This is a genomic window from Blautia pseudococcoides, from assembly GCF_001689125.2.
Lineage (GTDB): Bacteria > Bacillota > Clostridia > Lachnospirales > Lachnospiraceae > Blautia > Blautia pseudococcoides.
In genome coordinates this window covers 1,887,268-1,944,938 of sequence record NZ_CP015405.2, presented here as the reverse complement: position 1 = coordinate 1,944,938, position 57,671 = coordinate 1,887,268, and the positions used below count along the sequence as shown (strand labels likewise).

Below are 57,671 nucleotides of genomic sequence, written 5' to 3'. Positions count from 1 at the left end.
CCGTGCTGGAGGATTTAAAGAGCCGGGGTATCAGAATGTGTATCGCCACATCCACAAACAGGCTTCTTATAGAAGCTGCGCTTAAAAATAACGGAATTGATTCATATTTTACTGGTATCCTCACTTGTACGGAGGCGGGAGCCGGTAAAAGAAATCCACGAATATATGAGATGGCGATGGGAATCATCGGTACAAAAAAAGTAGAGACATTAGTGCTGGAAGATGCATATTTTGCGGCGGAAACAGCGAAAAATGCCGGATTTTTACTGGCAGTTATTCGTGATCTTTATTCGGAAAAAGACAGAGGAAAATTGCTTAAACTGGCTGATGTTTATCTTGAAAAATGGGAAGATTGGGGGCATAAAATGTGAAAAAAGTATTGACTATTGCCGGATCAGACTGCAGCGGAGGAGCCGGAATCCAGGCGGATATTAAAACCATAACAGTCCATAAGATGTACGCCATGAGTGTGATCACAGCACTCACGGCGCAGAATACAACAGGTGTATATGGGATACAGGAGTGTGACGCGGAATTTGTAGGAAAACAGATGGACTGCATTTTCACAGATATCCGCCCGGATGCAGTAAAAATCGGTATGGTCTCCAACGAAAAGATCATACGGGAAATTGCCGGAAGGCTGAAAAAATACCAGGCGCAGGATGTGGTATTAGACCCGGTCATGATATCCACAAGCGGCAGCAGACTCCTATCGGAGGATGCCTCTGAAGCGCTGAGAGAGGAGCTTTTCCCTCTGGCAGCAGTGGTGACACCAAATCTTTCGGAAGCGGAAGCACTCTGTGGTTTTTCTGTGGGCAGCCCCAAGGATATGAAACGAGCCGCAGAAAAAATAGCAAAGTATGGCTCCGGTGCGGTTCTGCTAAAAGGCGGCCATTTGAAAAATGGAGCGGATGATCTTTTATATGAGAAGGGCAGATGTACCTGGTTTTCCACAAAGAGGATAGAAAATCCCAATACACACGGAACAGGATGCACCTTGTCTTCCGCCATTGCCTGTAGTCTTGCTGCAGGATATCCTCTGGAAAGAAGCGTAAAGAATGCCAAAAATTACCTGACCGGTGCGCTGCAGGACGGGCTTGATCTGGGAAAGGGCAGCGGACCTTTGAACCATATGTACAGATTACCTCCTTTTGCAATTGGCTATCCATTTCGGTGATCCGTAATAATTTTTGTAATATGTATACGAAAAAGAACATAAAAGATTCGTTCCTTTTATTGACAATTCTTAAAAAAATGCATTATACTACAGATGTTATATAACTGGCGGAAGTGGAATGAACCACAGGGAGTATAACGTTGATTTAGCCGACCGTCTGGGCAGAAGTTGTCTGGATAGGACCGGCTTTTTTTAATATATCCGGTCCGGTCTAAAGGCAGCTTCTACACAATTATTGTCTTAGAAGGAGGACTTGCAAAGATGAATAACTTCAAACAATGGGATGGATTTAAAGGTAGAATCTGGAAGGAAGAAGTCAATACTCGTGACTTTATCCAGCACAACTACGAACCGTATGAAGGAAATCAGGAGTTCCTGGAAGGCCCCACCGAAGCAACGGAAAAACTCTGGTCTGCACTGTCAAAACTGCAGAAAGAGGAACGTGCAAAAGGCGGCGTTCTGGATATGGATACGGAGATTGTATCCTCACTGACTTCCCATGGGCCGGGCTATATCAGTGAAGAATTAAAAGACCTGGAAAAGGTAGTAGGGCTTCAGACCGACAAACCACTGAAACGGGCATTTATGCCTTATGGCGGTATTAAAATGGCAGAGGATTCTTGTACATCCAATGGCTATACACCGGCTCCGGAGCTTCATAAAATCTTTACAGAATATCATAAAACTCATAATCAGGGTGTCTTCGATGCGTATACACCGGAGATGAAAAAAGCCCGTCATAACAAAATCATCACAGGACTTCCGGACACTTATGGCCGTGGCCGTATTGTGGGCGACTACAGAAGAGTGGCGCTTTACGGTGTTGATTTCCTGATGGAAAAGAAAAAAGAAGATTACGATAACTGCGGCTGTGGTATCATGACAGATGAGATCATACGTCAGAGAGAAGAGATTTCCATGCAGTACCGTGCCCTTGCTGATATGAAAAAAATGGCTATGAGCTATGGATATGATATCTCAAAACCGGCACAGAACGCTAAGGAAGCAGTTCAGTGGCTGTATTTCGGATACCTGGCTGCCATCAAGACACAGAATGGTGCAGCCATGAGTGTGGGCCGTGTGGGAACTTTCCTGGATATTTACATGCAGAGAGATCTGGAAAATGGTACACTGACGGAAAAAGAAGCACAGGAGCTGGTAGACCATTTTATCATGAAGCTGAGAATGGTTAAGTTTGCCCGTGTTCCTTCTTACAACCAGCTCTTCTCCGGAGACCCGGTATGGGCTACCGTGGAGGTGGCAGGCATGGGTCAGGACGGCCGTTCCATGGTCACAAAGACAGATTACAGAATCCTCCGCACACTGGAGAATATGGGTCCTGCGCCGGAACCGAACCTGACGGTTCTCTACTCATCAAGACTGCCTGAAAACTTTAAGAAATACGCTGCATTTATCTCTGTGGAGACCAGCTCTATCCAGTATGAAAATGACGATGTGATGCGGCCGGTATGGGGAGATGACTATTCCATCTGCTGCTGTGTATCAGCTACCCAGACAGGAAAAGAAATGCAGTTCTTCGGAGCCCGTGCAAACCTGGCAAAATGCCTCTTATATGCCATCAACGGCGGTATGGATGAGAAGTCAAGGGTTCAGGTGGGACCTGAATATAAACCGATCACTTCCGATTACCTGGAATATGATGAGCTTGTCCGCAAATATGAAATTATGATGGACTGGCTGGCAGGGCTGTATGTAAATACCCTGAACCTGATCCAGTATATGCACGACAAATATTATTATGAAGCAGCAGAGATGGCACTGATCGATACAGATGTGCGCAGAACTTTTGCAACAGGAATTGCAGGCTTTTCCCATGTGGTGGATTCCCTGTCCGCTGTGAAATACGCCAAGGTAAAAGTTGTGCGTGATGAGGAAGGAATGGCAGTGGACTTCGAGACAGAGGGTGATTTCCCCCGCTACGGTAATGACGATGACAGAGCAGATGATATTGCGGTATGGCTGCTGCACACATTCCTGGAAAAGTTGAAAAAATATCCGACCTACCGGAATTCCGAGCCGACCACATCCATCCTGACCATCACTTCCAATGTGGTTTACGGAAAGGCAACAGGAGCGCTGCCGGATGGCAGAAAAGCGGGAGAACCGCTTTCACCCGGTGCGAACCCAAGCTACGGTGCAGAGAAAAACGGCCTTCTGGCTTCCCTGAACTCTGTTGCAAAGCTTCCATATGAGTGGGCACTGGACGGAATCTCCAACACACAGACCATCAACCCAGGTGCCATCGGACATTCTGAGGAGGAGAGGATCAACAATCTGATGCACATTCTGGACGGATACTTTGACCAGGGTGCACATCACTTAAATGTGAATGTGTTTGGCATTGAGAAGCTGGTGGATGCCATGGAACATCCGGAAAAAGAGGAGTATGCAAACTTTACGATCCGTGTATCCGGTTATGCGGTTAAATTCATTGATCTGACACGCGAGCAGCAGCTTGACGTGATCGCCCGCTCCGCACATGAGCGCATTTAGTTCGAGAAAAGGCTCCATCCATTCGATCGAAAGCTTTGGTTCCGTGGACGGGCCAGGGGTCCGGTTTGTGATTTTTCTGCAGGGCTGCAGGATGCGCTGCCAGTTCTGCCACAATCCGGATACCTGGAGCACCAGCTCCATGGATATGATGTCAGCAGATGAGGTGTTAGGGCAGGCTCTGCGCTATAAAGCCTACTGGGGAGACAAAGGCGGAATAACCGTCAGCGGCGGGGAACCGCTGCTCCAGATGGACTTTTTGCTGGAGCTTTTTACAAAGGCTAAGGAAGAAGGGGTGCATACGGTCCTGGATACTTCCGGAAATCCGTTTTCCAGGCACGACCCGTTTTTCCATAAATTCAGCCGCCTTATGGAAGCCACGGATTTACTTCTCCTTGACATCAAACAGATTGACAGCGCAAAGCATAAAATCCTGACAGGATGCAGCAACGAAAACATCCTTGATATGGCTGGATATCTGGCCGAAATCAACAAGCCTGTATGGATTCGCCACGTTCTCGTGCCGGAACGGAACGATTATGACGAAGACCTGATACGGCTGGACGCATTTGTAAAAGGCCTGGGCAATGTTCAGCGCTTTGAAGTGCTGCCATACCATACGCTGGGGGTTTTTAAATGGCAGGATATGCGCATCCCTTATCCCCTGCAGGGGATTGACCCTCCCACGAAAGAGCGGGTGGAGAATGCCAACCGGCTGCTTCATACAAGTGAATATACAGGTTATCTGAACGCATAGGAAGAGCGGCAGCGGAAATTGATATGATAGATTTCCGCTGCCGCTCTGCATTTTGGAAGTATCTGCTAAAAATAATAATCCGGCGTTGAGTTTGTCCTGCATTTATGCTATCATTAGAAACTGGAATGCGAATAAATATTCTGCTGCGGAAGGGAGCTGTGATATGATACTCGACGTGATTTTAGATGCTTTGCTGGATACAGCCAAGCTGATTCCTTTCCTGTTCCTGACTTATCTGGTCATGGAATATCTGGAACATAAAACAAAGAATAAGTCTAAGCAGATCATGCAAAAGTCAGGGCATTTTGGGCCTCTCATTGGCGGTGTGGCAGGTGCGTTTCCCCAGTGTGGGTTCTCAGCCGCTGCAGCCAGCCTTTACTCCGGAGGCGTCATATCAGCGGGAACTCTGCTGGCTATTTTTCTTTCCACTTCAGATGAAATGCTTCCTATCTTTATCTCCGAATCTGTGGCAGCAGGTACAATCCTGCGGATCCTGGGTCTGAAAGTTGTTCTTGGAGCTGTATCCGGGTCTGCCATTGATGTATTATGGCGTTTTGGCGGCAAGAAGAGGAGAGAGCGGGAAGAACATAATCATATACACAGGGAACATCATGAGAAAGATATCCATGATCTGTGCGAATCCGAACACTGCCATTGTGAGAACGGCAGCATTATCAAATCGGCTTTTTTACACACGCTTCAGATTACGGTCTTCATCTTTCTCATATCCCTGGTGATCGGATTCTGCGTGGAATTGGTGGGAAGTGACAAGATCGGATACTTTATCAGCACAAAACCGGTTGTTGGTGTGTTTTTGGCCGCACTGGTAGGACTGATCCCTAACTGTGCCTCCTCTGTGGTGATCACCCAACTCTACCTGACCGGTATTCTGGGAGCCGGACAGATGATGGCGGGACTTCTGGTAGGCGCGGGCGTAGGTATTCTGGTGCTCTGCAGAACCAATAAGGGAGTGAAAGAAAACCTGGGACTCATAGGGATTTTATACGGAACAGGCGTGTTCTGGGGAATTCTGATAGAGATGCTGGGAATTGTACTGTGATACCATAGCTTTATCTTTGTTAGGTGTAATGTTAAAAAAAGCTGGCACTTGTGTATGAGATGCCAGCTTTTTTTCTTATATTACCTGTACCCGGAAGGCAGTGGTCTGTGGTGGAATACTGGCTGTCTGGAAGTTTGCGTGGGTGATCCTGACCGTCTGTCCGGGACGGAGAAAGCGGAGACTCACCGGAATACCGGAACGGTTTAAAATGACCGTGTCATCAGTTATGACAAATCTGGTCTGACTGTTTATATCGTTTGGATCGCCTGTATAGAGGAATCTGTTTCTCAGATCAATGGAAGCGATCCTTCCCGTTGTGGTACTGGTCTGTGGGCGGGGCTGTCTCTTGACAAGGATCAGAAAAGCATTTGCCTGTGGGGGAATACTTCTGGTCATACGTGAAGAGAACACAACATTTACCCACATGCCTTTTTGAATCTGGCATGAGTCAATGCGCCTGCCAAAGGCATCCAGGATGACTGTGTTTCTTCCCACGTTTAAACGCAGATTTTGTATCGAGACCGTCTGGTTTGCTTCGGGGACCGCGTAAGATACAAGGATATGTCCTATCTTGTTATCGTAACAAAATACATCCTCAACAAGAGCGTTATCTATGCGCATAACATTACCTTGCTGGATGATCGTGCCTCGGGGATCATTGTTCATAATATGTGTACCTGAGCATTATTTGTTGCTTTATTATATGCAGGTTTTGAAAAAATGTCAGTAAGATATATGAAATTGGGAAATATTGAGGTTGGGATTTTTTATAGAAATATATATAAATTGAATGAGATTTTAGGTTGAGCCAGCAAGGAATAATGTATAAACCCCGCCGACTTAGCTGTATGGATCAACCATAGCTCTGACTAGTTAAGATACAGAGTATCAATGCCTGTCACTGCTGATTGCGTGCAGGCATTGATAGGATAGTGAAATAATATTCCGGCTTAAGCGGCACAAACATTAACAGCCTGCATACCGCGGTTTCCCTGAGTTAAATCATAAGTTACGGCCTGGCCGTCGTCAAGAGATTTGTAACCATCGCAATTGATCCCTGAGAAATGTACGAATACATCAGATCCGTCTTCCCCTGTAATAAATCCGAACCCTTTTTCTGAGTTAAACCATTTTACTGTACCTTTATTCATGAAAGATACCTCCTATTTTTTATATGCATTTTACAAAACAAAAAACGCATATAGCAGTAAATCATTAATAAAAGAATGACTTACTGCTGTATGCGAAATCAAGGCTTTATCAAAACACTTTCTATAGATTACCATAGAAAAGGAGCTATGTCAAGAAAAAAATAAAAAAATTTTGTGCCGGCAAAGCACAATGAGCTTGTAAAAGAATAAAAAAATAGGTATACTACATACTTGCAGGGACCTTGCAGTTTGAAGTGATACTGTAAGGCAGCTCGTGTATCAGCAATTATCACATAGTATGTGTGATGATCTAATATAACAAAAGGAGTACGCAATTATGCCAGTATTTGATTTCAGCAATTCGGACAATAAAAAGAAGAGTGAGTTTCAGTGTACATACACCGTGTTTCGTTCCAATGAGAATACAGCCTCCCCGGACAGGCCCATTCTGCTTCTGGACAACCATGAGCGGAAATGGAAGCACCATTCCTGCGGTGTTTTTGCCAATCAGAATCAGCAGACGGCCTTTGAATTTAAGGAGGAGGATAAAACGGTCAGTGCAGATATTCTGCAGATAGATGCCCGCTTTGTCAGCCTGATCCACTGGCTGGGTGATAACCACATCAATGTGCGCCTGTCCGGCGAGAACAGGGAAGACGGCTATGCGGTTTACAAGATTCGGGAGATCGCTTTTGGTGGGGGAACCAAGCTTTCCGCTGAGGATGGTTTTCTGCAGTTTATGATAGAAAGATTATTGGCAGGCAGTGCGCCTGTGGAGGAGAATGAGGACGAAGACCAGGAGGAGACCGGCGACAGTATGAAACTCACCAGTCTGCAGAGCATCACAGACTTCATGACCTGTGCAGGTAAGACTATGCCGGACAATATCCGCCTTTGGGCAAGGAGAAATCTGGCTGTTGCCCGCTCTCATGAGGTATCCCCTGAGGAGAGGCGCCATGCCCAGCGTGCACTTTCCATCATGATGAATATCCAGTGGAAGAACAATTATTTTGAGGCTATTGATCCTGAAAAAGCGCGCAGAATTCTGGATGAAGAGCTTTACGGTATGGAGCGGGTGAAACAGCGGATCATGGAGACGATCATACAGATCAACCGTACCCATACCCTTCCGGCATACGGCATTTTACTGGTGGGACCTGCCGGAACGGGAAAATCCCAGATTGCTTATGCGGTTGCACGTATATTAAAACTGCCGTGGACAACGCTGGATATGAGTTCTATCAACGACCCGGAACAGTTGACCGGAAGTTCCCGTATCTATGCAAATGCAAAGCCGGGAATTATTATGGAGGCTTTCTCCATGGCAGGTGAATCCAACCTTGTCTTTATTATCAACGAACTGGATAAGGCCTCTTCGGGAAAAGGCAATGGAAATCCGGCAGATGTCCTTCTGACACTTCTTGATAACCTGGGCTTTACAGACAATTATATTGAATGTATGGTTCCCACTGTTGGCGTATATCCCATAGCCACAGCCAATGATAAGGAGCAGATCAGTGCACCGCTCATGTCGCGTTTTGCTGTCATTGATATTCCGGATTATACGGCGGAAGAGAAGAAAATTATTTTCTCCCGGTATGCCCTGCCAAAAGTCCTGGGGCGCATGGGCCTGCAGGAAAAGGAATGCGTTGTAACGGAAGAAGCTTATGACGCAGTTGTGGAAAAATATGCGGACACTACCGGTATCCGTGATCTGGAGCAGGCAGCAGAGCATATGGCAGCCAATGCGTTGTATCAGATTGAAGTGAATCATTTGTCAAAAGTAGTTTTTGATGCGGAGATGGTGCGGAGTCTGCTGGAATAAAGCAGAAGAGCTCTGCTCTATATGAGATTTTTTACCGTTTCTGCAAACCTGCAGACGTCATCAGGCGCATCAAAACTATACAGCAGACCATAAGGGATACTATAATCCCAATTTACCGGAATAGACACAAGTCCCGGATGGACTTCCTGCCAGCATTCAATGGTGAGGAGAATATTTCCGGTTTCTGCGCAGCGGTTAAACACCGATAAATCATAAAACGGAGGGGTGTCCTCTATTCTGATCTGAGGATGGTGTTTTTCTAAATCGCTGCGCAGAAAGTCATTGACGCCGGAATCTCCGCGCGCAACCATCATCAATGTTTCACCATATAAATCTTCTATATGGATCTGTTCTTTACCTGCCAATGGATGTTCCCTGGATACGGCGATCATTTTTCGGTATCGCCCGAGAGGGAGGAAGTTGCAGCGGGAAAGCCACTCCTTGGAATCACACACACCGATCAGAAAATCGAATTTTTTTCCCAACTGTTCTATTTCAGTCAAAATCCCCTCATGATCATCTTCAAAAGGAACCAGATGCAGCTTATACGCAGGAAACTCCTTGTTCACGCGATACCATAGATCCATAAATGGCTTTGCCGGGTTTAAAAGAGAGGTGCCGATGCAGAAAGTAGTATCATTTGCATGGAGGGCAGCTTTGGCGCTCGCAAGGGACTTTTGGGAATAGTTGATCAGGAATTTGGCGTCCCGGTAAATAACATTTCCCGCAGCCGTCAGACGGACGCCGGATGGGGTGCGCTCTACCAGTTTTACATCCAGATGATTTTCCAGGGCATTCATCTGCTTCATAACAGCGGTGGGAGAGATATACAAGTGGGCAGCCGCCTTGGTAAAACTGCCGCAGTCAGCAACCGCTAGAAAGGTATCCAGCATGTGGTTATACATATCGAACCTCCTTCTTGCATTAACTTAAAGTTTATACAAGGATAACATATTGGAGATTTAAAATCAAGGATAGGGAGGTGAGGGTTAAGGGGTTGGGAATCCGTTGACTTTTTTGGGGCCGACCGGTATTTATTACTATAATAAAGGAGCTCGTGTCGAAAAGTTGGAGGGAAAATACTTGTAAAAATTGACTTTGCCAAGCTGACCGTCTATAATATGGTTAATCTCAGAAGATGAAAACCGGATATTGTTTATGAGAGGATTTCATAACAAACCTGGTAGGATAAGTATGTCGGATGGAACACGGCGCATTCACTATACCGTATGGCATTCTCAGGTGATCTTACCGGCTGCTGCTTTCTATATTCCATGACAACTGAGAAAAAGCTAATGGCTTTCAGAGCGCGTTTAACAAGTCTGCTGGTTATCATTATTTAAGGAAATTTGGCATAATAGCAAGTTTTGTAAAGCAGAGGGTAGATTTTTCTGTTTTGCCGAGGAGAAAACATTTTATTATCATGAATAAATTTACATATCAAGTTATTATTTTAGCAGCAGCCCTATTTATGCTGGCAGGTACAGGACTGGCTGTTTTTTCTAATGCCTGGGTGGAAGGAAACCGTTATGATTCCCACGTGGCTGATTATGAAAATAAACAAATGATCCAGTCAGATGAATCTGACATAGATGAGCAGACAGTACATAATTTTGTACCGTCTTTCAGAGTGCTTTTTCAACAGGTTTTAAAACAATTCAGGGGAAGACAGACTCCCTTTCATTGGCTTTCCAATCTTAATATGTCTCTGTACATTTTTTCCATTGTGCTCGGCGGAGGCATTTTTTTGTTGTTCCTGTTTTACGCTTCGCTGCCCAATCAGTTTTGTGTCAAACTGAATATCACCCATAAGTCGGACGGAAAAAAACGTCCTCTGTAGACTCACGTATCTTTCCGATACGCACAAGTTACAGAATAAGTAAAATGACAGAAATGGGAGAATAAAAATGGAAATATCTGATATTTTAAAATTACTTGGTGGTCTTGCGTTGTTTTTGTACGGCATGCAGATGATGAGCAATGGGTTAGAGACGGCTGCAGGAAACAAAATGAAGCAGATTCTTGAAAGGCTGACTTCCAACCGGATCAAAGGAGTCTTTGCCGGAGCTGCGATAACGGCAGTGATTCAATCGTCTTCCGCTACCACTGTTATGGTGGTTGGTTTTGTAAATTCCGGCCTCATGACCCTGAACCAGGCAGTATGGGTCATTATGGGCGCCAATATCGGTACAACAATTACCGGGCAGCTCATCGCACTGGATATCGGCGCTATTGCTCCGTTGATCGCCTTTCTGGGGGTTGCGGCTATTCTTTTCGTCAAAAATGAAAAAGTAAAGCATATCAGTGAGATTTTTGCGGGTCTGGGTGTGCTCTTTATTGGTATGGATATGATGGGGGCTGCCATGGTACCGCTTCAGAATTCAGAAACTTTTATCCACTTTATGACTACATTCAGTAACCCGCTGGTAGGCATCTTGATAGGTGCTGCGTTTACCGCTGTCATACAGTCTTCATCAGCATCTGTGGGTATTTTACAGGCCCTGGCAGGCACAGGTATGATTCCTCTTTCCAGTGCGGTATACATTTTGTTTGGACAAAATATCGGAACCTGTATTACGGCTGTTTTAGCGTCTATTGGTACAAAAGTGAATGCAAAGCGAACAACCGTGATCCATCTAATGTTCAATATAATCGGTACAATCATATTTACAGTAATCTGTCTCTTAACACCGTTTACTGTTTTTATGGAACATCTTACACCGGGAAATCCGGTAGCTCAGATCGCCAATGTCCATACCGTATTTAATATTGTCACAACGCTGCTTTTGCTGCCGTTTGGTACCTATATGGCGCGTCTTGCAGAACAGATTCTTCCGGATAAACAAAGTGAGCAGGAAGAAATATTCCACCTGGAATATATACAGCCGTTTGAAAGGCATTACCCCATGGGGCAGGGGGCTGTGGTCCTGACACAGATCAATCTGGAAATAGAGCGGATGCGGAAAATTGTCTGTGAAACGGTTGCGGGCAGTTTTGATGCGGTATTTCACGATACAGTACAAAGTAAAGAGGGGCTGGAACAGAAAGAGGAGTATATTGATTATCTGAATGCAGAAGTATCCCGCTATATCGTGTCTGTGATGCACCATGAGATGGCAGCGGAAGATTCTGTTAAAATCAGTGGATACTATAAGATGCTGGGAAACCTGGAACGGATCGGTGACCATGCTATGAATATTCTGGGATATGCAGCCAGCATGAAAAAAATGGGGGTTGTTTTTTCAGATAAAGCAAAACAGGAAATTGCGATCATGAAGGGTATGAGCCTTCAGATTCTGGAAGATGTTGCAGGGGATCAGATCTCAGATATAAAAACCATGCTGGAGAAAACCTCACGTGACGAGCAGAAAATAGATGATATCCGAAATGAAAATCTGAGGCAGCAGATGGAGCGAATTGGTAAAAACGAATGTGTGGCAGATGCCAGTATTTTCTTTTCTGAATTGCTGACAGACTTTGAACGTATTGGTGACCATGCATTGAACATAGCCGAGCAATATCATGAAATGCTGACAAGAGTAGTTTGATCTATTGGGAGATGCATGTCTTGGAAAGTATGGCTGAGAGAGGGGTGGGTTTTAGAAAGCAGCGGAGTTGTTTTGTAGTCAAGCGATAGATTTTTGGTTGGCAGTGAGGGAGGAATAATGGAATATAGAGAAGACAAAAAAGGAAACAAAATCTCTGCCCTGGGTTTTGGATGTATGCGATTTACCAGAAAGGGCAGCAGTATTGATCTGGATAAGGCAGAAAAGGAAGTGATGGAGGCAATTGCCTCAGGAGTGAACTATCTGGACACGGCCTATATCTACCCTGGAAGTGAAGCAGCATTGGGGGAAATACTGCACCGGAATCACTGCCGTTCCAAAGTAAATATTGCCACAAAACTGCCTCATTATATGATAAAATCCATGAACGGTGTGGAGAAGACGTTTCAGGAGGAGTTAAGGAGGCTTAAAACAGATTATGTGGATTATTATCTAATGCATATGCTGACAGATACTTCTACCTGGGATAAGCTGGTCAAGATGGGAATCCCGGACTGGATAAAAGAAAAAACAGCCGCCGATGCTATTCGGAATATTGGCTTTTCTTATCACGGAAATACAGAGATGTTTAAAGAGTTGATTGATGTCTACGATTGGGATTTCTGTCAGATCCAGTATAATTATCTGGATGAAAATTCTCAGGCGGGCAGAGAGGGGTTACAGTATGCCCATGCCAAGGGAATGCCTGTTATCATTATGGAACCCCTGCGGGGAGGACGTCTGGTAAATCTTTTGCCGGATTCTGCAAAGCAGCTTATCAGGCAGCAGGGGAAGGGAATCACCCCGGCCGCTCTGGCCTTCAAGTGGCTGTATGATCAGCCGGAAGTGACCTGCGTTCTATCAGGAATGAATTCCATGGGGATGGTGAAAGAAAATGTTCGGACAGCATCAGAAAGTCCTGCAGGCAGTTTGACGTCAGAAGAAGAGGAATTGATAGACCAGGTAAAAGAAGAGATTAAAAAAAGCGTAAAGGTGGGCTGCACAGGCTGTGGGTATTGTATGCCCTGTCCAAAAGGCGTGGATATCCCCGGAACATTTCTTTGTTATAATGCTGTTTACACAGAGGGGAAAAGCGCTGCCAGGATGGATTATTTGAGATGTACGGCGTTTCGTAAGAATTTTTCCGGCGCTTCCCAGTGTGTTGCGTGTGGAAAATGCGAAAAACACTGTCCGCAGCAGATAGAGATAAGAAAAGAATTAAAAAATGCAGCAAGAGAGCTGGAAAATTTCACGTATAAAGCGGCAAAAAGTGCGGTTAGGTTACTGCATTTGTATTAAGAAGTATGTAAATGGGTGTTTTAAAAACAAAATTAATGTATGGTAATCCGTTTATGGAGATGCAGTAGGCGGCAGAACAAAATTTGGTAAGGATAGCATACCCCTGGCAGCCGGAAGGCTGCAGCAGTCTAACTGTTATGCAGATACTTTGAGAAGCAGGACAGATGTGACTGTAAAGGGAAAACATGATAAAACACAGGAAAGTGATATGGAGATTGTCAGGCGTATATCTGAACTGGCAAAGAGAAAAGATGCTTCGGTATAAAACTTATGCAGCAGGAAATAGTTATCCGGTAGAAAAGTATGTGCCTCATAATATTGTGGGGTAATATAGGTTTGGAGCAGTTAGCGGTCATGGTATTGGGGGTGAGCCTGATATTATGATCGCTTTTATGTTTGCGTAGGAGTGGTTGGGGATGGAAAAATTATTGTAGATGTTCTGTATAGCAATCATTTGTCACTTGTGGTAAAATTTTGTCATTGGTATATGATAATTCCGCAGTGCATTATGCCTGGGAGGAACCTAAAGAGGTAAAATCTTTGCCGGAAGTAAAACAGCAGCAGTAAATTTCGGGAAGCTTTTTTGATTCCGAAAGGGCTTAGGCAATTACGCCTAGAATGGTACAGATAAGTTTTGGGTAGATTCTGAAATTATTGTGAAGTTGAGCATAAGGGTACGATATATTATATACGGGCATGAGATATGCAAAGCAAGATTTTCGGGGGCACAATGATATAGGTAAAGGGGTGCCAATGAAGATTGCAATTTAGGATTATTCGATTGTGTACAAGTGAACAAGATGTTAAAATACAAATAATGACTTGCTGGTTATACAACAAATAGGGGCGAATCAATGCCTGTAAATTATGGAAATATATGAAGAATGTAAAATGATGATAATGGATTTGATTATATCTGCAAAAATTCATACCAATGCGCTAGTGAAACTTGGGAAAATGAAAATGTCCGCGTGGGAGTGTTGGGTAGGGTATGTGAGATTCAGGATTGCAAATCAGACGACATCGCGGACATTGTTTAACTATATAGAGAATTATTAAATATAGTGGTGGAAAAGACGAAAAACCGTATAATTTAACCTTAGAAAAACGCAAATTTGCATAGTGGTTTACGAAAAATCATCGGACGGTATAGAGGTTGACCGTAAATCAAGAGACGATTAGAATCTTCTATTAGTGCAAGAAGTAAGGTGGTCAGCCTTTAAAAATTAATTGTATACTTTAGTTAATAGGAGTTGATATTTAGTGGGAATAGAAAAACCTACTGAACCAAGATTTCATGGAGAAGTAACAGAAAAAAGTCATAAAACTATGAGTCGTATTCGTGGAAAAGACACTGTGATTGAAACAAAACTACGAAAGGAATTGTGGAAAAAGGGATATCGCTATAGAAAGAATTATAAAGATTTACCGGGAAGGCCAGACATAGTCTTAATAAAATATCATATTGCTATTTTTTGTGATAGTGAGTTTTTCCATGGGAAAGATTGGGAAATTTTGCGGCCTCGCTTGGAAAAAGGAAGAAATCCGGATTATTGGGTGAAAAAAATCCAGCGTAATATGCAGCGGGATATTGAAAAAGATCAGGCACTACAATATCTGGGATGGTCAGTTATTCATTTTTGGGGGAAAGACATATTGGAAAAACCAGAAGAATGTATTCGGGTAATAGAGGAAGTGATTTTTGATCAAAAAATTGAGAAGATAGATTATGATGAGGAGATTTAATATGCAATACAAATTAGAATATGATGAAGCTGATCCCATATCGATTGAAGAATACGGAAAAAAACTGGTAGGAAAAACTTTTGCTGAGGTATGTGTAGAAGATGATATAACAAAAGCCATGGTTGTTCGAGAAATAAACAACTACGAAGCGAAACACGAAAATAAAAAAAGAAAAGGTGGACTTGGTGAATTAATTGAAGAAAGATATTTTCATTATGAGGCAAATAATGATGCTAAACCAGATTTTGAAAAAGCTGGAGTAGAACTAAAAGTCACACCATATAAGATAAATAAAAATGGAACTATTTCTGCAAAGGAGAGGCTTATCCTAACTATGATCGATTACTATTCAGTGGTTAATGAAACCTTTGTAGAAAGCCATATGTGGCAAAAAGCAAGATTGATTTTACTGATTTATTATTTGTATCAAAAAGAAATTGAGAATAGATTGGATTATAAAATTGGTTATGTGAAACTTTTTTCTCCACCGGAACAGGATATCAAAATTATCGAACAAGATTTTTATGTTATATCAGAAAAAATAAGGGCTGGTAAGGCACATGAACTGTCTGAAAGTGATACTCTATATCTGGGCGCAGCACCAAAGGCCTCCAGTTCAAGAGATAGACGAAAACAACCGTTTAGTAGTGAATTGGCAAAACCGAGGGCATTTGCATTTAAAAATTCATATATGACCTATGTTCTGAATAATTACATTATTCCAGGTAAAATCACATATGAACCAATTATTAAAGGAAAGGCAGAAGTCTCTTTTGAAAATTATGTTGTAGAGAAGATAAATACATATTGTGGGTATACTGTCAAAAAATTGTGTGAGGAATTTCAGATTGATATTCAGAAAAAAACAAAAAATCTAGAAGCAATGTTAGCGTATAGGATATTGGGCATTAAGGGAAATCATGCGGAGGAATTTGAAAAAGCAAATATTGCGGTGAAGACTATCAGGATTGAAAAAAATAATAAAATCAGAGAAAATATGTCATTTCCTACATTTAAATTTAAAGAATTGGTGCAAGAGGAGTGGGATGACTCTATTTTTGGAAATTATCTCCGTGAGACCCGATTTTTGTTTGTTGTCTATAAATATGATAGAGAAAGTGAATTAAGGTTGAAAGGATGTCAATTTTGGAATATTCCTTACAAAGATTTGGAAGGTGATGTTAAATCTGTATGGGAAGCGACAAAGCAAGTGATGCTGGATGGATTGAAAATAGAAGTCCGAAACGGGAAAAATTATAATAATTTTCCTAAAGCATCTGATAATCCAGTATGTCACGTCAGACCACACGCAAGAAATGCAAAAGATACATATGACTTGCCAGACGGCAGGAAATTTCCAAAACAATGTTTTTGGTTGAATAATTCTTACATATTAAGCCAATTAGAAAAAAGATTTTTAGAAAAATAGAAAAAGATCTTTACAAAGTTCTGTATTTATCATAAAATTAATCGGAATGGTTGTATATAAAATAATAGATTGAGGAGTTTTAAATGAAGAAGACTGTTTGTGAGTTATTTGCAGGAGTAGGTGGATTCCGTTGTGGATTGAACCATATAAAGACGTTAGAGGATGTAAATAAAAAAGAAAAATGGGATACTGTCTGGTTCAATCAGTGGGAACCAGCAGAGAAGAAAACGCAGTATGCACATGATTGTTATGTGTATCGATTCGGCACTAGATATGATGTGAATGGGAACGATACCACAAACGTCGATATAGAAGAGGTAGATAAGTCATCTATTCCTGATTTTAATCTTCTGGTAGGTGGATTTCCTTGCCAAGATTATTCGGTGGCTTCATCATTAGCTACATCAAAGGGACTAGAAGGAAAAAAGGGTGTCTTATGGTGGTCTATACGAGACACTATAGAAGCTAAACAGCCTCCATTTATATTGCTTGAAAATGTTGATAGACTATTAAAGTCTCCAGCAAAACAGAGAGGAAGAGACTTTGGAATTATTTTGACTTGCTTTAGGGATCAGGGATATACGGTCGAATGGCGTGTGATCAATGCGGCAGATTATGGATATCAACAGCGCAGAAGACGTACATTTATTTTTGCTTATAGGGATGATATGAAATACTGCGCTACGATTCAAGAAAAAGTTGGATATAAGTATAGTGACAATTTAGAAACACAGAGAATAAGTATGGGTAAAGTTTTGTTGAAGGACGGATTCTTTGCTGAAACATTTCCTGTTAATGATGTTGATAATAAGAAAATTTTAATAACGAAACTTCCAGAGGGGATAGGTGAGTTATCTGAGAGTTTTAGTTTCGGATTTGAAAATACAGGGATCATGAAAGATGGAGTTGTATATAGTATTAAGACGACACCCAAGTATGATGGCACACAGATAACATTAGGAGACATTATGGAATCAGGAGATGTGGATGAATCTTATTTTATCTCAGAAGAGAAGCTTTATTATACGGATCCCTTTGTTACGAGATGTGATGAAACAAAGGGAAAACTACCTAAAGAAGATCGTCAAACATGGCAGTATATAAAGGGAGGGAAAAAGCTTTCTAGGATGGCGGCGAATGGTCATGAATATATCTTTTCTGAGGGAGCCATTGCGATGCTGGATAGTTATGATAAACCTGCCCGTACCATGCTGACTTCAGAGGGTAGTTTTAGTAGGACAACACATATTGTAAAAGATAAAAAGACAGGAAAAATCCGATTGTTAACAGCTACGGAGACGGAACGTATCCAAGGATTTCCAACAGATCATACAAAATTTTGTTTGCTCAATGGAGAAATCGTAGAAATGCCACTTAAAAAGCGACGTTTTATGATGGGAAATGCATTGGTAGTTAATTTGATTGAGGATATGGAAAGAACCCTTGATGCTATTTTCGACCAGGAATAATTGCGTTTGGAAAAAGCACTTATGGGGAATCCTGTCCATGCAAAAGCCAGCTAAATAGGAACATAGAGAGCTTAACCTAACAAATTGCATCTGTAAATGACAAACGGTATAGAAGATTAAAATCTTATAAGAAAGGAAATGGAATATGAGTATCCATGAAATAAATCTGTTGGAAGAGATTCCACATTATACGACAGAGCAGATATATGATATTCTGATTCCTACCATAGGCAAAACTCTTGCAGAGGTGGATGTAAATCATGTTTTTGATAAGACAGTTACGAATTCCAAGGTAACGGGTATTGCCGGAGATGTAATTGAGCAGTCTGTGTTCGGCTATAAGGCAAATAATAAGCAAATACCTGATTTGAATGTGGATGATGAAGATGTAGAATTGAAGACTATCGGTATTCAGGAAAAATCGAGAGGTGTATGGAAAGCGAAAGAGCCTTGCAGTATTACAGCAGTATCTATATCTACGATAGAATTAGAGACTTTTGAAACATCTAAATTTTGGCATAAATCACAGAGAATCTTATTTGTTTATTATCATTATCTTTCAAAGATGACTATAAAAGCAGCAGAGTATAAAGATTTTCCATTAAAGAATTTTTATTTCTACAATTGTTCTGCGGATGATAAAGCGATCATTGCAAGTGATTGGCAAAAAGTACATGATTTTATTACTGATATTCATGAGAGATACTCAGAGGAAGAAATTAGGAAAGAAGAGTATCCGAATCTTTCTACAGTTGCGAATAAGCAATTGGAGTATTTGGATACTTCTCCGAAATATCCGAATTCTCCCAGGTTTCGTTTTAGAGCAAGGTTTGTAACGGTTATCGTACAGAGTTCCATAAACAATACATATGAACAATCTAACCGTCATTATCTGGGAATAAATGATGTCGAAAAGGAATGTAGGGAATACACTAGACGATATAGAGGAAAGACATTAAATGAGTTATGCCGTGAATTTGGTGTGGATAATAATCTAAGCTGTAAACAAGCAGGGGAAAAAATCATTGCAAAGATGTTTGGGGGAACTAGAAAGATTTCTCAGATTGAACAACTTGCGAAGTTGGGGTTACATGGACAGATTGTTGTTTTGAATAAGAACGGAGGAAGAACAGAAGATATGAAGTTGTCTGCATGTCCTTTGGATTTTTCTGATTTCCAAATTATTGACGGAGAAGAAAAAGTATTTGAAGACACAGATGTTTATAACTTCTTTAATGATTACAGATTGCTGTGTCCAGTTTTCCAGGAACATCCAAGAATATCAGTAAGTCCTAATAGGAAAATAATGAACACTGATGTGGTTTATGGTGATAATACTTTTGAGGGATTTAAAATTTTGGAACTGGGTTCAGATGAAATTATGTCATCGGTTAGAAAATCTTGGGAAGAAGCAAAACGTTTAGTACAGACAGGTGAATCAACAGTAACAGTTATGAGGAAGAAAGATGGTTCTATTCGGTATACACCGAAAACAGGTATTGAGATGATGGAAACAAATCTTCCCAAAGCATTGGATAATGTGATTTTTTTTCGCGGTACAGGCAGCGATGCAACAGATAAAGTGACCGTGAATGGTTTAAAAATACTCAGACAAAATTACTGGGTAAAAGGAACTTATGTGGTAGAGCAATTGAATAAATTAGGGTTTATAGGAGAATAAGAAAAAGAACAAATGAAAAAATGGAGATTTATTTCTAATCAAAATTCCACTATTGTTGGAATAAATGATGCAGGTATTGAAACTTTTACTGCAAATATCTATAGATCATTAGAAAGAGAAAGCATTCAGAATTCATTGGACGTTGTAGTTCCAAATACAAATAAACCTGTTTTAGTAGAATTTGTTAGTTTTGATATGCCAAGAGATTGCATACCAGATGTGGATGATTTTGAGAAATTTATTAAAAAGTGTAAAGAAAGCAATAAAGAGGAACCAGATGCTTTGAAATTTTTTCAATGTGCAGAAAATGTTATATGTCAACCAACGATAAAAGTTCTGCGCATAAGTGATCATAATACAATAGGTTTAACAGGAAGCGATACTTGCGGAAAAGGTACAAACTGGAGTCGGTTGGTAAAAGAAAGTGGTTCATCAAATAAGGGGAAAAGTTCAGGTGGTAGTTTTGGTATTGGAAAAGCAGCAGCATTTGCGTGTTCTGATTTGCGAACAGTTTTTTATTCATCGTTAGATATAAATGATAGAGTTTCAAATTTTGGAGTTGCAAAATTGATTTCATTTGAGGATAAGACTATTGGAGGATGGACAACGGGTGTAGGATATTATTCAGAAGATGATAGTTTTATGGCAATCCCCGAGTTAGCCGATTTTGATAAGACATATAAAAGAACTGATTCGGGAACAGATATATATATATTTGGAATGCATCAGACTGAAGAATTTAAAAAGATTTTTATTCGTGCTGTACTGATGGATTTCCTTGTTTCATTAGTTAAAGGAAAATTGGTTGTAAATATACAAGGGGAGATTATAGATAAAAAGAGTGTACATAAATATATGGCACAGCTAAATCCATATGATGGAGAAGATGTAAAGGATTTACTTCAGTATTATCATTTATTAACATCAGCGGATCCAAAGATAAAGAAAATTTCTTTAGATGCTGAGGTTTATGGAAAAAAATATGGATTTAGAGATGGTGAGTGCACTCTATATTTGCAGGAAGAAGGAAATAATATGAATGAAGCATTTAAAAATATGGAAGTTCCATCACATGATGCCTGGGAACCTGGAAGATGTCGTGGAGAAGAGAAAAAATATAATAATATTTTAAATGATTTCAGAAAGTATATTCGTGAAACTGTTAAAAAATGTTATGGAAAAGTAAGTTCTAATTCAATGGATGCAATAGGCTCAAGTGATTTTTTGCCTGATACAAAGGAATCTGAGAATAATGAGAAAGTTAGTAAGAATGAACTTAGCACGTTGATTAAAAATTTAATAGGTAAATCTGTGGCACCAGTAAAAAATAAATCTAAAATGGTAGAAGTTAAGGAAAGCGATGAAAAAACAGATATTGGAGGTGGACACGAACCAAGAAATGATTATACTCCAACCCCAAATCCGAATCCATATCCGGGGCAAGTTACCAAACCTAGACTTGATAGAAATGAAAAGAAAACAGGATATATAAAAATAGATATAAAGAAAAGATTGATATGTTCTGATGTTAAAAATGGAAAATATATATTGAACTTTAATGTACCGTCAACTGCACCACAAGGAAAATTAGAGTTTTCATTATCTGGAGAACAAAGTGATTTTGAGTTACCTATAATAAAAGCAATGATAGTAGAAAAAGAGTGTAGTGCGGAGGTGGATTCTATTATATATAATATTATTTATCTTCGTAAAATGATAAAAAATGAAAAATTAAAGATTGAGGTAGAAGTTTCTTTTGATAGATATTGTATGATGGAGGTGGATTATTATGCGAATAAAAAATAGATTAACTCCATATCCAATTCTGAATGACCTTGGAGATGATTATATTGATTCATCGTTTAGGGTAGAATATGAGGTGAAAACACAGTTTAGGGAAATATGGTAAATTATCTTTTGAATTGAATAATGATGAAATACAGAAGTTAATATCAGAAGAAAAAGCTGAGTTTCTCGTACATGTTGAATGTCCTTCTACTTGTTATAGAGAGGTTTTTTTTTCACTTGAGCCAGAAATTGAGTTTAAGTTGGACGCAGAGTTTCTTTCAAAAGTAATTGAAATTAGATCATTTATTGTCCTTAAAGAAGATGTGTTCTAGAAAGACAATTCATAAAACAACTTCTCTTTATTCCCCCTAGAAAAGCTTTAGAAACAAAGTATGGCGTGATTAAAAATATATAAGTATTAACAAAGTTTTTACTAATTATACATAATGTGAGAAAATGTCTATAATTAGTATAAAGTTCTTCTACATAAGTTAACGGTGCGCTATCAAATATAGAAAAATATACAAAACTATAAAAAGTCCATAAAATCAAAGATATAAGGAGTTAAGAAACAATGATAAAAAACCTATTCGTCTGCCACGGCAGTATCTTGAAATATTCCCTAAGAGCCTGTAAAATCAATGATTTCATGGCAGGATAAGGCGCGTACTATACCACTACTACACCATTTTTGAAAGAGCCTTGAAATGACAAATAGAAAATTCAACATAAATTTTTGAAAATATAGTATTATTCATAAAGTTTTGGTATGATGTGAATTGGGCAGGCGTTGTCTGCCCAATTTGAATGAAGGTGTATTTATGGCAGAAAGCCCAAATATTGAATGGAAAGAATCATTTTGGGACGATTGATTAGATTCTGCATTTATGACAATATATACATGAAATTTACAATTAAAGGTGAGGATGTAAATATGAAGGAATACAAATATATAAGTTTATTCTCAGGAGGTGGAATTGGAGATATTGGATTTAGAAATGCGGACTATATTCCAATTGTAATGAATGAGTTAGAAGAAAATAGAGCTGAAATTATTAAAAATAATTATCCTGATTCAGATGTAATAGTAGGAGATATAGCAACACATTTGGAAGAAATATATGAAAAGGCACTGAAAAAACTTAACGGTGAAAGACTATTTATGTTGGTAGCTACACCACCTTGTCAAGGAATGTCAAAGAATGGTATTGGATCTATAAAAAAGGCTATAAGGGAGGGCAAAAGAAAAAAGATAGATGAAAGAAATTATTTGTATAGATATGCGTTGGTGTTATTGCAACGTTTTAGACCTAAATTTTTCGTATGGGAGAATGTGGATAGAATGTTCAATACATTGTTGCTGAATGAAGATGGAAAAGAGGTTTTGTTTGTAGATGAATTTAAAATTCAGTTAGAAAAAAGGGGATATATTGGCAAGTTTGAAGTTCATAATATGGCCGAATATGGAATTCCACAGAATAGAAGAAGAACTATAGGAGTATTTGTTGATAAGGAATTAATGGGTGAAGCATTTGATGTCAATAAGTTGTTTCCTCAAGCTATATTAGATAAAGTTAATTTTAAAACAGTAGGAGAAACCATTGGACAGTTGCCTGCATTGGATAGTGTTGATAAAAAAATGGCTAAATCTGATTTTCATCCATTACATTTTGTCCCAGTTTCAAGACCTGAATTATATTATTGGATTTCGAATACAAAACCTAATTGTAGTGCATTTGATAATAATGAATGTCCAGAATGCCATTATATATCAGAAAAAGAGGATGTGTTTTGTAAGCAATGCGGAAAATTATTACCAAAACCAACGGTAGAAAAAGATGGAGAATATAGATTAATTAAAGGTTTTGTGTCTACATATAAAAGAATGAGTGCAGATGAGCCTGCACCAACAATAACAACACGTTCTGCATATGCCTGTTCTGACAAAAATATTCATCCTACACAAAACAGAGTATTGTCATTATATGAGGTGGCATTGCTTTTTGGAATAAATCCAAATGAATATAAGTGGACGGTAAGAAAAAATGGAAAAGAAATATATGCAAGTGCTATGTTGCTAAGAGATATATTAGGAGAACCTGTAACGCCAGTATATACTAAACTTTTGGGAGAGAATTTAAAGCGAATAGAGGAAATGCCAAAATAGACATTTCCTCCTGATTGCTATCTTATTTTGCAACAATTTTGAAAAGATAAGAATATTTTTGCCAATAAATTGGGGTGTCAGATAGAATCGCAAACCAACCGGCTCCCATTTTAGTTTTCCCAGAGGCTTTCATACCACAGACTTTTGTATTACGCCCTTCAGTTCCACTAATATCGCCCCAGTCTGAAACACAAAGTTCATCACTATAGAATGTAGCAGAAATAACTGGCTTATAGCCGGAAGGTGTGCGTATGTAGTCAAAAGTAATGCCAAAAAGTTCATTAACTTCTTGGTGGTGTGCTTGCCAAGTGACGTTTGATATATAATCAATTCGGGGTGCTGCTTTATTTATATTAACATCTTTGGGTACACCGCCAATTGTACATTTGACTTCAAGACCTATAGGATAGTTGCGAAGTTGCTCTTCGGTTGAGCCAACAGCCTTATGAGGAACAATATCGGGATGTCCTTTTTCAATAGGGTTCACGATTGCGGCACCATCAGTTGTGAGTGCAATATTTTCGCATAGAATGCAACCAATCATTGCACTAGTTGTTTTATAATCGATGCTACGAAAAAGTGAAGCGGGTAATTTTTCTAATACATCATTTGTATTGTGGATCGCGGTCATAACATTGTTAGTTGTGAGGGGAAAGCCACAATTAAAGTGAATATTGTGATTAATTATATAGCTATGCATAATAAACCTCCTTAGTATACTATAAAATTGTGTCTATTGTTTCAAATAGCTGTGAAAGAGAAATATTCAAACCATTTGCAATTTTTTCAATATTCTGCAAAGAAATATTGCGTTTGCCAGATTCTACAGATGCATAATAAGTTCGATCCATCGAAATGCTTAGGGCAAATTTTTCTTGACTTAAGCCTAGTTGCTCGCGATACTTTTTCACAGCTAATCCAAATTTTTTCTTAATCATTGCAAATACCTCCGCAATTAATTTTAGAAGGAATGCGCATATGGGGCAACGGATTATGAGTAACAACCGACAAAAAGGAAGGCAGTTGATAGATGATGGGGAGATTAATTCCTAAGAGGATGGAACTTGTTTTCCTACACGTTCAGAGATTTGGAAAATCATGGAGATGTTTCTTGTATTTATGGAAAAATGCTATGTATTTGTATCGGAGCAATTTTGATGGCGGCATTACCGAAAATAATTCAGAAAAGAGGGTAAGATGATGAGTATTCAGATTGAAGATTTGACAGTAACTTTTAAGAACGGTGTTACAGCAATTAACCATGCAGATTTAGAAATTCCCACTGGAATTTTTGGACTGTTGGGTGAAAACGGAGCAGGAAAGACGACTCTAATGAGGGTATTAGCTACGATTCTAAAACCGACGGGAGGCGTTGTCTCGTTGGATGGAATTCTGTACAGTGAAGGAAATTATGAGAAAATTCAAAGAAAAATTGGTTATCTACCGCAGGAAATCGACCTATATCCGACACTTACCGTCAGAGAGTGTCTAGAATACATGGGAAATTTATCTGGAATAGATAAAAGGGTGTGCAGAAAAAGGATTGACTATTATGGAATATAGGCGTGTGATTGTTCATGAGCAGGAAATCGCCCTGACTGTAAAAGAGTTCGACATCCTGGTCCTGCTCATTATGAATCCCGGACGGGTATTTACCTATGAGGTTATCATGGATTTGGTTTGGAACGAAGATTACACCTACTATTCTCGGAAAGCCATCAATAACCATGTAAGCAATCTGCGAAAAAAGCTAAAGACAGAACCGGGTGACCCTGATTATATCAAAAGCGTTACCGGTATCGGATATAAATTTGCACTGCCATAAAGCTGACGAACATTTTTAATAGTCCGTCAGTTCCACAATTACATTACTCTGCTGATACAGCCAGTCCATAAATTCTTTCGGGCTGGCTGTTCCTGCTTTTACAGCCTTTTTTCTCTGCAATGCTTCTTTCTTGAAGTCAGCAAAAGCAGCCTGTATTTTTTCCAGTCGGTCAGCAGGAAAGCCGGTGGTATTCTTTACCCGGTTGATTTTGTTGCGCCAGTTCTGGCACTCATTTTTATAGAGCAAATCATAATTGTTTTCTCTGGCTCTTTCGTCAAACTCCCGCTTGTTTTGAAGTGCCTGAGCCTTGCGGCACTTGTCGCTGCACAGCTCATACCGCTGGCTCTTTGCCAGAAAATATTTTCCACAAACCTTGCACTGCCGGAAGCACAGCCCCCAATCATTCAGCCGGTTCAGATAATAGGTTATTAGCGGATAGAGGGACGCATAGGCAGACACACATTCCTCTGTACGCCGGTTGTCCGGGAACCAGAGGTCAAGCCGAGTATCTTCGGACGGTGCGCCTTTGAAATAAAGGCTGCCAGCCTGAAAGCGTTTCGGTTTTCCTGTCTCTTTATCAAAGCTCATGGCTCCGTCATGGAATGCCCCGGTCAGGCTGCTCATTTTATCCATGAAGCGGTCACAGACAGCGTTACGGTCACGGGGTTCTCTGGCAAGCAGATAGCTGTTCCAGATGCGGAACGCCACATACATTTTCAGAGGGTCATTGCTAAGATATTTGCCCCAAAGAAATTCACTTGCTGCCTGTTCCAGCTCCGGCTGTTTCCAGCGGTCGGAATGGAGGGCTTGCCGCAGCGGAGAAAGCCCATATAAGTTCCATTCCCTGTCCGTGTCCTGCTCAAAGTTTATCAGAAAAGTTCCCAGCGGACGTGTCACATCACAAAGCACCTCTACATATTCGCTCCCGTCCAGCCGGAAGCGAATATGCTGTTCTTCTCCAATCAAAATTCGTTCTTTCATTTTCTTTCTGTCCAGCGTTAGGACAAACAAAATCCTCTCAAAACACGGTTCATGCCGCACAAACTGGTTTTCCATTCCTATCCCCTGCCTTTGATTATGGTAATTATATAATTTAGTAATATCAGTTACACTCATAGTATCGTATAAGTATTGTTTTGTCAAGGATAGTTCGCTATGATGATTGCAGTTGGTAATTCCTCATTTTAACTTATTTGATTTATAGGAGGAACAGAATGAACGATAAAAAGAGACTGAGCAGCAATGACGATTTGCCGCTGGTTTTGGATGTGGCAGACCGCCGATGAGCTACTTGCCGGTGTGGAGCATACGGAAACCAAAGCGGAACAGGCGGAAAAGCTGATACTTGACCTGCTGGCAGACGGAAAGCAGATGTTAAGCGCAGACATAGACAAAGCGGCAGCCCAGCGTGGCATTTCTGCCCGGACAGTCCGAACCGCAAAGCAAAGTTTGGGAAACAAACTGATTTCCGAGCGGAGCGGTACACAATGGCTGCTGTCGCTGAAAACAGAATGAAGTGGCAAAGAACATCCAAGTGGCAGGATTTTTATAGATTGCCAGTCTTGCCACTTCGCCACTTGAACCGAATACACAACGAATTTTTCATTCCGGCAGGGTTGCTCCCGCCGGATAAACTATTTTAGGAGGTAACTGCCTATGAAGGAAATTCCCATTTGGGAGAAAAGTAATTTAACGCTGGAAGAAGCCGCGGCTTATTCCGGTGTGGGAATCAATAAGCTAGAGATATAACCAATGATGATAACTGCAAGTTTGTCTTGTGGGTTGGAAATAAGAGATTGATTAAGCGGCACCTGTTCGACCAGTACATCGAGCAGGCGTATTCAATTTAATGCTATCTAATGCAAATAAGTGATGTAAAAGGCGGCTTTGATGTGATACAATAAATGTGTCATATCAAGGCTCTTTCCATCACGGAAAGGAGTTTGACAATGTCCGAGAAACGAAAAGACAATAAAGGAAGAATCCTGCGGACAGGAGAGAGCCAGAGAAAAGACCTGATTTATCAGTACCGATACACAGACATTCATGGAAAACGACAGACCATTTATTCTTCTGATCTGAAAGAACTGCGGGAGAAAGAAAAAGAAATCCAAAAGCAGCTTGATGATGGAATTAACTATGCGGCAGGCAAGATTACTGTGATTGCCCTTTTGGAACGCTATATCAGCTTAAAACAGGGTGTACGCTACAATACCAAAGTCGGCTATAATTTTGTCCTAAATCTGATTAAGAAAGAAGATTTCGGCTATCGTCAGATAGGGGACATCAAGGTATCAGATGCCCAACGGTGGATTATGAAGCTTCATAATGATGGAAAAGGGTACAGCACGATTACAAGTGTCAGGGGTGTTGTCAAACCCGCTTTTCAGATGGCATACAATGGGGACATTATCCGCAGGAATCCCTTTGATTTCAAGTTAGTAGATGTCGTTCCGAACGATTCGCAGAAACGGATTGCCATGACAGAGGAGCAGCAGAAGATTTGGATGGATTTTATCCGGGAAGATAAGACCTATACAAAATACTATGATGAATTTGTTGTACTGTTGGGAACTGGTATGCGTGTCAGCGAATTTTGTGGCTTGACAAAGGGGGATTTGGATTTTGAAAACCGAAGAATCCGGGTAGATCACCAGCTTGTCCGGGAACGGGGCGGAAAATATTACGTTGAGAAAACTAAGACGGAATGTGGATGCCGTTTTATTCCTATGACAGAAGAAGTTTATGAAAGTCTGAAAAATATTCTTGCCAATCGCCGGAAAATAAAGACGGAGATGATTGTAGACGGTTATAGAGGTTTTCTTCTGATTGACAAAGATGAACACCCGAAAGTTGCTCTGCATATCGAAAATGAAATGCGTTGGGCGATGAAGAAATATAAGAAGCTGCATCCAGAGAATCCGTTGCCCCATATCACTCCCCATGTGTTCCGCCATACCTTTTGCACCAACATGGCAAACTCCGGTATGGATATAAAGACCTTGCAATATGTAATGGGACACTCTGATGTGGGAGTGACGCTGAATGTCTACACTCATGCAAGCTATGACCGGGCGGCGGAACAGATGGCAAAAGTTATCGGCTTTAAGGTAACTGATGTGCGGGAAAAGCAGAGAAAATCAGGTTAAAAATACACCGGTCTACTATACCACTTACTACACCATTTGCCCGTAAATTTGCGTAGATTTATATAGATTTGCGTGAGTTTGGAGTAAAAAACAAAAAATGAGAAAAGCGCCAGAAAGCCAGTAATATCAAGGTTTGAGGGCTTATGAAGGGATATAAAAGATATGATTAAAATATTATTCGTCTGCCACGGCAGGAGTTGTATTTCTCGATAAAGCTCCTTAACTTATATGGGTTTATTAAAGATAGTATCAAATTTTACAACAGTTTTACAACTTTTGAATGAATCCCTGATATGGCAAGAAGAATATAAATGAAAGCCCGAAAAGAGTGATTGAACAGTAGCTTGATTAAGGAGCGGTTAGAAATAATATGTTCCACATTTGACTAAAAATTGACTTTTATATGTTATAAGTCCTATATAGTCGAATTGTCAAATAAGGAGTGAATGTAGTGGGTGAAAGATATAAAATACTAGTCGTGGATGATGAACAATCTATACTGGATATGTTAAAGTTACAATTAGAGCTGGAAGGTTACATTGTCTATTCCGCTATCAATGCAAAAGAGGCACTGGATAAAATATCTCATAGCCCAGATATTATTTTATTAGACATTAACATGGCGGGCATGAACGGATTTGATTTATGCTCATCTATTCGGAATTTTGTATCATGCCCTATACTCTTTCTCACTGCAAGGGTATCCGAACAGGACAAGATAAACGGGCTTATGGTTGGTGGAGATGATTATATTACAAAGCCTTTTTCTATAAATGAATTATTAGCAAGAATTTCAGCGCATTTACGGCGTGAAAAAAGAAATCATAATAAGACGAAAGGTAAATTTTCAGAAGAGTTGATGATTGATTACTCAGATAGAAGCCTCTTTATTAAAGGCAATCGGGTTGAATTATCAAACAAAGAATTTGAAATTATAAAGTTATTGTCAACAAATGCAGGTCAGGTCTTTGACAGAGAAAAGATGTATGAAATCATCTGGGGCATTGATGGCAACGGTGACAGTACGGTTATCAAAGAGCATATACGAAAAATAAGATTGAAGTTTGCTGAATTTACAGATAAATCCTATATTTCTACAGTATGGGGAGTCGGGTATAAATGGATAAAATAAAAAAAGTATTTCAAAAAATGTCACTAAAAAAATCACTGGTGTTGTTAGCTCTGTTTTGTCTTGGTGTTGTTAGTGTATTTTCAATTATTACTATATTAACATTTTCAAATATCCGGCAGAAAATATTAGATGCCAGACCGATTGTAGTCACTGATTACACAAGTGAATATCAAACAAATAATGAGATTACCGTCATTCCACGAGAATATACACATGGTGAACTCTCAAAAGAAAACAAGATCTATTATTGGATCGTGACAATCCTTATGGCAGTATTACCTGTTCTCTATATCATAACCGCTTCTGTATTGGTTGCAAAATTGTATTACAAGTTAAAGTTACAAGCACCTCTTGAAAATCTAAAAAATGGGATATCTCATATTTCAGAACAAGACTTGGATTTTCAGCTACAATACACGTCTGATGATGAACTGGGTGAATTATGTGACACGTTTGAATATATGAAAAATGAGATTTATAAAAGTAATCGTATAACGTGGGATATGCTACAGGAAAGAAAGACTCTGACGGCTTCTATCTCTCATGATTTAAGAACGCCGATTACTGTAATCAACGGCTATCTGGATTATTTAAAGAAATCAATCGAGAGAGAGAGTCTTACAAGCGAAGTTTTACAAACAACAGTCAAAAACATGACAGGAGCAGTGAAAAGATTAGAAAGATATGTGGATTGTGTCAGAGATATACAGAAAATGGAAGATATTGAAATTAGAAAAGAATCTTATGATTTCAAAGAACTGATTACAGATATCACAAGAGAATTTTCTATACTTGCGACGGAACATAACAAACGGTTTGAAATACATGATTTATCTAAAACATTGCTCATTGAAACGGATAAGGATATGTTATTAAAAGTTATGGAAAACATTTTTGATAATGCACTCCGCTTTTCTGTTGATAAAATCATATTGACAATAGAGGAAACAAAAGATTGTTTTTCTTTTCAGGTACAAGACGATGGGATTGGATTTACAACGGAAGAACTAAATTTTGCGACTTCTTTCTTTTACAGTTCTCCTGCGAATGGCGGAAATTTTGGTATTGGGCTTTCTATCTGTAAAATACTTTGTGAAAAACTGGGAGGCGTTTTATATTTGGAAAATACCCCCAATCACGGTGCAAGCGTTACAATAAAAATAAAAAAATAGTTGGAACTTTTCTAAAAATTGACTTTCATATGAAATAATCTCCTTATAGAACATATAAGGAGGTTTTTTTATGGAAATCAAAATCAAACACTTGAATAAAAAATATGGAAAACAAAGTGTGTTAAAGGATATTTCATTACATATTCCAGTTGGTATGTATGGATTGTTAGGAGAAAATGGAGCTGGAAAAACAACACTGATGCGTATACTGGCAACTATGTTGAATCCATCATCAGGAACAATCCAAATGAATGGGATTGATATTAAAGACAAGAAAGAAGTTCGTAAAATGATAGGATATCTCCCACAAGAATTTTCGGTATATCCAAATATGAGCGTGTATTCTGCATTGGAGTATCTTGCTGTCTTATCAGAACTCCCCCAAAATATCCGCAGGCGGCGTATCAATGAGTTATTAAAACAAGTGCATTTAGAACAGGAAAAAAATAAACGATTCAAGAATTTATCTGGCGGTATGAAAAGGCGTTTTGGAATTGCACAGGCTTTGTTGAATAATCCCCAGATTTTAATTATCGATGAACCAACTGCTGGACTAGACCCCGAAGAAAGGTTACGTTTTTATAATCTTCTTTCTGAACTTGCTATGGACAGAATCATTTTAATATCAACGCATATAGCGGGCGATATAGAAGCGACCTGTTCTAATGTAGCGGTTTTATGTTCTGGAGAAGTGATCTTTGAGGGGCAGATTGGTAACTTGATAAAATTGGGAGAAAGAAAAGTATATACCACTACGCTTATGCAAAATGAATTAGAAAAGTTTAAGCAGATGTACCATATTATCAATGTTCATCAAAATGGAACGGATATATCCTGTAGATTTTTATGTGGTGGCACTCCGCAGAAAGATGGGGCTGCTTGTGAGCCTACGCTTGAGGACAGTTATATTTATTTGATATCGAATTATAAACAGGGGGTGAAATAAATGTATTTCTTAAAGGAATTGAAAAGAATTTGTTTCAGCGTTGTGTATCTCTTGTTTATTGGGCTTCTGCTGTTTAGCTGGCATGACAATTTCTATGGGGTAACAAATAAAGAAATATCTTCGTCTAAAGAAAGCGATACTTCTATTTATTCTGAAATAGCAGGTGGTTCTTTCTTGAAAAAACCAGAAAAAGGGGCAGAAAGTTATGGGATGAAAAAGAAAGAAGTACCAGAAAAAATTATGTGTGGCGGTACAGATATTTTAATAGTAGAGTATCTAAAAAATTCTTATTCCACCTACCCGTTTACTTACTACAAAGAGGTTGTTTTGAGCGACAAAGAACAAAAGGAAATTTTAGATATTATTACTGAGATAACAGGATTGAATGAACAGCAGATCAATCATCTTCCAGAAGATTACTTCCCAGCTGTAAATGGGAATATTATACATTTTGGAGAAAGTGTGAAACCGGATGGGAATGGAAGTTTTACTTTTAAAATGGGGGACAGTGACGGCATAGATACTGAACAGGATTACACAAAACAGTTCGTACCCCAAGTGTCTTATGAAAGATTTCAGAAGCTAATGGAGAAAGCAGAAAATATTATTGGGAGAGGTTCTAACTACTCCATGAAAAATCTGACACAATATTATGGTTTGTCTGAAATGACCTATGGGGAAGCAATGGATGAATACAACAAAACAATTTATGATGATAAAGTAAGTAATGCTTTTGCCAGATTATTTTGTGATTACATAACAAGAGCATTAGGGCTGTTCCCTGTTTTTGTAACTGTTATTTTCTGGTTAAAAGATAGAAGAAATCGCATGAATGAATTGATAGACTGTAAACCAACAGGAACAGCAAGATTTATTTCTATTCGGTTTTTAGCTTTGCTTACGGCTGTTATGTTACCAGTAGTTCTTTTGAGCTTTGAGTCCTTAATTCCATTAATGGGGTATTCAGCGGATACGGGTATTGCAATTGATCTGTTTGCCTTTTTAAAATATATGATATGGTGGCTGTTACCTACAGCAATGATTGTCACATCACTGGGAATGTTTTTCACGATTTTAACATCAACATCCGTCGCAATTTTAATACAATTTGTATGGTGGTTCGTTGACGGAACTGTTACAGGGCTATCCGGAGATACCAGTATCTTCACATTGATGATACGCCATAATGTATTAGGCGGCTCTGAAATAATAAGTCGGGATTTTACTCTTATTTGTTTGAATAGAGGTCTATATGCTATCGTTTCTCTGCTATTGGTAGGATTGTCCATTCTAATATATAACAAGAAAAGAGGTGGAGAATTAAATTATGAATATTTTCTGCAAAAACATTTTAGATTTTTTAAGAATAGATTTTTTTCTCACTTTCAAAAATAGTTTATTGCTGGGTATAGCCTATTTATTCATCATTCCGATCATAAGGGGTATTTCAAACTTAAATAACATACAGTCGGCGGAAGTGTTGGGGCAGTCTCTTGCTCTGGTTGGAGCGATTATTTTGATACCAGTAACAAAACGAGAATTAGAAACAGGTATCAAAGAAATTATTTATACAAAGTCATGGTCATATATGAAAAGTGTAAGCATTCGTCTGATATGCAGTATTCTATTGACCGCTTTTATGATTCTTGTAGTTGCTTTTGTAATGAAAACATATCACTGTGTATTTCCATTTTGGAAATACATTTCAGTAACAGTGATGTATGCTGTTTTTATGGGGCTTCTGGCGCTTGTTTTTTCACAGGCAGGAAATAGTGACGTTATTGGGTATTTGTCTGTTTTGGGTTATTGGACGTTTTGTCAACTTGAAATTATTAGTGAGAGCAGCGTCCTCTATATATTCCCTATTATCGATGGTACTGTTGGAATTTCCAAATTGATAACACTGTTCAGTATAACGATAAGTCTATTAGTGCTTTTTGTTTTTCAGATAAAATGTTTGGGAAATAGGGTATAAAAGAGAGAGAATATAATGAATTTTTCGCAAAATAAATCATAATGAGAAAATAATAATTGTAGAATTTACAGATAAAGAAGAACAGATTTTTCAAAAAACACTTGAATGGCTAACTACAGAAACTGTAATTAAACCTAGAATGATAACAACAGATGCAAATGAAATTCAAGTCAATCCATACACAAGAACTTTCAAAGATTGTTCGGGGACACCATTGTACTTAACCGCTAAAGAGTTTGACCTGTTATATTTCCTATATTCCCATAAAGGGCAAGTATTTACCAAGGAACAGCTCTATGACAATGTGTGGGGGAATGATTATATTACAGATACAAGGAATCTAACCTCATTCATCAGAAAGTTACGAAAAAAAATTGAGCCTAATCCTGACAGACCAATTTACATACTAACTGTTTGGGGTGTTGGTTATAAATTCAATGAAGATAGGTCTTAACTCTGCCAAAATGAAAACAAGATAGAATCATAATGAAAAGGGGGTGATATAAATGGGAAAAATGCTCGTAATTTCATTTAAGGACGACAACGATGAAAAGGTATTCCATGAAGTTGTTAATCTGCTGGAACAGTATGAATTTCAAGATATGAAAGAAATTAAATATCAGCCTGTTCTTACTTTTGATAACTTTGTGGTTGATCCACAGGAGTTATCTGTAAAAAAGGACGGCAGGCTTTTAGATTTCAATTACAGAGAATTTAGTCTGCTCTATCTCCTAGCCAGCCATAAAGGTATGGTATTCAAATATGACTATCTGTATGAAATTTTATGGGGTGACCATTACATACAGGAAACCAACAGTAATATTACTTCTTTGGTAAGCGGAGTGAGGACAATGATAGAAAAGGACACGAAACATCCCCGATATATTTTGACTGTCCGTGGTATTGGTTATCGATTTAATGCCAGTTATTCAGAGAGTACATAAAGATTGCCTGGCATATCAGGGAAAGACACGACTGGCGGGTTTTGCGGTCACAAACCGCAAGTTCCGCCTTTTCGTGCGGGCTTGCCTCGCACGACAGCCCCCGGTATCTAACAGGGGGGCACTAGGAAACTGGAAGCAAGAAACAGTAAGTACAAAATCCCTTGAATTTACGGGGCAAAATGCTATTTTAGATGATGAAAATGGGTGTGAACTGATACTGTTGAGTTGACACCTGTTTTTTATTCAAACTTACACGTTGATGATAAATTAAAGTTTTGCTGCTAAACTACAGCATACATTTCCTTTATCTGCTTGATTACCAAAGACTTGTCAGGGCATGGTTTGTCAAGGGCTTGTTGCTTTGCAATGCGCCGGAACCCTTGATAAACTATGAGCTGACGAGTACGCTCCTGCAAGCAGAAAAGAAATGACTTTAAGGTATGTTTATGATAAAATATGATTAATAAATAAATTAGAAATTTGGTAGTGCCTATTAGACAGCCATACGGGCATTACTGTTACTTTATTTAGAAGAAATAGAACGATGAAAAATTTTGAGTTTGTTTTGAATAAGAAATGATAATAAGAGGAGATACAAATATGGATACAAATACAACTTTAAGTAATATATTACAAGAAGAATTGTTATACTTTTATAATCATATACGCGACTATGATGAAAAACGGAATATTGATACAGCTATAGTTGATGATGTATATGCAAAAGTACTTGAATATGATATGTGCGTTGCACAAAAAGATGCAGTAATGAAGATTGGCGCTGCACTCAATAATTCTAACGGAACAGTAATTTTTGCTCCGACAAGAGATAAAACAACGTTAGTAGTTTTATCTAAGCAGGTGTTACCTAAAAAAGATTTGAACGATGTACATGGAACTGTATTACATGAGCTGACTCATGCACATGACTTTTATGATTATGCAGACTTTTTACAAATCAGTGATCATAATGCTCTTTTTAATTCGCAATATTATAACGCTTTTTTTACTGGACAGAATTTCATGCTCGGCGAATCGGATATAAAAGATTTATAGAATATAAATTCAGAAAAGGATGGAAACAATTTAAAAAATGCAGATATGAGTTTCTTGAAGGAATTAAGATGAACTTTTCAATTTGCAGTAATAAGGGGCGTTTATATGACTTTATGCAAGCAGCTGGTAGATACTATGCATTTATAGAATTATGCTCATCACATAATGAAAACTTTAAAGAAGATATCTTAGAAGGTAATATTGAAATCAGTTTAATTAATATATTAAATGAAGTATATCATTTCCTAGCTGTAAACAGTGAGTTTGGGCAGTTTATAAATAATATTACAACATTTGATGCTTTATTAAAAAGAATAGACTCAAAAGTAAGTGAATAAATATGTGTGATTAGTTACAACTATATAGTAGTTGTAAATTTGCATGAGGTAAATATTATGGAAGAATTATATCCGATCATGAAAAAGTTTGTAGAATCAAGTTGGAATCTAATAGCTGTTCCAGCACAACAATGGTTAGACAAAAAATCAAACAACAATGCTTAAGTATCAGCAATTAACCAGGCTGATAAAGAATGTGGAGGTTGTAGGTGTGAAGTAGACCCATTGTATAAAAGAGAATTGGAACTTGTTTAAGAATACCACAAATCTCCATGTGATGATAATAGTAAAATATATAATTTACAGGCATATGTCAAAACGGCATATGCTTTTTTAATTGGAGGAATACAGAATAAACGATATTGAATTTAAAGAACAACTTAGAAAAGAACGTCTGTCCTACGGAATTTCACAAGGTCGGCTAGCTTATCTGTCCGGCATTACAAAACAGTACCTCAATGAAATTGAAATAGGTAAATCCCATCCCAGCGACAGCCTAAAGGAAAAACTGCTTGCGACACTGAATCTGTTTGCCTATGATCCCCTTTTGTTCCTGCTGATTGACTATCTCCGTATCCGCTTCCCCACCATTGACGCAGAGGAAACCATAAGAAATATCCTACAAATCAAGCCGGACTATCTGCTTCATGAGGACTATGCCTTTTACGGTTACAAGGAACAGTATTCTTACGGAGATATTACTCTAATGGCTTCACAGGACGATACAAAAGGGCTTCTGCTGGAATTAAAGGGAAAGGGATGCCGACAATTGGAACCATTCCTACAGGCTCAAAACAGGGATTGGTATGACTTCCTGCAAGCCTGTATCAGTGCTGGCGGTATCATCAAACGGTTGGACTTAGCGGTCAATGATGTGGCGGGGTTATTGGATATCCCCCTGCTGATTGAGAAATGCAGTAACGGGGAGCTACTCACACATTCTCGCAAATGGGAAGCCATGCACGCTGGCGCACTCAGCAGTAAGGTAAAAAGAGACAGGGACAAAGGAAGCACCCTGTATATCGGTTCTCGGAGCAGTTCCCAGTATTTCTGCCTGTATCAAAAGGACAAAGAGCAGAAAAACAAGCACATTCAGACAGACATCAAGAACCGCTTTGAGATTCGCCTGACCGATAAGAAAGCGGAAAAGGCAGTCCGTGACCTGCTGGAAACACACAGTCCCGAACAGGTGGTGTTCACGATCATTAACAGGCAGATACGTTTTATTGCCTGTAAAACCGATTCCATAGACCCTATATGGGAATGGTTCGCCGGAAAGGACAGGAAGCCCATAGAGCTGGAAATGCGGGCAGAATCCTATACAATGGAGCGAACTGTGGAATGGCTGAAACGTCAGGCGGCACCCAGCCTTGTGACCATCCACAGGATAGAAGAACAAAACGGCACCCACCTGCTGGAATATATATTAAAACAGGCGAAACTAAAGGAAGCCCACAGAATACGAATAAGGCAGATGACAACTGCCGTAGAAGATATGATTGATACCGCTGTTCTACAAAAAGAGAATGACGGTATTTTCTAATTTCTTCCTATAGGATTGCCAAATGTGTACCTATAAATCGTATTAATAGCGGAAAAGGAAAGAAGAAAATTTACTTCAAAAATGCAACAAAATAACGTTCCATGGGAAGTTACGGTATGAAAAGGGTAAGTTCCTTTTCCTTGTTCTTTGATAATTAAATACAGCAGTCAGATACCTTTGACAGGCAGAGAGCCGTTGGAGTGATACGCCATGACCTTATCCCGGTAAGTGAGCGGTCCCCCCTATCACGTCCACAGGGAAATTTGTCTATTTCCCCGCCATGACCTGCCTTGTCAGATAATGATACTCCCGTACAGCCACAGTCCGAGCGTTAGAAGCGTCGCACACAATGGGTACGGCTGTATGAGAACCATACAGGGCTGAAATGCTGTGGGCTTTTGACGCAAGCCACCTGACTGCTTGAAAACTTAACCAAGAAAGGGGGTGTTTTATGAGTAACACAGATATTCCGGTATGGGAACGTTATACACTTTCCATTGAGGAAGCGTCAAAGTATTTTCGTATAGGTGAAAAGAAATTAAGAAAACTGGCGGAAGATCATCAAGGAGCAGGCTGGTTGATTATGAATGGAAACCGCATTCAAATAAAAAGAAAATTGTTTGAGAAAGTGATTGATGAGTTAGAGGTAATATAGTTGCAATTTTTGCTACAGACTCACTCTTAGGATATGGCGAATCCGCCCCGGTTATGGTATACTCTTTATGTCATATCGGGGCTCTTTCAGAAGTGGAAAGGAGCGTTTATGAGCGAAAAAAGACGGGATAGTAAAAACCGTGTTTTACGCAATGGAGAGAGCCAACGTAAAGACGGGCGTTATATGTATAAATATGTAGATAATGCAGGGAATACCAAATATGTATACAGTTGGAGGCTGGTCAAGACAGAATAACGTGCCACAGGGGGCAAAAGACGATATACCACTAAGGGACAAGGAGAAACAGATTCATAAGGATTTAGAAGATGATATTATTTCTTCTGGTGGTGATATGACGGTCTTAGAGCTGGTAAAAAAGTATGTGTCACAGAAAACAGGTGTCAGGCATAATACGGAAGCTAATTATAACTTTGTAATCAATATCATCAAGAAAGAAGCATTTGGGAAGAAACGGATTGATAAAGTAAAACTCTCAGATGCTAAAGGATGGCTTATTAAGTTACAAAGTGATGGCAGGGGATACAGCACCATACATACAGTCAGAGGTGTTGTAAGACCAGCGTTTCAGATGGCAGTGGATGATGATTTGATTCGTAAGAATCCTTTTGAATTTCAGCTTGCAACGGTTGTTGTCAATGATAGTGTGACAAGAGAAGCCATTACCAGAAAACAAGAACGAGCCTTTTTAGAATTTGTAAAGAATGATAAACACTTCTCAAAATATTATGAGGGTATTTACATTTTGTTCAAGACGGGACTTCGGATTTCTGAATTTGTAGGGCTGACAAAGGCAGACATTGATTTGAAAAAGGAAATTATCAATGTAAATCACCAGTTACAGCGTAAACGGAACATGGAGTATATCATAGAGGACACCAAAACAGACAGCGGGACGAGAATGATTCCAATGACGGATGAGGTCAAGGAATGTTTCAGAAAAATCATTGAGAACCGTAAAAATCCCAAAGTAGAACCTATGATTGACGGAAAAGCGGGCTTTCTGTATCTTGATAAAAACGGCATGCCAATGGTTGCATTGCATTGGGAGAAATATTTCCAGCATATCTGTGAAAAATATAATAAGATTTATAAAGTAGAAATGCCAAAAGTAACACCTCATGTATGCAGGCATACCTTTTGTTCCAATATGGCAAAGTCGGGTATGAATCCAAAAACATTGCAAAAGATTATGGGACATTCGGATATTGGGGTAACACTGAATACTTATACGCATTTAGACTTTGATGATATCCAACAAGAAATGAAAACGGTGTGCAGTCAGTCAGATATGCGTGAAAAGGCTTAAAGAATCTATTCTGAATGAGTTGTAAAGTTGTAAACAAGGAGTGGTTTTACAACTTATTTTACAACTTTTGAGTGGAAAAACATGCTGACTTATACTAGTTTTTGCGAAAACAGAAAAATATACAAGGTTGTAAAAAGCCCATGAATTCAAGGAAAATCAAAGATATAAGGAGTTAAGCGAACATGATAAAAATACTATTCGTCTGCCACGGCAACATCTGCCGCTCCCCCATGGCCGAATTCGTCCTAAAAGACATCGTCCAAAAAGAAAACCAAAAAGACAATTTCCACATCGCATCCGCTGCCACCAGTACAGAAGAGATCGGCAACCCGGTACACCAAGGAACCCGTAACAAACTGCGGGAAGTAGGTATTTCCACAGCGGGCAAATACGCGGTGCAGATGAAAAAGTCAGATTACGCAAAATATGATTATCTCATAGGTATGGATGAATGGAATATCCGCAATATGAATCGCATTGCAGGCGGAGATCCGGAACACAAAATCTGCCGTCTTCTGGACTTTTCTACAAATGCAAGGGACATTGCAGATCCATGGTACACAGGAAATTTCGAGACAACTTATTCTGATATTGTAGAAGGCTGCCACGCATTCCTGGAGACATTACAGCGGCAGAAAAAAATCAGATGAAATACCAAACGCAATCAAAATAATTTATAAAAACATCCAGGAAGGCCTGAGTCTATGCAGAAAAGCCAAACGGAATACTCCACCTACTTATTTACACACTTGTCAGAACTCCAAAACATAGGAATATTTGCTATAAAAGATACTGAAATTATTTCATATCAAAAGAATTCTGCCCATAACCCCTTACACCACTGTGCAGAACTGCAAACATATTTAATAGAAAGTGCAAAAAAACAGTCAATCCCGTACATCTGTAAAGATGATCACCAGGCCTATTTTGCCTGCATCCGTACATCGCAGAAATACTATCTGGCAGGCCCTATGTGCACAACTTTCTTCAATAAAACCCAAAGACATAAATTCTACCGCACATATGGAATACCAGAAACGGCTGAAAAGAACCTCCATCTGTTTACAGTCACAGAAATACTCCATCTGGTCTGTATCCTTGCAAAAATAGTAACTGACACAGAATATACTGACCGGCAGTTATTAAATGCCAATCATCTGATTCCAGTCACAAGAGAGCAGGAAGCCGAAGAGCAGATTCTCTTCACTTTAAAATCTGATGAAGAAGATTTTTACCGCCACTCCTATCAGGAAGAGAGGAGACTTCTGGATATGGTGCGAGAGGGAAATGTTGCGGAGGCAGTCCGCCTATCCAAGGAAATGGATCCGGAAGTTGGAAAGTTGGGAGCCAGTGAGTTGACCCACTGGCGGAATATGCTGGTTATCGGGGTAACCCTGTGCGCCCGCGCGGCTATTGAGGGTGGACTGATGCCATATGCCGCCTATCGTCTCAGCGGATACTACATAAACAAAGGTTCAGAGTGCAAAGATATTATGCAGATTCTTGCCTACCGTAATCATGCCATAGAAGAACTTACAAAACGTGTCCAAGAACTGAAAACCAGGCGTCATACTTCCAGTTATACAGAACAGTGCAAAGATTACGTCAAAAAGCATTTCAGGGAGAAAATCTATCTGGATGATATTGCTGGCAAGCTGGGAATCAGCAGCAGTTATTTGTCACGTCTCTTTAAAAAAGAGGCAGGAATATGTATTCAAGACTATGTGAATGATGTGAGAATTGAACGTGCTGCCAATCTCTTGATCTATTCCGAAGAATCCATACCCAGAATCGCTGAGTATGTCAACTTCCCATCGCAGAGCTATTTTGGGAAAATATTCAAAGCCAAAAAGAATATGACACCAAGACAGTATCGAGAATCCTATAAGCCCACAGAATTTCTGGAGGAAAAATAGAATTTTGCTCATTTATTGATTGGGGAGAGAAGTGGAATAATATCACCGGCAAAATCTCAAGCCCCCTTTTGTGATCGGACCACAATGAGAACTCTGTGGTCTGGATCCAAAAGGGGGCTTTCTGCTCGCTGTTACATTTCTACCATTTCATATCAGTGCAAATTAATTACAAAAACCACAAAATAACAGTATATGAATTCCGCGCCTCCTGCTATCATAAGTACATCAAAGCACAACACCGACACATCATGATTAGGAGGAAGCGCATGAGATCAGAATGTTTTTACGGAATCGGAGAACCGCTGATTCAGCGTGAGCAGGATACCTATGTATCTGCCGCAGAATATCTGGATCTAGTCAAAGCCTTAGGCTGTACAGCATACCGCTCCTGGATGCACCTGACAGATATCCTTATGGACCCGGTAACGCCAAATGAGGGAGCTGTTTTGGCACATACGAAACTTTTAAACCGTGCAGAGGAATTACATCTGGAAGTTACAGGAATGAGCCACGAATGGTTTCTGCCAAAGGGATGCAGACAGCGCACCGGACATGCTGTACCTAACAGAGATTTGACAGAAGGAAGTCTTTACCGCCAGACTCTGGATATGCTGGAGCAGTCCTGGTTTACCATGGTCTCCCTGTTTCCGCAGGTATCTCAGTGGGAGGTGGGAAATGAATGGAACATCAATGCGTTTTTACAGCCTGACGGATTCCTTGACAGCCATATGTCACGGCCCTACAGCCCGGATGAAAAACTGGACATAGCTGTTGATCTGATGTACTTTGCCGCAAAAGGTATTAGAAGAGCAAACCCGGATGCCAGGGTGGTTTCCTTTTCGCCGGCTCTGAGCACACCTTGGCTTGGCGGGGATTTGCCGGATTACCTTCCCCCTATGTATGGAATCGCATGGACCCTTGATAAGATATACAGCCGTATTAAATCGGGGGAATTCTGGTCTGAAGACCCGGATGATTATTTTGACCTTGTGGCATGGCATCCGTATCAGATGAGCACCAGCCAGATGGAGAGGGATGCAGATCTTTTTTTACATATTGAGGAGCCGGACTGTCTGTGGAAGGATTACAACGATGCTGCATACCGGGTCATGTGTAAATACGGCGATGCCAAGAAACAGGTCATTCTGACAGAGACAGGTTTTACAGACTGCGGGGACCCGGAATTAGAAATTAAACAGGCAGAATACACAAGAAAATTGCTGCGGCTTGCAGCGGAACTTCCCTATGTGCGGACTGTCTATAATTTTCGGCTGCTGACGGAGACAGGAATGCTGAAAAAACAGGGGATTGAAAAAAATCAGATTGGCGGTCGGGCAGAAGTATCTTTTGGATTTTTTAAGGAACCGGATGAAAACTGCAGGCCAAGATTGAAGGCACATGTTTTGCAGGAGGTGGCAGGCGGTCTGGAAGACTTGACTGCAGCAGGGAAAAAAGTGGCACTTTCTAAGCGGAAACTATGAGGAAGGTATAATGGAAGAATACGTGGTAAACACAACAAACGGAAAGATAAAAGGCCATCTGAGAAACAATCTGGTAGAATATCTTGGCATCCCTTTTGCAAAACCTCCGGTTGGAGATCTGCGCTTTAAAAGAGCACAGCCGGCAGCTCCCTGGGAAGGGGTTTATGATGCCGGAAAGTATGGAAAAGAAGCAGTCCAGTTAGAGGATGGAAGATTAAAAGGCAGCGAAGACTGCCTCACTCTGAACATCCGGCGCCCCATGGAGGGCCAAAATCTGCCGGTTTTTGTGTGGATACACGGCGGCGGATATAATACCGGCTCGGCATCAGTACCTCTTTACAATGGCGATTCTTTTGCGGAAAAAGGCATCCTTTTTGTTTCTTTTCAGTACCGTTTAAATGTACTGGGATTTTATGATTTTACAACGTATCCCGGCTGTGAAGATTTTGAGAGCAACTGTGGCATCTCTGACCAGATCCTTGCCATGACCTGGATCCACGCAAACATAAGAGCATTCGGAGGAGACCCTGACCGCGTTACGATCGCAGGAGAATCCGCAGGCGGCGCTTCTGTGATAAACATGCTGGCGATCCCGGCCGTAAAAGGGATGTTCACGCAGGCAATCGCCCAGAGCCCACTGCCAAACTGCATAGCAACACATAAGACAGCCAGAGAGAACATTGATATATTTTTAGAAGGCATGGGATGGAGTGTTGAGGATTTAAAGAAACTTCGCACAGCAGACCCTTATGAAATGCAAAAGGGCAACACCTATGTGGCGGAAAAACATCAATACAAAAACCCCGGGATTTTTCTGCCCGGGCCCATTCAGGACGATTTGATTCCTGTGCGGCCCATAGATGCTGTGAGAAATGGAAGCGCAGAGGGTATAAAGCTGATCATCGGCACCAATAAACATGAGGGAACCTTGTTCGTGCATCCGGAAAATACAGGTTTTCCAAACAATTGGTCCATGATCGCCGATATGTTTGAAAAAAACGGACATACCCCGGCAGTATCGGAAATCATGCACCATTATCAGCCGTCTTTGAAAGGTCAGGAGTTAAAAGCCGTCTTAAACAGTGCGGAAGAGATTCCGGCAAAAGAATTAGAACCATTTATAAATTTTGCCACAGACTATGCATTCCGTGTGCCGTCCCTGAAGGTGGCACAGGCTCAAAAAATCTACGGGGATGTATGGGTGTACCATTATGAGTTTGTGTCAAAATCAGGAAAGGCCACCGGAATGAAAGCTTCTCACGCTTATGAACTTCCCTGTATGTTTGCCAACAAAGATTTTGCGTTCAGCAGATTTATCTTTGACCAGGAATCTGAGGAAACAATAGACGCACTCATAGAGGCCATGCACACTTCCTGGGTGCAGTTTATAAAAACAGGGGAACCAGATAAGAAGAACTGGCCAAAATATACGGGATATGATTCCAAAATCCGCATTTTTGACAGAGTGACCAGAACCGAAACACGCGACTGCAGTACACTTATGAAAGTATGGAAGGACATGAGATTTTACGAAAACTGAGAGAAGGCGGACCTGGCACCACCTTGAAAAGGAGAGAAAAATGTTTAGTTATGCATCAAAACATAATGACCCAAAGGCAAAATTAAGCTGGAGCGAACGCATCGGCTACGGCATAGGCAATTACGGTATGGCATGGGTAAACGGCATCTTGTCAGCCTTCTTTATGATTTATCTGACGAATGTATCCTTTGTGGATGCAGGCGTGGCAGGCACTATCATAGCCCTGTCAAAGGTATTTGACGGTATCAGTGACCTGATCATGGGAGGGATTGTAGACCGCACAAAATCCAGGTACGGCAAGGCCAGGATCTGGCTGGTGCGTATGTGTATCCCGCTGGCTGTTTCCACACTTTTGCTGTTCTGTATTCCGGCATCTATGACCGGATTTGTAAAATATGTCTACATTTTTATTATGTATAATCTGGTAAATGCAGTATTTTATACCGCTATGTATGTGCCCTATACGTCCATGAATTACCTTATGACACAGAATGATTTCGACCGCGGCCTTCTGGGAAATATGAATATGATTTTTCAAACATTGGCCAACATCACGATGAATACCTTCTTCCTTACCTGGCTGAACAAATTCGGCCGAGGTGACATGTACAAACAGGGAGCATGGACAAAGGCATTTATCATAGTGGGGCTGATCGTGACCGCTGCAAGTATCTTATGCTTCTTTGGGACAAAAGAGCGTGTAAAAAATATGGAAAAACAGGCAGAAGGAGATAAATCGGTGTCTGTAATGACAGCTGTAAAATCCCTGTTTAAAAACAAATACTGGGTCTTGATGACCGTCTGTATGTTTCTGATCTTCTTCGTTATTGTCATGTACGCAGTGGCTGCCGCCTACTATGCCCAGTATGTGCTTGGAGATATAGGGTACTATACACCTATCAACAATGCGTTATCCATTGCACAATTTGTCATTATGTTCTTTACACCGGCATTCATGAAGAAGTTTGGAAAACACAGAACATATCAGGTTGGGCTTATTGCCATGATCACAGGCTTTGCAGGCACAGGCCTGTGCGGTACCAACCTTCCACTGCTCATATTCTTTAATGCAGTGAAAGGTGTAGGCCTGGGCGCGGCAGGGGGGATGGCTTTTGGGATGGTATCGGATACCATCGAATATGGTCAGTGGAAAACAGGAGTCGTTGCTGTGGGAATGGGCAATGCAGGCGTCAGCACAGCCCAGAAGCTGGGACTCGGTCTTGGACAGGCGGTTATGGGATGGATTCTTGCAGCCGGCGGGTTTGACGCAGCCAAAGCCGTGCAGTCAGCAGGTGCTCAGAGCGCCATCAGTTTTTGCTATAACTGGATTCCGGTTATCTGCGTGGCTCTTTGTTTTGTGCTCATGCTTTTTTACCGCCTGGATAAAGAGATGCCAAAAATCCGTGAAGAAATGATAAAATGCAGGCAGAACAGATAAAATGTTTTCCGTACTGGAATAACTTCCCCATATATGGTATATTGAAAAAAAGGGGAAGCGCCTAATACCCCAAATCCTTCAGTTTCTCATAAGCGGTTCTGGCAATGGTCCCGGCACCTAATTTATTGGGATGGATCCCGTCCTGAAGGAAGAATTCCGGGTGTTTGGCTGTCACCTCATATATCAATAAAAGGCAGTCCCGGCTCCTCCCCGAGCTCACGGACTGCTTTTGCCGCTTCGCAGGCCACGTGGGTCTGAATTTTATAGGGCTTTGCGGGACTGAAATTCTCCGGAAATACGGCTGCAGGTGACATGAGAATGACCTTTGGCCGGAAGGGCAGTTCCTGATAGGATCAGCACAACGTCAGGTTTAAAGTCCAGGCTTTTCGGATACCCCCACACATGCAATCCGCAGCCGGGAGGAATGGTCCAGCCAGAGGACAGAGAGTATCAATACCAATAGAACCGTAAAACCAAGCAGGTAAAAAGACAGTTTCTTATGTCTCATAAAGGAATTTTCTCCTTTTTTCATATTTCACACGCATATCTTATTGAAAGGGCAAAAAATGGAATTGCAAGGGAAGGATATAAAAATGGAAGATAGAATAAAAGAAGTTCTGGAACAGACACCCTTCTGGGAGCATTTGACGAAAGAGCAGCAGGAGAGAGTATGTCGGGATTCCAGGGAAGTGCACTATCCTGCAGGAAGCCTGATCTATTCCCCCACCAGGGAATGCCTGGGCACTGTGTTTATTTTAAAGGGGGTTATCCGCGCTTACCTTCTGTCAGATGAGGGCAAAGAAGTGACCATATACCGGATTCGGGAAGGGGATACCTGTGTCCTGACAGCCTCCTGTGCTCTCTCTGCCATCACTTTTGATGTGGAGATCGAGGCGGAGACGGACTGCAAAGTCCTGTTGATACCGGCTCCCGTATTTTCTGTCCTTGCGGCGGACAATATCTATGTGGAGAACTATGCCTACAAAATCGCTACAGAGCGTTTTTCCAGTGTTGTGGAGGCACTTCAGCAAATTATGTTCATGAGCCTGACCCAGAGGATTGCAGCATTTCTTATTGATGAATCTGCCCAGAGGAAGAATGACAGCATCCACATGACCCACGAAGAGATCGCGAAAGCCATCGGCAGTGCCAGGGAGGCGGTCAGCAGAACCCTGAAGCAAATGGTAAAAAAAGGCGATATCTCTCTGTTCCGCGGGGGGATTAAGATAGAAAATAAGAGCAGCCTGTATGAAGTGCTGCCTTAATGCCTGTCAGAAAGCGCTTCTCAGATACAATACCATACTGGCTGCAAAGTGACTCTGCCCATTTACTGACAGATATAAAAGGGTGTGGCATCTGTCCTATACCGGATCAGCTGCCTGTACTCCGGTTATACGGCAAAAAAGCCACTCCCTTTTATTATTCCCGGCGGTCACTGATCAAAATATCTGGCGGCACTGCTTTTATTTCAGCAGATTCACAAGCTGTCCTTTCGGAACAACTCCCACAGATTTCTCCGCAACCTTTCCATTCTTAAACACCAGTATAGTAGGAATATTCATAACCCCGTAAGTGGAAGCCAGCCCCGGATTCTCATCCACATTTACTTTTCCCACTTTATATGCACCTTTGGATTCCTCCGCAATCTCCTCAATGACCGGTCCCAGCATGCGGCAGGGCATACACCAGGTTGCCCAGAAATCCACCATTACAGGAACATCAGATTCCAGTACTTCACTTTTAAAGTTTTTCTCATCAAATACCATTGCCATAATTATACACTCCTTAATTTTTATCATAAATTATTGGTTTCTCATCTTTACGAGCCTATTTTATCAGATGCAGGCCCGCTTTTCTGTGACCGTGTTACACTGCATTTGGCGTCTTTTTTAAGTAGTTGACAGCTCTCGTTCCTGCAAGGGCGCCCTCATAGACAGCCTTGGAAACCTGGAGCAGGCCGCCGGTACAGTCCCCTGCGGCAAAAAGGCCGGGCAGCGCAGTGCTGGTGTCGGTCTCTACCATGATATGATTGTTTTCTATCATTAATCCCAGTTTTCTGGCAATATCTGTGCTCCCTGCGGTTCCCAGCGCCACAAAAAGTCCGTCCAGCAGGAATTTTTCATGATCTTCCAGCTCCAGCCATTTTAAAGTGGGATCTCCTCCGGCGGAAATGATCTTCTTTGTCTCAACCTGTATGGTTCCGAGGGCATCTTTTTCAAAAGTAGGCTCCATGCCGTTGGTGAGAATGGTGACTTTGGCGGCCATGGGTTCCAGCACTTTTGCTTCATGGAGGGCATATTCCCCGTTGCCGATGACTGCCACATCCTTCTGGCGGTAGAAAAAACCGTCGCAGATGGCACAATAGCTGATGCCGCTGCCTTCATATCTGCGGGCTTCCTTCAGGGCAAGGGTGTTTCGTTTGGTACCGGTTGCCAGGATTAAAGCCTTTGTCTGGTAAGTTGAGGAGATTGTGTGGACTGTGTAATCACCGTCGTATTCCACGGACAGCATCTCGTCCTCCACAACCGGGACACCCAGGGATTCTATTTGCTTCAGGCCGTTTTCATACAGCTCCTGTCCGGAGACGGGTTCGGGAAGTCCGTAATAATTTTCGATTTTAACGGCTTTTTCCAGGGCGCCGATACCCTTGTGTATGATAAGCGGTGTAATACCGGAGCGGACCGCATACAGTGCGGCAGAGATTCCGGCAGGTCCGGCACCCGCGATGATAAGTTTTTCCATATATTCTGGCACTTCCTTTCTATCTGTTATTATCTTATCACAAATTTTACCAAAAGACACAGATTTTGTTGGTGACCTGGTTACATAAGAAGAAGGAACCGTTTCAACGGGGCATGGTTACTGAAAAAAGCCTTTATAAAAACAGAGAAAAATGGTAAAATATAAACATAAGATACGCCGGGAGGAGGAAAAAGTTATGGATGAGGAAAAAAAGATCGAGCGGTTGAAAAAGATTATTGACGAAAGCTCCTATACAGTCATTTTGAGCGGTTCCGGCATGATGGCAGAGTGTGGTTATATGGGAATGAAGACACCGGAGAAAGCCTATGAGATCGAGAATACGTATGGTGTATCCCCGGAGGATATTTTTACCAGCGTGTATTATAACAACAGACCGGCAGAATTTTTTAAATTTTACCGGAATGAGGTTCTTCAGGGAGATATGGATACCAGCGATACCTTCCGCGTAGCGGCAAGGATGGAAAAAAACGGTAAGCTCAGATGTATTATAACCGGCAATATATACGGATACCCCCAGAAAGCCGGCTGCAAAAATGTAATAGACCTTCACGGAAACATTCATGAGAATATTTGTCCCCACTGCGGAAGAAAGTATCCGCTGGAATATATAAGAGCATCGAGGAAAGTCCCCCTCTGTGAAGACTGCAGCCGTGTTATCCGTCCCCGGGTGGCACTTTTCGGTGAGATGATGGACAGCCAGCTCATGACAAGGGCAACCTGGGAAATTGAGAATGCAGATACCCTGATACTTTTGGGAACTACCATGGATTCAGAAGTGTTCTCCAAGTATATCAAATATTTTGAGGGCAAAAATCTGGTCATCATTCATAAAGAACACCACCACTCAGACAGCAGGGCAGACCTTGTGATCTGGGATGAGCCGAGAAATGTTTTTACTAAGCTAGGCTATTAATGTGAAAACCTAACAAAAAAACGCCTCATTTTTCGTGAATGGGGCGTTTTTTACTTGTTGGTTTTATAAGGGTATAAGCAAATTTTACAAAAATCAGGCTGTAAAATGACTTGTATTTATGAAAAAAAGCAGTTGTATTTTTCTGTATACCGATTGGTACACGAAAACCTTCCAAAAACCGGCGGAAAATCACAAAAGAAAATGAAAAAATGTCTGAAAAATTGTCCGGAAAATCATAAGAAAGCCACATCTAAAAAAATATAAAGAAAGATTGACAAATGAAAAAATTAGCTGTAATGTTTTCTGGAATCATAAATAAATAAGAAAGGAGAAGTTAAAAAATCATAAAATAGAAAGGGAGGATGTCCTACGGGAACTATAGCGGATAGGATTACGGAAGAGCTGAACTGCGAGACCGTATTTACCATCCCAATTTTTGGCGGGATACCAGTCACGGAGTCCGTGGTGGTGACCTGGATCATTATGGCAGCATTGACAATATTGTCGATCGTTCTTGTCAGAAATCTGAAGGTGGAAAATCCCGGTAAGAAACAGTTGGCTCTGGAATCAGCTATTGGATTTCTGAATGACTTTTTCGCGGATATTCTGGGCGAGAGAGGAAAACAGTATATTCCTTACTTGATTACCGCTGCCATCTACATTGGCGTGGCTAACTTAATTGGTCTTCTGGGCTTTAAACCGCCCACAAAGGACTTAAACGTGACAGCAGGGCTGGCGGTCATAAGCATCTTCCTGATTGAATATTCAGGATGGAAGCAGAAAGGGTTCAAGCGGTTCATGCACAGTTTTGCAGAACCCATGGCCATTGTTACACCGATCAACATTATGGAGATATTTATCCGTCCGGTATCGCTTTGTATGCGGTTGTTCGGCAATGTGATTGGATCATTTGTTGTAATGGAACTGATCAAAATGATCTTACCGGTCGTTTTACCCATTCCATTCAGCTTTTATTTTGACATTTTCGATGGCCTGATCCAGGCTTACGTGTTTGTTTTTTTAACTTCGCTCTTTATCAAGGAACAGATAGAAGAGTAAGTCATCATTCAAAATATATTTAGAAAAGGAGAACAGAGATATGTTAACAGCAATTGGTGCAGGTATGGCAGTTCTAACAGGTTTAGGAGCAGGTTTAGGTATCGGTCTTGCAACATCAAAGGCAACAGAAGCAATCGCAAGGCAGCCGGAGGCAGAAGGTAAGATCAGTAAAGCACTGTTACTTGGATGTGCACTTGCGGAGGCAACTGCTATTTACGGTTTCGTTATCGCTTTATTACTCTTATTCGTAAAATAAGGAAGGCAGGTGAAGACAGGTGCTGAGTTTAGGCTGGGGCCTTATCTGGACCATAATTAACCTGATAGTTCTTTATCTCTTACTGAAAAAATTCCTGATCGGACCGATACTTGGAATCATGGAAAAAAGAAAGACACTCATCGCACAGCAGCTTGAAAATGCCAGAACTACAGAAGGAAAGGCGAATGAGCTGAAGGGCCAGTATGAAATGGCAATAAGCGGCGCAAAATCCCAGTCCGCACAGATCATCGAGGAAGCAAAAGCGGATGCGAGGACCCTGACAGAGCGTACCGTTCGGGAAGCCAATGAGCAGGCTGCCAGAATCCTGGAAAATGCCAGAAAAACGGCAGAACAGGAAAAGGAAAATGCCCTGGCAGGAGCAAAAACCGAAATCGCAGGTCTTGCAGTGGAAGCAGCAAAGAAAATGCTTGCAGGCGGAAGCGAAGCGGGAAGCAGAATGCTCTACGACACATTTTTAGCAGAAGCAGGTGATGCAGATGACAGAGAGTCTTAATAATTACGGGAAAGTGCTGTATGAGCTGAATATTTCACCGGAATCTGCAGCCGGCGCAAGAGAACTTTTAGAGAAAGTTCCACAGGTGTCAGAAGTGCTTTCAAGCCCTGTTGTATCCCTGGCGGCGAAACAGAGGGTTGTAGACCGGATTTTTCCGAAAGAGATACATAATTTTATGAAAATACTGTGCAGATACCACAAAGCAGGCCAGGCACAGGAGATTTTTAAGGCATATCAGGAGTATTACAACGAGCAAAACAATATTTTAAATGCAACTCTGTCTTATGTGGTACTTCCTACAGAGGAGCAGCTTGAAGGAATCAAAAGATTTCTCTGCAGGCAATACCATGTAAAGGATGTAGCATTTCAGTTACAGAAAGAAAAAGACCTGGTGGGCGGATTTACCCTCCGCGTAGGTGACCAGGAGATTGATTACAGCCTGAAAGGCAAAATCAATGCACTACAACAAAAATTGACCTGGAGGTGAACGCTTTGAGTTCAATCAATTCAGAGGAGATTATCTCCATTCTGAAAGAAGAAATAGAAAATTTCGATATGACAACGGGTGTCCGTGAAGTGGGAAACGTGATCTGGGTCGGTGACGGTATTGCCACTGTTTATGGAATAGACCATGCGATGTACGGAGAGATCGTGACCTTTGAGAACGGTGTCAAGGGTATGGTGCAGGATATCAAGAGAAATGAGATCGGTGTCATCATATTCGGCAAGGACATGGGGATCAAAGAGGGCACAAAGGTTGTCCGCACGAAGAAAAGGGCAGGTATTCCGGTTGGCGAAGGCTATATCGGAAGGATCGTGGATGCCCTGGGCGCACCCATTGACGGAAAAGGGGAGATTGATGCCAAGGACTATCGTCCCATCGAACAGGAAGCCCCTGGCATCATTGACCGTAAATCTGTTTCTGTTCCCATGGAAACCGGTATTCTGGCCATTGATTCCATGTTCCCCATTGGCCGCGGACAGCGTGAGCTGATCATCGGTGACCGTCAGACAGGTAAGACATCCATTGCTATTGACGCTATCTTAAACCAGAAGGGCAAGGATGTTATGTGCATCTATGTGGCCATCGGCCAGAAGGCCTCCACGGTTGCAAAACTCACCGGAACCCTGGAAAAATACGGCGCCATGGATTACACCACGGTCTTTGCGGCAACAGCCAGTGACTGCGCGCCCCTTCAGTATATTGTTCCTTATTCAGGAACTGCTCTGGCAGAGTATTTTATGTACCAGGGCAAGGATGTGCTGATCGTCTATGATGACCTGTCGAAACATGCGGTGGCTTACCGTGCCCTCTCTCTGCTTCTGGAACGTTCTCCGGGGCGTGAGGCTTATCCGGGTGACGTATTCTATCTGCATTCCAGACTGCTGGAGCGTTCCAGCCGTTTGAACGACGAGGCAGGCGGCGGCTCTATCACAGCGCTTCCCATTATCGAGACACAGGCAGGTGATGTTTCCGCCTATATCCCGACCAATGTGATTTCCATCACAGACGGACAGATTTTCCTGGAAAGTGACTTGTTCTTTGCCGGTAACCGCCCGGCTGTCAATGTAGGTCTTTCCGTATCCCGTGTAGGCGGTGCGGCACAGACAAAGGCCATGAAAAAGGCATCGGGAAGTATGCGTATTGACCTGGCGCAGTACAGGGAAATGGAAGTATTTACACAGTTTGCATCTGATTTGGATGATGCTACAAAAGAGCAGCTTTCCTATGGAAAGACGCTGATGGAGCTTTTAAAACAGCCGCTGTGCCATCCGCTGTCCAACCATGAGCAGGTTATTACCCTCTGGACTGCCACACATAAGGTGTTTTCCGATGTGGATATCAGGAATGTAAAAGCATTCCAGGCGGATATGCTGGCTTATTTTGAGAAGGATCATCCTGAGATCGGTCAGGAGATAGAGGAGAAAAAGGTCCTCTCTGATGAGCTGGGTGAGAAGATTTTAAAAGCGGCAGAGGAATTTAAGAATAAGAGCAGGTGATGAGATGGCAAGTGCAAAAGAGATACAAAGCCGTATAAACAGTATCCAGGATACGATGAAGATCACCAACGCCATGTACATGATTTCCTCCTCCAAGTTAAAGAGAGCCAGGAAAGTGCTGGCAGATACGGAGCCGTATTTTTACGCCCTGCAGTCTGCGATCGGCCGTGTTCTCCGCCATATGCCTCCCGATACGGAAGGGAACCGCTACTTTGATGAGCGGTCCTCCGTGCCGAAAGAGGAGAGAAGAACAGGCTATATTGTAGTTTCCGCAGACAAGGGCCTTGCCGGTGCTTACAACCACAATGTGTTTAAGATAGCAGAGGAATGTATGGAAAAGGATGCCCATCCCCAGCTTTTTGTGTTAGGGGAAGTGGGAAGGCAGTATTTCTATAAAAAGAACGTGGACGTGGATACAAATTTCCGGTTCACAGTCCAGAAGCCGACCATGCACAGAGCCAGGGTGATCTCGGAAAAAATGATCGCCAGCTATGTGACAGGGGAATTGGATGAGGTGTATATTATCTACACCAGAATGGCGAATGCTGCCAATATGGTGGCAGAGATGCAGCAGCTCCTTCCCCTTAAAAAGGCGAGTTTCCATACACCGGCACAGGTGATGGTGGATATTCATCAGGAGGAGATCGAGATGGTCCCCTCCGCCGAAGAAGTCCTGAACAGCATTGTTCCCAATTACCTGCACGGTATCATTTACGGCTGTCTGGTGGAATCATATGCCAGTGAGCATAATTCCCGAATGATGGCAATGGATGCGGCTACCAGCAGTGCGAAAGACATGCTGAAAGATTTATCAATTAAGTATAACCGTGTGCGTCAGGCTGCGATCACCCAGGAGATCACTGAGGTGATCAGCGGTGCCAAGGCACAGAAGAATAAAAACTAGCAAGCAGGAAGGAGGTTTCCTCACGACTGTGAGATGCAATCGTTATGGAAAAAGGAAAAATCGTACAGGTTATGGGACCTGTTGTAGACGTAGAATTTGAAGACCAGAACCTTCCGTATATCAAAGATGCCCTTACCGTAGAGAATAATGGAAAGAAGCTTGTAATGGAAGTGGCACAGCACATTGGAAATAATACGGTGCGCTGTATCATGCTGGCTTCCAGCGACGGCCTTAGTAAAGATATGGAGGTTGAAGCTACAGGAGCAGGAATTTCCGTGCCGGTAGGAAAAGAGACGCTGGGACGTCTGTTCAACGTGTTGGGCGAAACCATTGACAACGGAGAACAGCTTGAGAATGCGGAGCACTGGGTCATCCACAGAGATCCCCCGAGCTTCGAGGAGCAGAGCCCGGTAGTGGAGATCCTAGAGACGGGTATCAAGGTCATCGACCTTCTGGCACCTTATGCAAAAGGCGGTAAGATCGGTCTGTTCGGCGGTGCCGGTGTAGGTAAGACCGTTCTGATCCAGGAGCTGATCAGCAATATTGCCACAGAGCACGGCGGATATTCCATTTTCACCGGTGTTGGGGAACGTTCCCGTGAGGGAAATGACCTTTGGACAGAGATGAAGGAATCCGGTGTTCTGGAGAAAACAGCTCTGGTATTCGGACAGATGAATGAGCCGCCGGGCGCACGTATGCGTGTGGCGGAGACGGGGCTTACCATGGCAGAATATTTCCGTGACCAGGAGCACCAGAATGTGCTGCTGTTCATTGATAATATCTTCCGTTTTACCCAGGCCGGTTCCGAGGTTTCAGCACTTCTTGGACGTATGCCCTCAGCCGTTGGCTACCAGCCTACGCTGGCAACGGAGATGGGTGAGCTTCAGGAGCGGATCGCTTCCACTAAGAACGGTTCTGTTACCAGTGTGCAGGCTGTCTATGTGCCTGCCGATGACCTGACTGACCCGGCTCCGGCTACCACATTTGCTCATTTGGACGCCACCACGGTTCTGTCCAGGAAGATTGTGGAGCAGGGTATCTACCCGGCTGTTGATCCGCTGGAATCCACTTCCCGTATTCTGGAAGCTGATGTGGTTGGAGAAGAACACTACGAAGTGGCCAGAAGGGTGCAGGAGTATCTGCAGAAGTACAAAGAGCTGCAGGATATCATTGCGATCCTAGGTATGGAAGAGCTTTCTGAGGACGACAAGAAAGTGGTTGCCCGTGCCAGAAAGATTCAGAAATTCCTGTCCCAGCCGTTCCATGTGGCTGAGGTATTTACCGGTATTGCCGGAAAATATGTACCTCTGAAAGAGACTATCCGCGGCTTTAAGATGATCGTGGACGGGGAGATGGATCAGTATCCGGAAAATGCATTCTTTAATGTGGGCAGTATTGACGAGGTGGTGGAGAAGGCAAAAGCCGAGCAGTAATGCCGGGATGAAAAGGAGTGCATGTATATGAATACATTCGGACTGAATATCGTTTCCAGTGATAAAGATTTTTATCACGGCAGAGGAACCAGTATCATGCTTCCTGCAAAGGACGGACAGATTTCCATTCTGTCCCACCATGCGGATATGATGGTTGCCATTGTACCCGGTGAGATGCGTTTCAAACCCGCTGACAGCGAAGAGTGGAAGACAGCCATAGTGGGAAATGGGTTTGCGCAGATCATCAATAACCGTGTGACTGTTTTGGTTGACAGCTGTGAATATCCTGAGAATATTGATCTGAAGCGTGCGCAGGATGCCCTGGACCGCGCCGAAGAACAGCTCAGGCAGCAGCAGAGCCTGCAGGAATACTATGTATCCAAGGCATCCCTGGCAAGAGCCATGGCCCGTATGAAAGCAGCAAAGAAGCATGACGTATAAGACGTTTTAACAGGAGATGAGGAGAGATTCCTCGTCTCTTTTTTTATCACCGGGAATGTGATAAAAACTGCCGCTTTGCATCAGAAAAGTAAAATTGTATGAAATCTTCAAAGAATTATCCCTTGCCAATTTTTTGACCAAAATATATGATTAGTACAAGTTCAATAACTACCATATCTGGGAAAAACGGAGGATTCTAATGAGACAAGTCATAAATTTTGATCATAACTGGTATTTTCAGAAAGAGAACACAGGCATGCCGGAAACACTGCCTGAGGATTGGGAAGCTGTGGACCTGCCCCACACCTGGAATGGGGTGGACGGGCAGGATGGAAGAGGGGATTATCACAGAGGAATATGCTGGTACGCGAAGAGTTTTAAGGCGCCAAAACGTATGGAAGGCAGCCGCGTCTACGTGGAAATCCTTGCAGCCGCCCTGTCGGGCCGGGTCTATGTCAATGGGACAGAGGCGGTATACCATGAGGGCGGTTTCTCCTCTTTCCGTGCGGATATTACAGATTTGCTGAAAGAGAACGGGGAAAATCTCATGGCAATAGAGGTGGATAACAGCCAGAAGAGCAATATATATCCCCAGATGGCTGACTTTACCTTTTACGGTGGTCTGTACAGGGGAGTGAATCTGATCGTAGTGTCCGAGGCTCATTTTGACTTGGATTTTTTTGGTGCACCGGGACTGAAGATCACCCCTAAAGTGACAGGGCAGGGAGCTATGCTTAGCCTGGAAGCCTGGGTCAGAAATGCAGATGAAAATTATACCGTCCGGTATGAAATAAAGAATGCACTTGGAGTGACAGAGGCAGAAGCATGGCGTCCGGCAGATGCGCCCAATGTACAGCAGTTTCTCCCGGAGGCTCATCTGTGGCAGGGGGTGGATGACCCATATCTGTACACTTGCACAGCTTCCCTGGTGAGGAGAAATGAAGTGGTGGATGAAGTGACACAGCGTTTTGGTATCCGTGAGTTTTCCGTTGACCCGGAGAAAGGATTTTTCCTAAACGGCAGGCCCATGAAGCTGCGCGGCGTATCCAGACACCAGGATATTCTTTACAGAGGGAATGCGCTTACCAGGGAAGATCATTACCGGGATGCAGAGCTGATCCGGGAAGTAGGTGCCAATACTGTGCGCCTTGCGCACTATCAGCACAGCCAGGATTTTTATGATGCCTGCGATGCGTATGGTTTTATCGTGTGGGCAGAAATCCCGTACATCAGCACCCAGAGCGATGACCCTGCAGCTCATGAAAACTGCAGAAGCCAAATGAAAGATTTGATTTACCAGAGTTATAATCACCCCTCCATCTGTTTTTGGGGAATCTCCAACGAA

Annotated in this window: 55 protein-coding genes, 3 pseudogenes and 1 riboswitch (2 of these 59 only partly in view); of the genes and pseudogenes, 48 read left to right on the top strand and 10 right to left on the bottom strand. The window is 41.5% G+C overall.

From position 1 onward, the window contains the following. The 5 genes from A4V09_RS09215 to A4V09_RS09195 all read left to right on the top strand — a co-directional run. A protein-coding gene (locus A4V09_RS09215) for an HAD family hydrolase (protein ID WP_065542080.1) crosses the window boundary here: on the top strand, positions 1 to 371 show its 3' portion. It extends 280 nt beyond the left edge of the window; 371 of the gene's 651 nt are visible here — the last part of the coding sequence; its start codon lies off the left edge, out of view; the stop codon is at positions 369 to 371. Then, positions 368 to 1,177: a bifunctional hydroxymethylpyrimidine kinase/phosphomethylpyrimidine kinase gene (thiD, locus tag A4V09_RS09210; RefSeq protein ID WP_065542079.1), complete on the top strand. Its 810-nt coding sequence runs from the start codon at positions 368 to 370 to the stop codon at positions 1,175 to 1,177. Before A4V09_RS09215 ends, thiD begins: the two co-directional genes overlap by 4 nt. A 90-nt stretch (positions 1,178 to 1,267) precedes the next feature. Continuing rightward, positions 1,268 to 1,347, top strand: a riboswitch (ZMP/ZTP riboswitch). A gap of 91 nt (positions 1,348 to 1,438) precedes the next feature. Next, positions 1,439 to 3,691, top strand: a complete 2,253-nt coding sequence (pflB, locus tag A4V09_RS09205) for a formate C-acetyltransferase (RefSeq protein ID WP_065542078.1) — start codon at positions 1,439 to 1,441, stop codon at positions 3,689 to 3,691. Continuing rightward, the gene (gene pflA / locus A4V09_RS09200; RefSeq protein WP_065542077.1) at positions 3,678 to 4,445 is read left to right on the top strand and encodes a pyruvate formate-lyase-activating protein; all 768 of its coding nucleotides are present in this window, start codon (positions 3,678 to 3,680) and stop codon (positions 4,443 to 4,445) included. The genes pflB and pflA overlap by 14 nt, the downstream gene beginning before the upstream one ends. A gap of 163 nt (positions 4,446 to 4,608) precedes the next feature. Next, the gene (locus A4V09_RS09195; protein ID WP_065544711.1) at positions 4,609 to 5,505 is read left to right on the top strand and encodes a putative manganese transporter; all 897 of its coding nucleotides are present in this window, start codon (positions 4,609 to 4,611) and stop codon (positions 5,503 to 5,505) included. Positions 5,506 to 5,580: 75 nt separating this feature from the next. On the opposite strand, the gene A4V09_RS09190 is transcribed toward A4V09_RS09195, so the two are convergent. Together A4V09_RS09190 and A4V09_RS09185 are read right to left on the bottom strand one after the other, a co-directional pair. Further along, positions 5,581 to 6,171 (bottom strand): hypothetical protein, encoded by a 591-nt coding sequence (locus A4V09_RS09190; protein WP_065542076.1) that lies wholly within the window; start codon positions 6,169 to 6,171, stop codon positions 5,581 to 5,583. Between the two features lie 284 nt (positions 6,172 to 6,455). Then, positions 6,456 to 6,656, bottom strand: coding sequence for a cold-shock protein (locus tag A4V09_RS09185; protein WP_065542075.1), 201 nt, complete (start codon positions 6,654 to 6,656; stop codon positions 6,456 to 6,458). Positions 6,657 to 6,993: 337 nt separating this feature from the next. Between A4V09_RS09185 and A4V09_RS09180 the strand changes: the two genes are divergently transcribed. Beyond that, on the top strand, positions 6,994 to 8,481 hold the full coding sequence (locus A4V09_RS09180) for an AAA family ATPase (protein WP_065542074.1): 1,488 nt from the start codon (positions 6,994 to 6,996) through the stop codon (positions 8,479 to 8,481). A gap of 17 nt (positions 8,482 to 8,498) precedes the next feature. Here the strand turns inward: A4V09_RS09180 and A4V09_RS09175 are convergent, their stop codons facing one another. After that, positions 8,499 to 9,386 carry a LysR family transcriptional regulator gene (locus A4V09_RS09175; protein WP_065542073.1) on the bottom strand — a complete coding sequence of 296 codons (888 nt, stop codon included), beginning with the start codon at positions 9,384 to 9,386 and terminating at the stop codon, positions 8,499 to 8,501. Positions 9,387 to 9,952: 566 nt separating this feature from the next. Here A4V09_RS09175 and A4V09_RS09170 point away from each other — a divergent pair. The 9 genes from A4V09_RS09170 (at position 9,953) to A4V09_RS09130 (ending at position 23,605) form a co-directional block, all read left to right on the top strand. Further along, on the top strand, positions 9,953 to 10,321 hold the full coding sequence (locus A4V09_RS09170) for a hypothetical protein (RefSeq protein WP_157123484.1): 369 nt from the start codon (positions 9,953 to 9,955) through the stop codon (positions 10,319 to 10,321). A gap of 67 nt (positions 10,322 to 10,388) precedes the next feature. Continuing rightward, positions 10,389 to 12,029, top strand: coding sequence for a Na/Pi cotransporter family protein (locus A4V09_RS09165; RefSeq protein ID WP_065542071.1), 1,641 nt, complete (start codon positions 10,389 to 10,391; stop codon positions 12,027 to 12,029). A 117-nt stretch (positions 12,030 to 12,146) separates the two neighbouring features. Beyond that, on the top strand, positions 12,147 to 13,325 hold the full coding sequence (locus A4V09_RS09160) for an aldo/keto reductase (RefSeq protein WP_065542070.1): 1,179 nt from the start codon (positions 12,147 to 12,149) through the stop codon (positions 13,323 to 13,325). Positions 13,326 to 14,588: 1,263 nt separating this feature from the next. After that, positions 14,589 to 15,071: a very short patch repair endonuclease gene (locus tag A4V09_RS09155; protein ID WP_084043515.1), complete on the top strand. Its 483-nt coding sequence runs from the start codon at positions 14,589 to 14,591 to the stop codon at positions 15,069 to 15,071. Between the two features lies 1 nt (position 15,072). Further along, a complete protein-coding gene (locus A4V09_RS09150) occupies positions 15,073 to 16,500 on the top strand; it encodes a Sau3AI family type II restriction endonuclease (RefSeq protein WP_065542069.1) in 1,428 nt (475 codons plus the stop codon). Between the two features lie 83 nt (positions 16,501 to 16,583). Next, positions 16,584 to 17,969 carry a DNA (cytosine-5-)-methyltransferase gene (gene dcm, locus A4V09_RS09145; protein WP_065542068.1) on the top strand — a complete coding sequence of 462 codons (1,386 nt, stop codon included), beginning with the start codon at positions 16,584 to 16,586 and terminating at the stop codon, positions 17,967 to 17,969. 145 nt (positions 17,970 to 18,114) lie between these two features. Then, complete coding sequence (locus A4V09_RS09140) at positions 18,115 to 19,650, top strand: MutH/Sau3AI family endonuclease (protein ID WP_084043514.1); 1,536 nt, start codon at positions 18,115 to 18,117, stop codon at positions 19,648 to 19,650. Positions 19,651 to 19,662: 12 nt separating this feature from the next. Continuing rightward, positions 19,663 to 21,456 carry a hypothetical protein gene (locus A4V09_RS09135; RefSeq protein ID WP_065542067.1) on the top strand — a complete coding sequence of 598 codons (1,794 nt, stop codon included), beginning with the start codon at positions 19,663 to 19,665 and terminating at the stop codon, positions 21,454 to 21,456. Positions 21,457 to 22,372: 916 nt separating this feature from the next. Next, a complete protein-coding gene (locus A4V09_RS09130) occupies positions 22,373 to 23,605 on the top strand; it encodes a DNA cytosine methyltransferase (protein WP_065542066.1) in 1,233 nt (410 codons plus the stop codon). Positions 23,606 to 23,627: 22 nt separating this feature from the next. Here A4V09_RS09130 and A4V09_RS24875 read toward each other — a convergent pair whose 3' ends face one another. Together A4V09_RS24875 and A4V09_RS09120 are read right to left on the bottom strand one after the other, a co-directional pair. Further along, on the bottom strand, positions 23,628 to 24,305 hold the full coding sequence (locus tag A4V09_RS24875; protein ID WP_198168579.1) for a hypothetical protein: 678 nt from the start codon (positions 24,303 to 24,305) through the stop codon (positions 23,628 to 23,630). Positions 24,306 to 24,324: 19 nt separating this feature from the next. Continuing rightward, positions 24,325 to 24,543, bottom strand: coding sequence for a helix-turn-helix domain-containing protein (locus A4V09_RS09120; protein ID WP_065542065.1), 219 nt, complete (start codon positions 24,541 to 24,543; stop codon positions 24,325 to 24,327). Between the two features lie 262 nt (positions 24,544 to 24,805). Between A4V09_RS09120 and A4V09_RS09115 the strand changes: the two are divergent. Both A4V09_RS09115 and A4V09_RS09110 read left to right on the top strand, forming a co-directional pair. Then, positions 24,806 to 25,159: pseudogene (locus tag A4V09_RS09115) on the top strand (ATP-binding cassette domain-containing protein); the annotation flags it as partial. Further along, positions 25,158 to 25,430, top strand: coding sequence for a winged helix-turn-helix domain-containing protein (locus A4V09_RS09110; protein WP_084043511.1), 273 nt, complete (start codon positions 25,158 to 25,160; stop codon positions 25,428 to 25,430). The pseudogene A4V09_RS09115 and the gene A4V09_RS09110, both read left to right, overlap by 2 nt. Positions 25,431 to 25,445: 15 nt before the next feature. Here the strand turns inward: A4V09_RS09110 and A4V09_RS09105 are convergent, their stop codons facing one another. Further along, on the bottom strand, positions 25,446 to 26,486 hold the full coding sequence (locus A4V09_RS09105; protein WP_065542064.1) for a DUF6076 domain-containing protein: 1,041 nt from the start codon (positions 26,484 to 26,486) through the stop codon (positions 25,446 to 25,448). Between the two features lie 186 nt (positions 26,487 to 26,672). Between A4V09_RS09105 and A4V09_RS09100 the strand changes: the two genes are divergently transcribed. From A4V09_RS09100 to A4V09_RS08995, 20 genes and pseudogenes are all read left to right on the top strand, one after another. After that, positions 26,673 to 26,945, top strand: a complete 273-nt coding sequence (locus tag A4V09_RS09100; protein WP_065542063.1) for a helix-turn-helix domain-containing protein — start codon at positions 26,673 to 26,675, stop codon at positions 26,943 to 26,945. Between the two features lie 141 nt (positions 26,946 to 27,086). Then, the gene (locus A4V09_RS26975; RefSeq protein ID WP_330396540.1) at positions 27,087 to 27,179 is read left to right on the top strand and encodes a MerR family transcriptional regulator; all 93 of its coding nucleotides are present in this window, start codon (positions 27,087 to 27,089) and stop codon (positions 27,177 to 27,179) included. Positions 27,180 to 27,379: 200 nt separating this feature from the next. Then, positions 27,380 to 28,579, top strand: coding sequence for a site-specific integrase (locus tag A4V09_RS09090; RefSeq protein WP_065542062.1), 1,200 nt, complete (start codon positions 27,380 to 27,382; stop codon positions 28,577 to 28,579). Between the two features lie 451 nt (positions 28,580 to 29,030). Next, positions 29,031 to 29,711 (top strand): response regulator transcription factor, encoded by a 681-nt coding sequence (locus A4V09_RS09085; protein WP_065542061.1) that lies wholly within the window; start codon positions 29,031 to 29,033, stop codon positions 29,709 to 29,711. After that, positions 29,699 to 30,883 carry a HAMP domain-containing sensor histidine kinase gene (locus A4V09_RS09080; RefSeq protein WP_065542060.1) on the top strand — a complete coding sequence of 395 codons (1,185 nt, stop codon included), beginning with the start codon at positions 29,699 to 29,701 and terminating at the stop codon, positions 30,881 to 30,883. The genes A4V09_RS09085 and A4V09_RS09080 overlap by 13 nt, the downstream gene beginning before the upstream one ends. Before the next feature lie 70 nt (positions 30,884 to 30,953). Continuing rightward, entirely contained in the window at positions 30,954 to 31,829 is an 876-nt protein-coding gene (locus A4V09_RS09075; protein WP_065542059.1) for an ABC transporter ATP-binding protein, read from the top strand. Then, positions 31,830 to 33,224: an ABC transporter permease gene (locus tag A4V09_RS09070; RefSeq protein ID WP_065542058.1), complete on the top strand. Its 1,395-nt coding sequence runs from the start codon at positions 31,830 to 31,832 to the stop codon at positions 33,222 to 33,224. Continuing rightward, positions 33,157 to 33,804, top strand: a complete 648-nt coding sequence (locus A4V09_RS09065; protein ID WP_065542057.1) for a hypothetical protein — start codon at positions 33,157 to 33,159, stop codon at positions 33,802 to 33,804. The genes A4V09_RS09070 and A4V09_RS09065 overlap by 68 nt, the downstream gene beginning before the upstream one ends. A gap of 205 nt (positions 33,805 to 34,009) precedes the next feature. Then, positions 34,010 to 34,258, top strand: a pseudogene (locus tag A4V09_RS09060) (winged helix-turn-helix domain-containing protein); the annotation flags it as partial. A 52-nt stretch (positions 34,259 to 34,310) separates the two neighbouring features. Further along, positions 34,311 to 34,748, top strand: a complete 438-nt coding sequence (locus A4V09_RS09055; RefSeq protein ID WP_065542056.1) for a winged helix-turn-helix domain-containing protein — start codon at positions 34,311 to 34,313, stop codon at positions 34,746 to 34,748. 600 nt (positions 34,749 to 35,348) lie between these two features. Then, positions 35,349 to 35,804: a hypothetical protein gene (locus A4V09_RS09050; RefSeq protein ID WP_065542055.1), complete on the top strand. Its 456-nt coding sequence runs from the start codon at positions 35,349 to 35,351 to the stop codon at positions 35,802 to 35,804. A gap of 68 nt (positions 35,805 to 35,872) precedes the next feature. Then, positions 35,873 to 36,142 carry a hypothetical protein gene (locus A4V09_RS09045; RefSeq protein WP_065542054.1) on the top strand — a complete coding sequence of 90 codons (270 nt, stop codon included), beginning with the start codon at positions 35,873 to 35,875 and terminating at the stop codon, positions 36,140 to 36,142. A 337-nt stretch (positions 36,143 to 36,479) separates the two neighbouring features. Next, positions 36,480 to 37,685, top strand: a complete 1,206-nt coding sequence (locus A4V09_RS09035; RefSeq protein WP_065542053.1) for an XRE family transcriptional regulator — start codon at positions 36,480 to 36,482, stop codon at positions 37,683 to 37,685. A gap of 451 nt (positions 37,686 to 38,136) precedes the next feature. Further along, a complete protein-coding gene (locus tag A4V09_RS09025) occupies positions 38,137 to 38,340 on the top strand; it encodes an excisionase (protein WP_065542052.1) in 204 nt (67 codons plus the stop codon). Positions 38,341 to 38,448: 108 nt separating this feature from the next. Next, a pseudogene (locus tag A4V09_RS09020) lies at positions 38,449 to 39,667 on the top strand (site-specific integrase). Between the two features lie 182 nt (positions 39,668 to 39,849). After that, entirely contained in the window at positions 39,850 to 40,317 is a 468-nt protein-coding gene (locus A4V09_RS09015; RefSeq protein ID WP_065542051.1) for a low molecular weight protein-tyrosine-phosphatase, read from the top strand. Positions 40,318 to 40,638: 321 nt separating this feature from the next. After that, positions 40,639 to 41,583, top strand: a complete 945-nt coding sequence (locus A4V09_RS09010; RefSeq protein ID WP_157766928.1) for a helix-turn-helix transcriptional regulator — start codon at positions 40,639 to 40,641, stop codon at positions 41,581 to 41,583. A gap of 266 nt (positions 41,584 to 41,849) precedes the next feature. Then, on the top strand, positions 41,850 to 43,064 hold the full coding sequence (locus A4V09_RS09005) for a hypothetical protein (protein ID WP_065542049.1): 1,215 nt from the start codon (positions 41,850 to 41,852) through the stop codon (positions 43,062 to 43,064). A gap of 10 nt (positions 43,065 to 43,074) precedes the next feature. After that, positions 43,075 to 44,604 (top strand): carboxylesterase/lipase family protein, encoded by a 1,530-nt coding sequence (locus A4V09_RS09000; RefSeq protein ID WP_065542048.1) that lies wholly within the window; start codon positions 43,075 to 43,077, stop codon positions 44,602 to 44,604. A gap of 40 nt (positions 44,605 to 44,644) precedes the next feature. Further along, on the top strand, positions 44,645 to 46,042 hold the full coding sequence (locus tag A4V09_RS08995) for an MFS transporter (protein ID WP_065542047.1): 1,398 nt from the start codon (positions 44,645 to 44,647) through the stop codon (positions 46,040 to 46,042). 61 nt (positions 46,043 to 46,103) lie between these two features. Here the strand turns inward: A4V09_RS08995 and A4V09_RS25735 are convergent, their stop codons facing one another. Beyond that, positions 46,104 to 46,229, bottom strand: coding sequence for a hypothetical protein (locus A4V09_RS25735; protein WP_274537196.1), 126 nt, complete (start codon positions 46,227 to 46,229; stop codon positions 46,104 to 46,106). Between the two features lie 183 nt (positions 46,230 to 46,412). Further along, positions 46,413 to 46,550, bottom strand: coding sequence for a hypothetical protein (locus A4V09_RS24325; RefSeq protein ID WP_157123483.1), 138 nt, complete (start codon positions 46,548 to 46,550; stop codon positions 46,413 to 46,415). 85 nt (positions 46,551 to 46,635) lie between these two features. Between A4V09_RS24325 and A4V09_RS08990 the strand changes: the two genes are divergently transcribed. Beyond that, entirely contained in the window at positions 46,636 to 47,307 is a 672-nt protein-coding gene (locus A4V09_RS08990; protein ID WP_065542046.1) for a Crp/Fnr family transcriptional regulator, read from the top strand. A 198-nt stretch (positions 47,308 to 47,505) separates the two neighbouring features. Here the strand turns inward: A4V09_RS08990 and trxA are convergent, their stop codons facing one another. Together trxA and A4V09_RS08980 are read right to left on the bottom strand one after the other, a co-directional pair. Then, positions 47,506 to 47,814, bottom strand: a complete 309-nt coding sequence (gene trxA, locus A4V09_RS08985; RefSeq protein WP_065542045.1) for a thioredoxin — start codon at positions 47,812 to 47,814, stop codon at positions 47,506 to 47,508. Between the two features lie 94 nt (positions 47,815 to 47,908). After that, on the bottom strand, positions 47,909 to 48,784 hold the full coding sequence (locus tag A4V09_RS08980; RefSeq protein ID WP_065542044.1) for an NAD(P)/FAD-dependent oxidoreductase: 876 nt from the start codon (positions 48,782 to 48,784) through the stop codon (positions 47,909 to 47,911). Positions 48,785 to 48,980: 196 nt separating this feature from the next. Here A4V09_RS08980 and A4V09_RS08975 point away from each other — a divergent pair, with 196 nt between their 5' ends. The 10 genes from A4V09_RS08975 to A4V09_RS08930 all read left to right on the top strand — a co-directional run. Further along, the gene (locus A4V09_RS08975; RefSeq protein ID WP_065542043.1) at positions 48,981 to 49,718 is read left to right on the top strand and encodes an SIR2 family NAD-dependent protein deacylase; all 738 of its coding nucleotides are present in this window, start codon (positions 48,981 to 48,983) and stop codon (positions 49,716 to 49,718) included. Positions 49,719 to 50,108: 390 nt separating this feature from the next. After that, positions 50,109 to 50,777 carry a F0F1 ATP synthase subunit A gene (locus A4V09_RS08970; protein WP_330589953.1) on the top strand — a complete coding sequence of 223 codons (669 nt, stop codon included), beginning with the start codon at positions 50,109 to 50,111 and terminating at the stop codon, positions 50,775 to 50,777. Between the two features lie 40 nt (positions 50,778 to 50,817). Continuing rightward, entirely contained in the window at positions 50,818 to 51,033 is a 216-nt protein-coding gene (atpE, locus tag A4V09_RS08965) for an ATP synthase F0 subunit C (protein WP_018594308.1), read from the top strand. Positions 51,034 to 51,052: 19 nt separating this feature from the next. Next, on the top strand, positions 51,053 to 51,547 hold the full coding sequence (atpF, locus tag A4V09_RS08960; RefSeq protein ID WP_065542041.1) for a F0F1 ATP synthase subunit B: 495 nt from the start codon (positions 51,053 to 51,055) through the stop codon (positions 51,545 to 51,547). Then, on the top strand, positions 51,531 to 52,034 hold the full coding sequence (gene atpH / locus A4V09_RS08955) for an ATP synthase F1 subunit delta (protein ID WP_065542040.1): 504 nt from the start codon (positions 51,531 to 51,533) through the stop codon (positions 52,032 to 52,034). Before atpF ends, atpH begins: the two co-directional genes overlap by 17 nt. A gap of 5 nt (positions 52,035 to 52,039) precedes the next feature. Then, entirely contained in the window at positions 52,040 to 53,548 is a 1,509-nt protein-coding gene (gene atpA / locus A4V09_RS08950) for a F0F1 ATP synthase subunit alpha (RefSeq protein WP_065542039.1), read from the top strand. 4 nt (positions 53,549 to 53,552) lie between these two features. Next, on the top strand, positions 53,553 to 54,452 hold the full coding sequence (atpG, locus tag A4V09_RS08945) for an ATP synthase F1 subunit gamma (RefSeq protein ID WP_065542038.1): 900 nt from the start codon (positions 53,553 to 53,555) through the stop codon (positions 54,450 to 54,452). Positions 54,453 to 54,496: 44 nt separating this feature from the next. After that, positions 54,497 to 55,885 (top strand): F0F1 ATP synthase subunit beta, encoded by a 1,389-nt coding sequence (gene atpD, locus A4V09_RS08940; RefSeq protein ID WP_065542037.1) that lies wholly within the window; start codon positions 54,497 to 54,499, stop codon positions 55,883 to 55,885. Positions 55,886 to 55,912: 27 nt separating this feature from the next. Beyond that, complete coding sequence (gene atpC / locus A4V09_RS08935; protein ID WP_065542036.1) at positions 55,913 to 56,326, top strand: ATP synthase F1 subunit epsilon; 414 nt, start codon at positions 55,913 to 55,915, stop codon at positions 56,324 to 56,326. Between the two features lie 199 nt (positions 56,327 to 56,525). After that, positions 56,526 to 57,671, top strand: the 5' portion of a protein-coding gene (locus A4V09_RS08930; protein ID WP_065542035.1) for a glycoside hydrolase family 2 protein. Its footprint extends 1,131 nt past the window's final position; only the first 1,146 of its 2,277 coding nucleotides appear in the window; its start codon is at positions 56,526 to 56,528; its stop codon lies beyond the right edge, outside the window.

What these genes read in the sequence shown, in the direction of transcription:
- A4V09_RS09045 (WP_065542054.1), top strand. Translation starts at nt 35,873, where the DNA reads ATGAACTTTTCAATTTGCAGTAATAAGGGGCGTTTATATGACTTTATG.
- A4V09_RS09015 (WP_065542051.1), top strand. Translation starts at nt 39,850, where the DNA reads ATGATAAAAATACTATTCGTCTGCCACGGCAACATCTGCCGCTCCCCC.
- A4V09_RS08995 (WP_065542047.1), top strand. Translation starts at nt 44,645, where the DNA reads ATGTTTAGTTATGCATCAAAACATAATGACCCAAAGGCAAAATTAAGC.
- A4V09_RS09110 (WP_084043511.1), top strand. Translation starts at nt 25,158, where the DNA reads ATGGAATATAGGCGTGTGATTGTTCATGAGCAGGAAATCGCCCTGACT.
- A4V09_RS09065 (WP_065542057.1), top strand. Translation starts at nt 33,157, where the DNA reads ATGAATATTTTCTGCAAAAACATTTTAGATTTTTTAAGAATAGATTTT.
- A4V09_RS09160 (WP_065542070.1), top strand. Translation starts at nt 12,147, where the DNA reads ATGGAATATAGAGAAGACAAAAAAGGAAACAAAATCTCTGCCCTGGGT.
- atpE (WP_018594308.1), top strand. Translation starts at nt 50,818, where the DNA reads ATGTTAACAGCAATTGGTGCAGGTATGGCAGTTCTAACAGGTTTAGGA.
- A4V09_RS09025 (WP_065542052.1), top strand. Translation starts at nt 38,137, where the DNA reads ATGAGTAACACAGATATTCCGGTATGGGAACGTTATACACTTTCCATT.
- A4V09_RS09075 (WP_065542059.1), top strand. Translation starts at nt 30,954, where the DNA reads ATGGAAATCAAAATCAAACACTTGAATAAAAAATATGGAAAACAAAGT.
- atpD (WP_065542037.1), top strand. Translation starts at nt 54,497, where the DNA reads ATGGAAAAAGGAAAAATCGTACAGGTTATGGGACCTGTTGTAGACGTA.
- A4V09_RS09175 (WP_065542073.1), bottom strand. Translation starts at nt 9,386, where the DNA reads ATGTATAACCACATGCTGGATACCTTTCTAGCGGTTGCTGACTGCGGC.
- A4V09_RS09050 (WP_065542055.1), top strand. Translation starts at nt 35,349, where the DNA reads ATGGATACAAATACAACTTTAAGTAATATATTACAAGAAGAATTGTTA.
- A4V09_RS09130 (WP_065542066.1), top strand. Translation starts at nt 22,373, where the DNA reads ATGAAGGAATACAAATATATAAGTTTATTCTCAGGAGGTGGAATTGGA.
- dcm (WP_065542068.1), top strand. Translation starts at nt 16,584, where the DNA reads ATGAAGAAGACTGTTTGTGAGTTATTTGCAGGAGTAGGTGGATTCCGT.
- A4V09_RS09195 (WP_065544711.1), top strand. Translation starts at nt 4,609, where the DNA reads ATGATACTCGACGTGATTTTAGATGCTTTGCTGGATACAGCCAAGCTG.
- A4V09_RS09185 (WP_065542075.1), bottom strand. Translation starts at nt 6,656, where the DNA reads ATGAATAAAGGTACAGTAAAATGGTTTAACTCAGAAAAAGGGTTCGGA.
- atpH (WP_065542040.1), top strand. Translation starts at nt 51,531, where the DNA reads ATGACAGAGAGTCTTAATAATTACGGGAAAGTGCTGTATGAGCTGAAT.
- A4V09_RS26975 (WP_330396540.1), top strand. Translation starts at nt 27,087, where the DNA reads ATGAAGGAAATTCCCATTTGGGAGAAAAGTAATTTAACGCTGGAAGAA.
- atpG (WP_065542038.1), top strand. Translation starts at nt 53,553, where the DNA reads ATGGCAAGTGCAAAAGAGATACAAAGCCGTATAAACAGTATCCAGGAT.
- pflB (WP_065542078.1), top strand. Translation starts at nt 1,439, where the DNA reads ATGAATAACTTCAAACAATGGGATGGATTTAAAGGTAGAATCTGGAAG.
- A4V09_RS08990 (WP_065542046.1), top strand. Translation starts at nt 46,636, where the DNA reads ATGGAAGATAGAATAAAAGAAGTTCTGGAACAGACACCCTTCTGGGAG.
- A4V09_RS24325 (WP_157123483.1), bottom strand. Translation starts at nt 46,550, where the DNA reads ATGAGACATAAGAAACTGTCTTTTTACCTGCTTGGTTTTACGGTTCTA.
- A4V09_RS08980 (WP_065542044.1), bottom strand. Translation starts at nt 48,784, where the DNA reads ATGGAAAAACTTATCATCGCGGGTGCCGGACCTGCCGGAATCTCTGCC.
- A4V09_RS09150 (WP_065542069.1), top strand. Translation starts at nt 15,073, where the DNA reads ATGCAATACAAATTAGAATATGATGAAGCTGATCCCATATCGATTGAA.
- A4V09_RS09140 (WP_084043514.1), top strand. Translation starts at nt 18,115, where the DNA reads ATGAGTATCCATGAAATAAATCTGTTGGAAGAGATTCCACATTATACG.
- A4V09_RS24875 (WP_198168579.1), bottom strand. Translation starts at nt 24,305, where the DNA reads ATGCATAGCTATATAATTAATCACAATATTCACTTTAATTGTGGCTTT.
- A4V09_RS09105 (WP_065542064.1), bottom strand. Translation starts at nt 26,486, where the DNA reads ATGGAAAACCAGTTTGTGCGGCATGAACCGTGTTTTGAGAGGATTTTG.
- A4V09_RS09000 (WP_065542048.1), top strand. Translation starts at nt 43,075, where the DNA reads ATGGAAGAATACGTGGTAAACACAACAAACGGAAAGATAAAAGGCCAT.
- A4V09_RS09120 (WP_065542065.1), bottom strand. Translation starts at nt 24,543, where the DNA reads ATGATTAAGAAAAAATTTGGATTAGCTGTGAAAAAGTATCGCGAGCAA.
- A4V09_RS09170 (WP_157123484.1), top strand. Translation starts at nt 9,953, where the DNA reads ATGCTGGCAGGTACAGGACTGGCTGTTTTTTCTAATGCCTGGGTGGAA.
- A4V09_RS09090 (WP_065542062.1), top strand. Translation starts at nt 27,380, where the DNA reads ATGTCCGAGAAACGAAAAGACAATAAAGGAAGAATCCTGCGGACAGGA.
- A4V09_RS09070 (WP_065542058.1), top strand. Translation starts at nt 31,830, where the DNA reads ATGTATTTCTTAAAGGAATTGAAAAGAATTTGTTTCAGCGTTGTGTAT.
- A4V09_RS09180 (WP_065542074.1), top strand. Translation starts at nt 6,994, where the DNA reads ATGCCAGTATTTGATTTCAGCAATTCGGACAATAAAAAGAAGAGTGAG.
- A4V09_RS09165 (WP_065542071.1), top strand. Translation starts at nt 10,389, where the DNA reads ATGGAAATATCTGATATTTTAAAATTACTTGGTGGTCTTGCGTTGTTT.
- A4V09_RS09100 (WP_065542063.1), top strand. Translation starts at nt 26,673, where the DNA reads ATGACGATTTGCCGCTGGTTTTGGATGTGGCAGACCGCCGATGAGCTA.
- trxA (WP_065542045.1), bottom strand. Translation starts at nt 47,814, where the DNA reads ATGGCAATGGTATTTGATGAGAAAAACTTTAAAAGTGAAGTACTGGAA.
- A4V09_RS09190 (WP_065542076.1), bottom strand. Translation starts at nt 6,171, where the DNA reads ATGAACAATGATCCCCGAGGCACGATCATCCAGCAAGGTAATGTTATG.
- A4V09_RS08975 (WP_065542043.1), top strand. Translation starts at nt 48,981, where the DNA reads ATGGATGAGGAAAAAAAGATCGAGCGGTTGAAAAAGATTATTGACGAA.
- atpC (WP_065542036.1), top strand. Translation starts at nt 55,913, where the DNA reads ATGAATACATTCGGACTGAATATCGTTTCCAGTGATAAAGATTTTTAT.
- A4V09_RS09135 (WP_065542067.1), top strand. Translation starts at nt 19,663, where the DNA reads ATGAAAAAATGGAGATTTATTTCTAATCAAAATTCCACTATTGTTGGA.
- pflA (WP_065542077.1), top strand. Translation starts at nt 3,678, where the DNA reads ATGAGCGCATTTAGTTCGAGAAAAGGCTCCATCCATTCGATCGAAAGC.
- A4V09_RS09055 (WP_065542056.1), top strand. Translation starts at nt 34,311, where the DNA reads ATGGGAAAAATGCTCGTAATTTCATTTAAGGACGACAACGATGAAAAG.
- A4V09_RS09010 (WP_157766928.1), top strand. Translation starts at nt 40,639, where the DNA reads ATGTGCACAACTTTCTTCAATAAAACCCAAAGACATAAATTCTACCGC.
- A4V09_RS09080 (WP_065542060.1), top strand. Translation starts at nt 29,699, where the DNA reads ATGGATAAAATAAAAAAAGTATTTCAAAAAATGTCACTAAAAAAATCA.
- A4V09_RS09005 (WP_065542049.1), top strand. Translation starts at nt 41,850, where the DNA reads ATGAGATCAGAATGTTTTTACGGAATCGGAGAACCGCTGATTCAGCGT.